The organism is Klebsiella sp. CN_Kp104 (genome assembly GCF_040064515.1).
GTDB lineage: Bacteria > Pseudomonadota > Gammaproteobacteria > Enterobacterales > Enterobacteriaceae > Klebsiella > Klebsiella aerogenes.
Window position 1 is genome coordinate 286248 of the sequence record NZ_JBEAII010000001.1, and the last position, 55229, is coordinate 341476.

Sequence of the window (55229 nt, forward strand, 5' to 3'; positions counted from 1 at the left end):
GGAACGTGCGGGCAGTTGCCAGGTCTGGGCCAGCGATATTGACACCCAGGTGCTGGAGAAAGCGGAAGCGGGGATTTATCGCCATGAAGATCTGCGCACTCTGACGCCAATCCAGATGCAGCGTTATTTTCTGCGCGGCACCGGGCCGCATCAGGGGCTGGTGCGCGTGCGTCAGGAGCTGGCGGCGCGGGTCAACTTCCAGCCGCTGAATCTGCTGGCGGCGGAGTGGGCGCTGCCGGGGCCGTTCGACGCGATTTTTTGCCGCAACGTGATGATCTATTTCGATAAACCGACGCAGGAGCGCATCCTGCGCCGCTTTGTCCCCTTGCTTAAACCGGGGGGGCTGCTGTTTGCCGGTCACTCCGAGAATTTCAGCCAGATCAGCCGGGATTTCTACCTGCGTGGACAGACCGTATATGGGCTGACCAAGGAGAAGTGATGAGTAAAATCAGAGTGTTATGTGTTGATGATTCGGCCCTGATGCGCCAGTTGATGACCGAGATCGTCAATGGCCACGCCGATATGGAGATGGTGGCGGTGGCCCCGGACCCGCTGGTCGCACGGGATCTGATCAAAAAATTTAACCCACAGGTGCTGACGCTGGACGTCGAAATGCCGCGCATGGACGGCCTCGATTTCCTCGAAAAGCTGATGCGCCTGCGGCCGATGCCGGTGGTGATGGTTTCATCGCTGACCGGTAAAGGTTCGGAAATTACCCTGCGCGCGCTGGAGCTGGGGGCGGTGGATTTCGTCACCAAACCGCAGCTCGGGATCCGCGAAGGCATGCTGGCCTACAGCGAACTGATAGGCGAAAAGATCCGCACCGCCGCACGGGCGCGGCTGCCGCAGCGCGCCAATGACCAGCCGCCGGCCATTTTAAGCCACGGACCGCTGCTGAGCAGCGAGAAGCTGATCGCCATTGGTGCTTCCACCGGCGGCACCGAAGCGATTCGTCAGGTGCTACAACCGTTGCCGGCCACCAGTCCGGCGCTGCTGATCACCCAGCATATGCCGCCGGGATTTACCCGCTCGTTTGCCGAACGGTTGAATAAGCTGTGCCAGATCACGGTGAAAGAGGCGGAAGAGGGCGAACGCGTGCTCCCGGGACATGCCTATATTGCGCCTGGGGATCGCCATCTGGAACTGGCGCGTAGCGGCGCTAACTATCAGGTCAAGTTGCACGACGGCCCGGCGGTAAATCGCCATCGTCCCTCGGTGGATGTGCTGTTTCGTTCGGTGGCCCGCCACGCCGGGCGCAATGCGGTGGGGGTGATCCTCACCGGCATGGGCAACGACGGCGCGCAGGGGATGCTGGAGATGCATCGCGCCGGGGCCTATACCCTGGCGCAGAGTGAGGCGAGCTGCGTGGTGTTCGGCATGCCGCGCGAGGCCATCGCCAGCGGTGGGGTCAACGAAGTGGTTGAACTGGAGCGCATGAGCCAACGCATGCTGGCGCAGATCGCCGGCGGCCAGGCGCTGCGAATTTAAATTCACGCCGCCGGGAAGTCCCGGCGGCGTGGTGTGAAGTGAGTTAAAAATGACACTGTTCAGGGGTAGTAATGGCAGATAAGAATCTCCGTTTTCTGGTCGTCGACGACTTTTCCACCATGCGTCGTATCATCAGAAATTTGCTTAAAGAGCTCGGCTTCAACAATGTCGAAGAGGCGGAAGATGGCGCGGACGCGCTAAATAAGCTGCGGGCCAGCAGCTTTGATTTCGTGGTCTCCGACTGGAACATGCCTAACGTTGACGGCCTGGAGCTGCTGCAGACCATTCGTGCCGATGCCGCGCTGGCGGCGATGCCGGTATTGATGGTGACGGCGGAAGCGAAAAAAGAAAATATTATTGCCGCCGCGCAGGCAGGCGCCAGCGGTTATGTGGTGAAACCTTTTACGGCGGCGACGCTGGAAGAAAAGCTCAACAAGATTTTTGAAAAATTGGGCATGTAAGGAGAGGGCGATGAGAGAGATTCCAATGCCTGCCAGCGATGCAGCGACCGCGGGAGAGATAATCTCCCGTATCGGCCAGCTCACCCGTATGCTGCGCGACAGCATGCGCGAGCTGGGGCTCGATCAGGCAATTGCCCAGGCGGCCGAGGCGATCCCGGATGCCCGCGACCGTCTTGATTACGTTGTCACCATGACGGCGCAGGCGGCGGAACGGGCGTTGAGCTGCGTGGAGGCGGCGCAGCCGCGCCAGGCCGAACTGGAGTCCGGCGCCAGCGCGCTAAAATCGCGCTGGGATGAGTGGTTCGCTAACCCGATCGAACTGGACGACGCGCGCGCGCTGGTGACCGACACCCGTGAGTATCTGGATCAGGTGCCGGGCCATACTTCCTTTACCAACGCCCAACTGATGGAAATCATGATGGCGCAGGATTTCCAGGACCTGACCGGTCAGGTTATCAAGCGCATGATGGACGTGGTGCAGGAAATTGAAAAGCAGCTGCTGATGGTGCTGATGGAAAACATGCCGGAACCGCCGGTGAAAGAGAAACGGGCCAACGATAGCCTGCTCAACGGCCCGCAGCTTGACCAGAACGGCGTCGGCGTCATCGCCAACCAGGCGCAGGTTGACGATCTGCTCGATAGTCTCGGTTTCTGAATATGACGGGGCGCAGTCGCTGCGCCCCTGCCGCCTTTCCCTCATCCATGAAATAACCCCTCTTTTTCGCCGTTGTTCCGCCAATGACTTCGCTATTTTTTTGGCATGCTGACCGCCATTCTTTACCCTCCCGACACAGGAACTGCAGGCTTGGCGGAAGACAGCGATCTGGAAAAAAGCGAGGCCCCCACCGCCCATCGGTTGGAGAAGGCGCGTGAAGAGGGCCAGATCCCGCGCTCGCGCGAGCTGACCTCGGTACTCATGCTGGTGGCCGGGCTCGCCATTATCCTGATGTCCGGCAGCAATATCACTCGCCAACTGGCGGAGATGCTGACGCAGGGCCTGCACTTTGACCACGGGATGGTCAGCAATGACAAACAAATGCTGCGCCAGCTGGGAATGCTGCTGCGTCAGGCGGTGCTGGCATTGCTGCCGGTAATGGCCGGGCTGGTGCTGGTGGCGCTGGCCGCGCCGATGCTGCTTGGCGGCATTTTATTCAGCACCAATTCGCTCAAATTCGATCTTAAACGGCTGAATCCGCTTTCCGGTCTGAAACGCATGTTCTCCACCCAGGTGCTGGCGGAGCTGTTAAAAGGGATCCTCAAAGCCACGCTGGTCGGTTGGGTAACCGGGCTGTACCTGTGGCACAACTGGGCGGCGATGCTGCATCTGATGACCCAACAGCCGCTCGACGCGTTGGCCAATGCGCTGCAGATGATCCTCTATTGCGGATTTCTGGTGGTGCTCGGATTGACGCCGATGGTGGCGTTTGACGTTTTTTATCAGCTGTGGAGCCACTTCAAAAAGCTGAAGATGACCAAACAGGATATCCGCGACGAATTCAAAGATCAGGAAGGCGACCCGCATGTTAAAGGGCGGATCCGTCAACAGCAGCGGGCGATTGCCCAGCGGCGGATGATGGCCGATGTGCCGAAAGCGGACGTGATAGTCACTAACCCGACCCACTATGCCGTCGCCCTACAGTACAACGATAAAAAAATGAGCGCGCCGAAGGTGCTGGCTAAAGGGGCGGGGGAGATTGCGCTGCGCATTCGTGAACTGGGAGCGCAACACCGTATTCCGATGCTCGAAGCGCCGCCGCTGGCCCGCGCGCTCTATCGCCATAGCGAGATTGGCCAGCATATTCCCGCCACCCTCTATGCCGCGGTCGCCGAAGTGCTGGCCTGGGTTTATCAGCTGCGCCGCTGGCGGCGCGAGGGCGGCCTGATCCCGAAAAAACCTCAACGTTTACCGGTGCCGGAAGCACTGGATTTTGCAAAAGAGAGTGACTCTGATGGCTAATTTGGCCTCCCTGCTGCGTTTGCCGGGGAATGTTAAAGATACGCAATGGCAGGTTCTGGCCGGCCCGATCCTGATCCTGCTGATTTTGTCGATGATGGTGCTGCCGCTGCCGGCGTTTATCCTCGACCTGCTTTTTACTTTCAATATCGCGTTGTCGATCATGGTGCTGCTGGTGGCGATGTTTACCCAGCGCACGCTGGACTTCGCCGCGTTTCCGACCATTCTGCTGTTCTCGACGCTGCTGCGCCTGTCGCTCAACGTGGCCTCGACGCGCATCATTTTGATGGAAGGGCACACCGGGGCCGCCGCCGCGGGGCGGGTCGTGGAGGCTTTCGGTCACTTCCTGGTCGGCGGTAATTTCGCCATCGGTATCGTGGTGTTTATTATCCTCGTGCTGATCAACTTCATGGTTATCACCAAAGGCGCCGGGCGTATCGCCGAAGTGGGGGCGCGTTTCGTGCTCGACGGCATGCCGGGTAAGCAAATGGCGATCGATGCCGACATGAACGCCGGGCTTATCGGCGAAGAAGAGGCGAAAAAACGCCGCGCGGAAGTCACGCAGGAAGCCGACTTCTACGGTTCGATGGACGGCGCCAGCAAGTTTGTTCGCGGCGATGCCATCGCCGGGCTAATGATTATGGTGATTAACGTGGTCGGCGGACTGCTGGTCGGCGTGGTGCAGCACGGTATGGAGCTGGGGGCGGCGGCGGAAAGCTACACCTTGCTGACCATCGGCGACGGGCTGGTGGCGCAAATCCCGGCGCTGGTGATCTCTACCGCCGCCGGGGTCATCGTGACCCGGGTGGCGACCGATCAGGATGTCGGCGAACAGATGGTCGGCCAGCTATTCAATAACCCGAAGGTCATGCTGCTGTGTGCCGCGGTACTTGGGCTGCTGGGGCTGGTGCCGGGGATGCCGAACCTGGTTTTCCTGCTGTTTACCGCCGCGTTGCTCGGGCTGGCCTGGTGGCTGCGCGGGCGCGAAAAACAGGCGCCGAAAGCCGCCGACGAACCCATCGTGCAGGAGAATACCCAGGCCGCGGAAGCCAGCTGGGCCGATGTCCAGTTGGAAGATCCGCTGGGCATGGAAGTGGGTTACCGGCTGATTCCGATGGTCGATTTTCAGCAAAATGGCGAGCTGTTGGGGCGTATCCGCGGGATCCGCAAGAAATTCGCCCAGGAGATGGGCTATCTGCCGCCGGTGGTGCATATCCGCGATAACCTCGAACTGGCGCCCGCCCGCTACCGCATTCTGATGAAAGGCGTGGAAATTGGCAGCGGCGAAGCGCAGCCTGGGCGCTGGCTGGCGATCAACCCCGGCAACGCCATCGGCGAGCTGGCGGGGGATAAAACTATCGATCCGGCCTTCGGTCTGGAGGCGGTGTGGATTGATAGCGCGTTGCGCGAGCAGGCGCAAATTCAGGGCTATACGGTGGTGGAGGCCAGTACGGTGGTGGCGACCCATCTCAACCACCTCATCGGCCAGTTCGCCAGCGAGCTGTTTGGCCGCCAGGAGACGCAGCAGCTACTCGACCGTGTGTCGCAGGAGATGCCGAAGCTGACCGAAGATTTCGTACCGGGCGTGGTATCGCTGACCACGCTGCATAAGGTGTTGCAGAATCTGCTGGCCGAGCGGGTATCGATCCGCGATATGCGTACCATTATCGAGACGCTGGCGGAACATGCGCCGACGCAAAGCGATCCTTACGAGCTGACCACCGTCGTGCGCGTGGCGCTGGGGCGGGCGATTGCCCAGCAGTGGTTCCCTGGCAATGGCGAAATTCAGGTTATCGGCCTGGATACCCAACTGGAACGACTGCTGCTGCAGGCGCTGCAGGGCGGCGGCGGTCTCGAACCGGGGCTTGCCGACCGCCTGCTGGAGCAGGCGCGGCAGGCGCTGCAGCGCCAGGAGATGCTCAGCGCGCCGCCGGTGCTGTTGGTTAACCACGCGCTGCGCCCGCTGCTGGCGCGCTTCCTGCGCCGTAGCCTGCCGCAGATGGCGGTGCTTTCCAACCTGGAGATCAACGACGATCGCCAGATTCGTATGACCTCAACCATTGGAGCGGCCTGATGACGCGCTATCTTCCTTTATTTTGCCTTTTATTGCCGGTTACCGCCGGCGCGGCATCGGGCTCATGGATTGCCGAAGGGCCCGGCGTCACCCTTGAACAGGGCGGGATGAGTGATTCTTCCGCCGCGCTGCTGCCGCCCAATACGCTGCCTGGCGGCAATGCGCGCATCGAGACCGTTAGCTGGCGCTATCGTCTGCTGTCAGCGGAGCCGGCGGGGCTGCAGGTACATTTATGTAGCCTGAATCGCTGTATTCCGCTGACCAGCGCCAGCGGCACCAGCCACGCGTTGGCAGGCGAGGCGGCAGATGGGCCGCTGCGTTTTGTCTACTCCGTACAGACCCGCGGGCCGTTAAACCCGCCGCTGCGGGCGATTGCCAATCAGGTTATCGTTAATTATCAGTAGTCGCGGGGGAAAGTTTTGTATTAATACAGAGCACATTGCGCTCCCGAAATGTCTTCCGCGTTATGTCTCTCCTGGCGCAGGGAGCGCACAGGGGGCGGCCAATCGCCGCCGCCCCCTGTACCCCCGGGCTCTGGCCGCCAAAATCGCCACTTCGTGGTACCTTCGACTTATCCCGGCAGGCTTCGGGTCGGGCCGAGGCAGCGTCCGTGCAAAACACGGCCCTCAGCCCGCATCCATGCGGGCTGCCCCGGCCTTCCGGGAACGTCTCAGCGATTTTGAGGCCACCAACACCGGCAGTTTCAGTAGCCATGGGGACAAGATAGAGATCTTAAGCTCACAATAGCACGGACCGTAGGCCGGATAAGGCGCAGCCGCCATCCGGCGCGAAAATGGCTCGTTACCCGCGGTTATTGCCCGGCGGCGCTGCGCTTGCGCGGGCCTACAGATCACATGCCGGCGTAGGTCAGGTAAGCGTAGCGCCACCTGACAAAAAACGGCGCTACGGATAACCGTCGCCATGGGGGAAATACAGAGAAAGGGTGTCAGACGCCGATTTTACGGCCCAGCAGACTGGCGGCGCGCGACTGACCGTCCGGCCCGTACAGCGATTTATTATTCTTGCTAAGAATTGCCAGCGCCTGCTGGTTATGGGCGATCTGTTGATTGAGCAACAGGCCGTTATGCTGATTCTTTTCACGCAGGCTCTGGCTTAACTGCTGGATCTGCCGCCAGCGTTCGCCGAAGCTTTCATGGCCCGGGTAAGGCGCGCGTAGCGCAAGGTTGGCTTCCAGCGCCGGGCGCTGTTGTTCAAGCCAGGCCACCGTCGCCAGCAGTTGACTCTTGCTATCGGTGACGCGCTGCAGCGCCACGCCGGGCAGTTCATCCGCACACAGCAATTGTTGCTCTTGCGCCAGCACGTCATCCAGCGCCCGCAGGGTTTCCGCCAGTTTATCCAGCAGAGTGCGTAATCTGTCCATCATCAGGCCTTATCTGTTTTGCTACCGGCAAGGCGCTGGATATCGTTGTGCGCATCCTGCAGCAGGGCGTCGGCGATTTTGCCCGCGTCCATTTTCAGTTCGCCGCTACGAATCGCCTGTTTGATAGCCTCGACCCGGTTCATATCAATATCCTGGGTGCCGGGCTGCATCAGCCGCGCCTGCGCATCGCTCAGTTTCACTTTGGTGGCGCTAACGGCGGTTTCCGCCGCGGCGGCCTTACGCGGCTGAAGCGGGTTGTCGGCCGGGGTTTCACGCGGCTGCACCGTGGAAACCGGCTGTAACCGCTGGGTGCGATCGATACTCATGGTCCATCTCCAAAATGGGTTTCTAATGGGGTTATCGGCAGGTGCTGGCAAACCTTTACTTTTTTATAACGTAATACGGATGGATCCATCCTCCCCGGCGATACCGCTGACGATTTTGCCGGAAACCATGCGCACGCGCACGCTATCTTCGGCCGCCGCGTTATTCATCGCCTTACCGGCACCGCTGATACTAAAGCCGTCCCCCTCGGCCATGACCTGCACCGGCTGACCGGCTTTGATCACCCACGCGCGACGCAGCATAGACAGCGTCAGCGGTTGGCCTGGGCTGATATTCCGCAGCGTCACCGCGCCCAGCGCTTTTTTGCTGTCGGTCAGCGTACGCGGCGGCAGGGTATCGAGCCTGCCTGATTTTAGCACCACATCCGCCGGGGTCAGCGGCGTTCCGCCGCTAATACCGCGCGCCACCGTCAGATAACGGCCAAATACCTGCACCTGGGTCTGAATAAACCGCCGCTCCTGCCCGCAGCGGGCAGAGACGCTGATATTGCCGCCGATTCGCGCATTGGGCGGCAGCGACAGCTGCGGTAATTCACACGGCGGCCACTGGGCGGGCGGCGTGCGCACCAGCACTTTCACCTGCACGGCATTATCGTTGAATTTGCTTTTAATGAAGCTTTCGATTTGCGTCGCCAGCGTGTCGGCGCGGGCGCTCAGGCTGCACAGCAGGCCGACCAGCAGGATTTTACTTTTCATCGCGTTCCCCTCACGCCACCCGGAAAGGGGTTAAGTGTAACGGCTGCCCCGAGGGACTAAACAGATAAATAGCGGCCCATTTTGCCCCTATTCCCGCGATAGGTTGGCGCAGGGGGCGTTTATGCTGTCGGCTCCAAATTCTAACCTTGCGGAGGGAGCATGCTCGACAAACTGGACGCTGCTCTGCGTTTTGGCCAGGAGGCGCTGAACCTGCGCGCCCAGCGCCAGGAAATACTGGCCGCCAATATCGCCAACGCAGACACGCCGGGCTATCAGGCGCGGGATATCGATTTCGCCAGCCAACTGAATAAAGTCCTGCAACAGGGGCGGGTAAACGGCAACGGCATGGCGCTGAACCTGACGGCGGCGCGTCATATTCCGGCGCAGACCATGCAGCCGCCGGAGCTGGATCTGCTGTTCCGGGTGCCGGACCAGCCGTCGATGGACGGCAACACGGTGGACATGGATCGCGAACGCACCAACTTCGCTGACAACAGCCTGAAATATCAGACCGACCTGACGCTGCTCAACGGTCAGATCAAGGGAATGATGTCGGTGCTGCAACAAGGATAAGGCCAATGTCTTTACTCAATATTTTTGATATCTCCGGCTCGGCGCTCTCGGCCCAGTCACAGCGGATGAATGTCAGCGCCAGCAATATGGCCAACGCCGATAGCGTCACCGGCCCGGATGGCGAACCCTATCGCGCGAAGCAGGTGGTGTTCGAAGTGGCCGCGGCGCCAGGGCAGCAGACAGGCGGCGTGCGCGTCTCGCAGGTGGTCGATGACCCGGCGCCCGCGCGTATGGTTTATCAACCAGGCAACCCGTTGGCCGATGCTAAGGGTTATGTGCGGATGCCGAACGTCGATGTGGTAAGCGAAATGGTCAATACCATCTCCGCCTCCCGCAGCTATCAGGCCAACGTCGAAGTGCTCAACACCACTAAGTCGATGATGATGAAAACCCTGACGTTGGGTCAGTAACCGGAGCTCCCGATGGCTATTGCCGCAACCACCAATGAATCGACCAACAACGCGGTTCTTGATTCCGCCAGCAAAAGCAGCACCAGCCAGGATCTGCATAACAGCTTCCTGACGCTGCTGGTGGCGCAGTTGAAAAATCAGGACCCGACCAACCCGATGCAAAACAACGAGCTGACCTCGCAGCTGGCGCAGATTAATACCGTACAAGGCATCGAAAAACTCAACACCACCCTTGGCGCGATCTCCGGGCAGATCAACAGCAACCAGTCGCTGCAGGCCAGCGCGCTGATCGGCCACGGCGTGATGGTACCGGGTAATAACATTCTGGTCGGCAGCAAAGAAGGCCAGGTCAGCACCACGCCGTTTGGCGTCGAACTGGAGCGCGCCGCCGACCAGGTGACGGCAACCATCACCAACGCCAACGGCCAGGTGGTGCGGACCATTGAAATTGGCGGCCTCACCGCCGGGGTGCACGCCTTCACCTGGGACGGCTCGCTGGATGATGGTACCGCCGCGCCGGACGGCGCCTATAAAGTGGCGATTAACGCCAAGGGCAACGGCGAGCAGCTGGTGGCGCGTAGCCTGCACTTCGGCATGGTTAACGGCGTGATTAACGACAGCAACGGCGCGAAGCTGGATCTCGGCCTTGCCGGTAACGCCAGTCTCGAAGAAGTGCGGCAGATCCTGTAATTCGCACCTGATTTTATCGATATCCTCAATATTTGGAGAGTAACATGGCCTTTTCTCAGGCAGTCAGCGGCTTAAATGCGGCGGCCACCAATCTCGACGTGATTGGCAACAATATCGCTAACTCCGCGACCGCGGGTTTTAAATCCGGCAGCGTGTCGTTCGCCGATATGTTCGCCGGTTCGCAGGTCGGACTGGGGGTTAAAGTTTCCGGGATCACCCAGAACTTTAAAGGCGGCACCACTACCGGCACCAGCCGCGCGCTGGATGTGGCGATTAACGGCAACGGCTTCTTCCGCATGCAGGATAAAGATGGCGGTATTTTCTACACCCGCAACGGCCAGTTTAAGCTGGACGAAAACCGCAATCTGACCAATATGCAGGGGCTGCAGCTGACCGGCTATCCGGCCGCCGGCACGCCGCCGACCATTCAGCAGGGCGCCAACCCGGTACCGCTGAGCATTCCGGAAGGGATGATGAACGCCAAAGCGTCGACTTCCGGCGAAATGGTCGCCAATCTGAAGTCGACGCATAAAGTGCCGGAGAACAAGACCTTCGACCCGGCGAAGCAGGACAGCTACAACTACGTCAACACCATCACCGCCTACGATTCGCTGGGTAACGCCCACAACATCAACGCCTATTTCGTGAAAACCGACGATAACAAATGGCAGGTCTATACCCAGGACGGCAGCGCGGCTGCGGTCAGCGCGGGCACCATGGAGTTCAATACCAGCGGCAACCTGGTCAGCGTTAACGGCCAGGCGGGCGAGTTCAGTATGACCATTCCGATGAGCGCGAAAGACGGCGCCCCGGCGCAGAACTTCACGCTCAGCTTCGCCGGTAGTATGCAGCAGAACGTCGGTAGCGATTCGGTGAGTAAAGTGGCGCAGGATGGTTATGCCGCCGGTGAATACACCAACTTCCAGATTAACGATGACGGTACCGTCGTCGGTATCTACTCCAACCAGCAGACCCAGGTCCTGGGGCAGATAGTGATGGCCAACTTCTCCAACCCGGAAGGGCTGGCGTCGCAGGGCGATAACGTCTGGCAGGAGACCGGCGCCTCGGGCCAGCCGCGGGTGGGACTCTCCGGCGGCGGCGGTTTTGGCAAGCTGACCAGCGGCGCGCTGGAGTCTTCCAACGTCGACCTGAGCCTGGAGCTGGTGAACATGATTGTCGCCCAGCGTAACTATCAGTCCAACGCCCAGACCATCAAGACGCAGGATTCGATCCTGCAGACGCTGGTCAGCCTGCGCTAACGGAACTGAGTTATGGATCACGCGATTTATACCGCGATGGGCGCCGCGCGCCAGACGCTGGAGCAACAGTCGATTACCGCCAACAATCTCGCCAACGCCTCGACGCCAGGCTTTCGCGCCCAGCTCGCCGCGCTGCGCGCGGTGCCGGTTGACGGGCCGAGCCTCGCCACCCGCACGCTGGTGGCGGCCTCGACGCCGGGCGCCGATATGAGCCAGGGGGCGCTGAACTACACCGGGCGCCCGCTGGACGTGGCGCTGCAGCAGGATGGTTTTCTGGCGCTCAGCCTGCCGGGCGGCGGCGAAGCCTATACCCGCAACGGCAGCATTCAGGTTTCAGCTAATGGTCAGTTGACGGTGCAGGGAATGCCGCTGCAGGGCGACGGTGGGCCGATTGAGGTACCGCCATCGGCGGAAATCACTATCGCGGCCGACGGCACCATTTCGGCGCTGAACCCCGGTGACCCACCTAACACCATCGCGCAGATTGGCCGCCTGAAGCTGGTGAAAGCCGATGCGCGCGAAGTGATGCGCGGCGATGACGGCCTGTTCCGCCTGACCCCGGAAACCCAGCAGCGCCGCGGCAATCTGTTGGCCAACGACCCGCAGGTGCGGGTCATGCCGGGCGTGCTGGAGGGCAGTAACGTCAAGCCGATGGAGACCATGGTCGATATGATCGCCAACGCCCGTCGCTTTGAAATGCAAATGAAGGTCATCCACAGCGTGGATGAGAACGAACAGCGGGCGAATTCTCTGCTGTCAGTCAGCTGATAGCCAGTCGGCCCGCGGCCAAAGGAAATAACCAATGATTCCCTCTTTATGGATTGCGAAAACCGGTCTTGATGCGCAGCAGACCAATATGGACGTGATCGCCAACAACCTGGCTAACGTCAGCACCAACGGTTTTAAACGCCAGCGCGCGGTGTTTGAAGATCTGCTTTATCAGACCATGCGTCAGCCGGGGGCACAGTCCTCCGAACAGACCACGCTGCCTTCCGGCCTGCAGATCGGTACCGGCGTGCGCCCGGTCGCCACCGAACGTCTGCATAGCCAGGGCAACCTGTCGCAGACCAACAACAGCAAAGACGTGGCGATTAAAGGCCAGGGCTTCTTCCAGGTGCTGCTGCCGGACGGCAGCCAGGCTTACACCCGTGACGGCTCGTTCCAGATCGATCAGAACGGCCAACTGGTGACCGCCAGCGGCTTCCAGGTGCAGCCGGCGATCACTATTCCGGCCAACGCGTTGACCATTACCATCGCCCGCGATGGCATCGTGAGCGTCACCCAGCAGGGTCAGACCGCCGCCCAGCAGGTCGGGCAACTGACGTTAACCACCTTTATTAACGACAGCGGCCTCGAAAGCGTGGGTGAGAACCTGTACCAGGAAACTGAAAGCTCCGGCGCGCCGAATGAGAGCACACCGGGCCTGAACGGCGCCGGTATGCTCTACCAGGGTTATGTCGAGACCTCTAACGTCAACGTGGCGGAAGAGCTCGTTAATATGATCCAGACCCAGCGCGCCTATGAGATCAACAGCAAAGCGGTTTCGACGTCGGATCAGATGCTGCAGAAACTGACCCAGCTGTAATGTTTTATGACGGGCGTCGCCTGCCGCGCCCGTCGCTTTTTTGGTGTAACAAAGGCGATACCCCGTGGTAACCACACATTCGATGGCCACCCTGCCGCGCCAGGGACAACGCTTGCTGGCGGGCATGGTGATGCTGACGCTGAGCGGCTGCGCGTACATTCCGCATAAACCGTTAGTCGATGGTTCGACCTCGGCGCAGCCCGCGCCGCCGACCGCGCCGGTACCGAACGGCTCAATTTTTCAGGCCGCGCAGCCGATGAACTACGGCTATCAGCCGCTGTTCGAAGACCGCCGCCCGCGCAATGTTGGCGACACGCTGACTATTGTGTTGCAGGAAAACGTCAGCGCCAGCAAGAGTTCTTCCGCCAATGCCAGCCGTAACGGTTCCAGCAAGTTTGGCGTCGCCACCGCGCCGCGCTACTTAGACGGCCTGCTGGGCAACGCCCGCGCCGATATGGATATTTCCGGCGATAACAGTTTTGGCGGTAAAGGCGGGGCGAACGCCAATAACACCTTCAACGGCACCATTACCGTCACCGTTAATCAGGTGTTGAGCAACGGCAACCTGCACGTGGTGGGGGAAAAACAGATCGCCATTAACCAGGGCACCGAGTTCATCCGCTTCTCCGGGGTGGTTAACCCGCGCACCATCAGCGGTAGCAACTCGGTTACCTCAACGCAGGTGGCGGACGCGCGCATCGAGTATGTCGGCAACGGCTACATCAATGAAGCGCAGACGATGGGCTGGCTGCAGCGGTTCTTCCTCAACGTCTCCCCGTACTAATGAGCGGGCCATTTGCGCTGTTACTGAAAAGAGATTCACATGGTTAAAAAACTCATCATTGCGCTATTAATCGGCGCGGCCAGCTTACCGGCGACGGCGGAGCGTATTCGCGATCTGGTGACGGTACAGGGCGTGCGCGATAACGCCTTAATCGGCTACGGCCTGGTGGTGGGGCTCGACGGCTCCGGCGACCAGACCATGCAAACGCCGTTTACCACCCAAAGCCTGAGCAACATGCTATCCCAGCTCGGCATTACCGTGCCGCCCGGCACCAACATGCAGCTAAAAAATGTCGCCGCGGTGATGGTCACGGCGAAGCTGCCGCCCTTCGCACGCGCGGGGCAGAATATCGATGTGGTGGTCTCATCAATGGGCAACGCCAAAAGCCTGCGCGGCGGGACCTTGCTGATGACGCCGCTCAAAGGGGTGGATAACCAGGTTTATGCGCTGGCGCAGGGCAACGTGCTGGTGGGCGGCGCCGGCGCGGCGGCGGGCGGCAGCAGCGTACAGGTCAATCAGTTGGCCGGCGGACGCATCAGCAACGGCGCCACCATCGAGCGCGAACTGCCGACCACGTTCGGCAGCGGTGGGGTGCTCAACCTGCAGCTCAATGATGAAGATTTCACCCTCGCGCAGCAGATTAGCGATGCGATTAACCGCCAGCGCGGCGGCGGCACCGCATCGCCACTTGATGCGCGTACCATTCAGGTACTGGTACCGCAGGGCAATAGCTCGCAGGTGCGTTTCCTCGCCGAGATCCAGAATATCAACGTTAACGTTGGCGCCATGGACGCCAAAGTGATCATCAACTCGCGTACCGGTTCGGTGGTGATGAATCGCGAGGTGATTCTTGATTCCTGCGCGGTGGCTCAGGGCAACCTGTCGGTGGTGGTCGACCGACAAACCAGCGTCAGCCAGCCGACGACGCCGTTCGGCGGCGGCCAGACGGTGGTCACGCCGAATACCCAGATTTCAATGCAGCAGCAGGGCGGTTCGCTGCAGAAAATCAACGCCAGCGCCAACCTCAACAACGTGGTGCGCGCGCTGAACGCGCTGGGGGCGACGCCAATCGACCTGATGTCGATTCTGCAAGCCATGCAAAGCGCCGGCTGCCTGCGCGCCAAACTGGAAATTATCTAATGGCCAGCGATGTTATGGCGATGTCGGGCGCCGCCTATGACGCCCAGGCGCTGAACGGCCTGAAGCGCGATGCCGCCGCCGATCCGCAGGGCAACCTCAAGCAGGTGGCGCAGCAGGTCGAAGGCATGTTTGTACAGATGATGCTAAAGAGCATGCGCGCCGCGCTACCGCAGGATGGCGTACTCAGCAGCGACCAGACCCGGCTTTACACCTCGATGTACGATCAGCAGATTGCTCAGCAGATGTCGCAAAAGGGATTAGGGCTGGCCGACATGATGGTCAAGCAGATGACCAACGCCAACGCGGTCCCCAGCGAAACGGCGGGCACCGCGCCGATGGCGCTGGATAATGAGGTGCTGCAGACGCTGCCGAATCAGGCGCTGGAGCAGATGATCCGCCGGGCGGTGCCGAAAGCGCCGCCGGCCGCCGCGCCGCTATCGCTCAACAACGGCAATTTTGTTGCCCGTCTGTCAATGCCGGCGCGCGCCGCCAGCGAGCAGAGCGGGATCCCGCATCAGCTGATTGTCGCCCAGGCGGCGCTGGAATCCGGCTGGGGGCAGCGCGAAATCCCGACCGCTGACGGTACGCCGAGCTACAACCTGTTTGGTATTAAAGCTGGGGGCAACTGGAAGGGGCCGGTTACCGAGATCACCACCACTGAGTTTGAACAGGGGGTGGCGAAGAAGGTGAAGGCCAAATTCCGCGTCTACGATTCCTACTTCTCGGCGATTGCTGATTACGTCAAGCTGCTGACCAACAACCCGCGCTATGCCTCGGTTGCCGAAGCGTCCACTCCGGAGCAGGCGGCGCACGAGCTGCAGCGCGCAGGTTACGCCACCGACCCGCAGTACGCCAGCAAGCTGGTCAGCGTGATTCAGCAGATGAAGCACGCCGGGGCGCAGGCGGTGAAAGCCTATGCCGCGGATATTAACGATCTGTTCTAGGTTCGGAGGTCGCGCCTTCTCCGGGCTACCAAATCGCACAGCGCGTAGGCCGGATAAGCGTAGCGCCATCCGGCATAAAAGCGGCTGCGGAATTTTGCAGGCAGATTTACTCAAGTTTTTACTTCTCCGGTCGATAACAAGGGCAAGCTGAGCGAATTGACTTGGCAGCATAAGGAACCCTGATGTCCAATAGCTTAATCAATACGGCGATGAGCGGACTGAATGCGGCGCAGGTGGCGCTCAGTACCGTCAGCAACAATATCTCTAACTACAACGTGGCGGGTTATAACCGGCAGACGGCGATTCTGGCCCAAAACGGCGGCCTGGCCACCATGAACGGTTTTATCGGTAACGGCGTGACCGTGACCAGCGTGAACCGCGAATATAACCAGTTCATCACCAACCAGTTGCGCGGCGCGCAGAGCGCGGCCGGTTCGCAGAACGCCTACTACGAAAAGATTTCGCAGATCGATAATCTGCTGGCCAGCAAAACCAATACCCTGTCGGGCAGCCTGCAGGATTTTTTCACCAATTTGCAGAACCTGGTGAGCAACGCCGGCGACGACGCGGCGCGCCAGACGGTGCTGGGTAAGGCTAACGGCCTGGTCAACCAGTTTAATAATACCGATAAATATCTGCGCGACATGGATAGCGGCGTTAATCAGCAGATTAATGACACTGCCCAGCAGATTAACAGCTATAGCCAGCAGATTGCTCGTCTTAACGATGAGATTACCCGCCTGCGCGGCAGCGCCAGCGGCGAACCGAACGCGCTGCTCGATCAGCGCGATCAGCTGGTCAGCGAACTCAACCAACTGGTGGGCGTTCAGGTAACCCAGCAGGACGGCGACGCCTATACCGTCTCCTTCGCCAACGGCCTGACCCTGGTGCAGGGCAACAACAGCTATCAGGTGGAAGCGATCCCTTCCAGCAGCGACTCTTCGCGCCTGACTCTCGGCTATAACCGCGGCAGCGGCGCCAGCGAAGTGCCGGAAGGGCAGATCACCAGCGGCAGCCTGAGCGGCGTGCTGCGTTTTCGCAGCGAGACGCTGGACGGCGTGCGCAATCAGCTCGGCCAACTGGCGCTGGCGATGGCTGATAGCTTTAACCAGCAGCACCGCGAGGGCTTCGATCTCAACGGTGAGCAGGGGGGCGATTTCTTCAGCTTCAGCGGCGCGCGGGTGGTTGATAACATGCGCAATACCGGCGATGCCTCGCTGTCGGTCTCCTATACCGATACCAGCAAGGTAAAAGCCAACGACTACCGCGTGGAGTATGACGGCGCCAACTGGCAGGTCAGCCGTCTGCCGGACAACGTCAAAGTCAACGCCACCGCCGGTAAAGATGCAGACGGTAACCCGACGCTGAGTTTTGATGGTCTCGAAGTCAGTATTGATGGCAACCCGCAGCAGAAAGATAGCTTTACGGTGAAGCCGGTCAGCGACGTGGCGGGCAACCTGAAAGTGGCGATTACCGATTCAGCGAAAATCGCCGCCGCCGGTAAAGATGACAGCGGCCGCGGCGATAACGATAACGCTAAAAAACTGCTCGATCTGCAGACCAAAAACCTGGTGGATGGCAAAGCGACGCTCAGCGGCGCCTACGCCGGGATCGTCAGCGGCGTGGGCAACCAGACCGCCGCCGCGAAGGTGAGCAGCGAATCGCAGTCCAGTATCGTCACCCAACTGGCCCGTCAACAGCAGTCGCTCTCCGGGGTAAACCTCGACGAAGAGTATGGCGAGCTCCTGCGTTTCCAGCAGTACTACATGGCGAACGCCCAGGTGATCCAGACCGCCAGCTCGCTGTTCGACGCGCTGCTGAATATTCGTTGATTGTATTGAGGAACTGACAGCATGCGCATGAGCACCAGCATGATGTACCAACAGAACATGACCGGCATCACCGGCAATCAGTCGCTGTTTATGAAGGCCGCCGAGCAGCTTTCAACCGGCAAGAAGGTGATTAATCCCTCCGACGATCCGCTGGCGGCATCGCGGGCGGTGATGCTGTCGCAATCGCAGGCCGAGAACAATCAGTACACCCTGGCGCGCACTTTCGCCCGCCAGAGCGTATCGATGGAAGAGACCGTGCTTTCCGGAGCCACCTCGACGATTTCTGATATCAAGGCGCTGATCGTTAACGCCGGCGGCACCGAGAGCGATAACGACCGCGATTCGCTGGCGACCCAGCTACAGGGGCTGAAGGATCAACTGCTCAACCAGGCCAACAGTACCGACGGCAACGGACGCTACCTGTTTGGCGGCTATGAGAGTGACAAGCCGCCGTTTGTCGATACTAACGGCAAGATTAGCTATCAGGGCGGCAATAAAACCGTTGAACAGAAGGTCGACGCCAACCGTACGATGACCATCGGCCATACTGGTAATTCGGTATTTATGGCGCTGACCAGCAATCCGAAGCCGGAGCCGGACGGCAGCGCGCCGGTGGCCGATGTGTTCGCCAGTATCGATATTGCGCTGGAAGCGTTGAGAACGCCGCTGCAGGGGGCCGATGACGCCACCAAACAGCAGGTGAACGATGCGCTGGCGAAGGCCAACCGCGGCCTCGATAACTCCTACAACAAGGTATTGAGCGTGCGCGCCGAGCTGGGCAACCAGCTGCAGGAAATGGATCAGCTCGATAGCATCGGTAAAGAGCGTGATATGACCAACCAGCTGCAGATGAGCGCCCTGACCGATGCTGACCTTGCGGAATCCATCTCTTCTTATTTTATGCAGCAGGCGGCGCTGCAGGCATCTTATAAAACCTTCAGCGATATGCAGGGCATGTCGCTGTTTCAGATGAATCGCTAATCACGAATAACCACTTTTTCATTTAGCACCTTGGCACGTCATCCCGTTCTCTCTGTGTACGCGGGGTGAGGTGCCCTTTTTTTATCAGGTGGAAGTGGGGGGCTCTCAGCGACAAATTCACCACATCATAGCGTGTAAACTCAAACCGGATCCCAACCCTCACACCATATCCTCTCAAGGAGAATTCCGGATGTTTACTCATATGCGTATCGCCAAACCCGTCACCGATCTTGCAAGGTCCTGTTTGATGTATTGTCAGGGATTGGGCTTACACAAAATTGCTGAATTCAACGATCACGATGGTTTTAATGGAATAATGTTAGGGCGAGAGGAATTGAGCTGGCATATAGAATTCACCTGGTGCCAGTATCATCCAGTACAACCCTTGCAGACGGAGGAGGATCTACTCGTGCTGTATTATCCGGATAAGAAGGCGTGGTCAGATGCTTGCGCCAGAATGCGCGAAGCAGGTTTCAGCATGACGAGTTCTTTTAACCCTTATTGGGATATCAATGGCCAAACGTTCGTTGATCCAGATGGCTATAGGGTGGTGCTCCAGAATAAGGCGTGGCGATAAATACTTGCGCTTCAATTTCATGGTACTGCCTTCGCAGACCATGACGACCAATCTGGGCTGTATCTGGCGGCGAGCGCTTACAAAGTTATGGCGATGTCAGCTGATCTTTAATCTCATCAAACAGGGCAATTAAATGATCGGCCACCACTCTGACGCGCCGCGAATGGGCTAAATCGGAATGCATCACCAGCCATAGGGTTTGGTCGACACCGATATCCGCATTCACGCACTGCAGGCCATTTTTCCGCGCCATAAAGTGTGGCAACACGCCCAGCCCCAGGCCGGCTGAAACCGCCGACAGCTGCGCCAGCAGCGTGTTGGCTTCCACCCGGCACGGCCTGCCGCGAAGCGTCCGAGTTATCCAGCGCGCGGCGGGCAGATGCTGGTGTGATTCTGGCCAGCCAATGTACTGAGCATGGTTGAACGCGACGTCGGTAGAGCCTGCTAGTCCGCTATCGGCGCTGTACAGACCAAACCCCACCTTCCCGAGACGCTTCAGCGTCAGGTTGCCGCTTTCCGGTTTGACCATTCGAATGGCTAAATCGGCATCCCGTCGATGCAGGTTGACGGATTGCACACCGCTGAGCACCTCGACCCGCAGGTCGGGATATTTTTCCATCAAGCCTTTGAGTGAAGGCAGAATAAAATGCGCCGCCAGATTGTCCGAGGTAGCCAGCCGGACCAGTCCGGCCACGTTCCCCTGCAGCCTCGCCGTCTCGCCAAAAGCGAGCCCTGCATGCTCAAGCGCCTCTGCTCGCGCCAGCAGCGCCTTGCCATCATCTGTTAGCCGGTAGCCGTTTTGATGCCGGCTGAAAAGGGGGACGGCCAATGATTTTTCCAGCCGGTCGAGTCTTCGTGACAGAGTTGCGATGCCCATATCCATAGTTTCTGCCGCGCCGCTTAGCGTACCTGAGCGGGCCACAGCCAGAAAAATCCGCGTATCGTCCCAGTTAAAATCTGCTTTCATTATTTTCCATTTTTGGAAAACGGCTCTCCGTTTTCATGTCTGTTTTATCACTTCTCCTGGAATGATACTGCACTTCACCTCAAGAGAAGGCAATAAGCAACGACGCGGAACTTCAACCGTATCAGGCAAGCCAACTCTTTTTTAGCCATTTACCCAGGGATACAGAAGACATGAACGACCTCGTTTTACAGGCCAACCCGACGCCAGTGCGCGCATGGCTCGCCGTAGCTGCGCTGGGAGCCAGCGCATTTTCGATTGTGACCAGCGAACTGGCGCCGGTCGGTATGCTCAGCGCGCTGGCGAACGATTTGCATCAGTCGCAGGCGGGAGCGGGTCTTGCCGTCACCGCTTATGGTTGGGTGGCCGCGCTGGCCGCTTTACTGGCCGGCGCGATCCCCGCCCGGATTTCACGGAAGGCGCTATTGATTGTATTGATGTTAATCCTCGCATTTTCTTGTCTGGCGGCGACGCAGTCGCACACCATGCAGACGTTTATGACGGCGCGGATGACAGGGGCGCTGGCGCATGGCGCATTCTGGGCGCTAATAGGCACCGTGGCGGTACAACTGGTACCGGTTGATAAACTGGGGCTGGCCACCTCGGTGATTTTCGCCGGTGTTTCGGCGGCCAGCGTGCTGGGCGTGCCGCTATCGAGCTTTATTGCCGACATGGTCGGCTGGCGACAGGCATTCAGTGCGATTTCACTGCTCTCATTAGCCACCGCCGTGGCTTTGCTCTGGACGCTTCCCACGCTGGCGGCTCCGCAGCCGTTGAGGCTGAAGGTTTACATTGGGATAGTTAAAAATCCGCTACTGCTTTCATTGTTCGGCGCTACAGCTTGCATTATTTCCGCGCATTTTGCTGCCTTCACCTATCTTGAGCCGTTGCTAACGCAAACCCGTGGTATACCGACATCAACGATTTCCGCGCTGTTATTGATGTCAGGACTTTCCGGGCTGCTGGGAAATCTCATCGCCGGCAAACTCATCGATCGACATATCCGAGTGCTGATTATGACATCACTGCTGCTCAGCTCAGGCGCGCTGGGGATGCTGAGTATCAGGGGTGGGTCAGCACTTCCTGTTTGGTTCGTCGCGATATTGCTCGGCGTATGGGGCGCGGGCATGGCTATCGTGTTCGTTGGTTTGCAAACCTGGCTGTTGCGTAGCGCAGGGGAGGCGACGCAGCCGGCATCCGCGATCTACGTCGCCATTTTCAATGCCGCCATCGGTACTGGCGCGCTTGTCGGCGGCCTGGTATCGGCAAAGCTTGGTCTTTCTTCACTGACGTTACTGGCGGCGGTGGCGATGATCTGCGGTATGGCGCTGGTCTGGAAGCTGAAAAGCCCCAGGGCGATATAACGCTTTACTCATCGAATAGTCATCCGTAAATGGACAGAGTGAATGGGTCTGGCAGACGTAAGGTTTGCCAGATATCTGGCTGCGATGAGTGGCATAACATTATAACTTATTGAAATTAAATTGTTTTTGTTTTTTCTCAACGTTCTCCGTCTTTAGCGACTTTAAAACATCTGTGATTCACCTCTTATTTACATCATTTAAACCAATCGTTAACTGGATAAAAACACGCCAGCCTCGTTATAGTAGTTTTGTAAAATAAAACACGGTTGTACATAGTACAACAATTGCGAGGTGTTCATGGAGATCGTTACCGCACCGCATCTTGCGGTCAGAAACGAGTGGCTTGCGTTACATCGTGAGCCGCCACTACAACCCGAGCTGCCCATTATTGATGCGCATCATCATCTCTGGGATCGGCAAACCGGACGCTATCTCACCCATGAGTTCAGCGACGATATCCAGACCTCAGGGCATCGCGTTTTCTCCTCGGTCTACGTGCAATGCCGCTCTATGTTGCGTCGCCACGGGCCGGAAACGTTGAAACCGCTTGGTGAAATTGAGTTTGCCAGCGGGATAGCCGCGATGTTCGCCAGCGGACATTATGCAAACGCTCTTGGATGTGAAGCCATCATCGGCGGCCTGAGCTTGCTGGCGGGCGATGCGATGCAGCCTGCCATCGAGAGTGCGCTGGCTTTATCAGGCGGGCGGTTGCGCGGAATGCGTAATCCACTGGCCTGGCATCCGGATCCGCGGGTCACGTCCAGCCCGGTTACACCACCGGCAGGACTGGCCCTGAGCGAACCGTTCCGCCGGGGCGCTGCCTGCCTCGCACAAAATGGATTGTCGCTTGATGTGTGGGTTTACCACACGCAACTGGATGAAATTGCCGAGCTGGCGCGGCAAATACCAACGCTACAGATTGTGCTCGATCACTGCGGCGGGCCTGTCGGCGTAGGGCCTTATTCAGAAAGAGATCCTGACATGTTTCAGCAGTGGCGAAGCAGTATGCGACATCTGGCGGAACTGCCGAACGTATGCGTAAAAATTAGCGGATTTGGTATGACGGTCAGGGGATTTCCCTTCGCAGCGGCAGAAACGCCGCCGGATTCGCAAATGCTGGCACAGGCATGGCAACCGTGGTTTGAGACCATCATTGCTCTTTTCGGTGCGGAACGCTGCATGTTCGCCAGCAATTTTCCGGTCGACAAAGGCATGTTCAGCTACGGCGTCTTCTGGAATGCCTGCAAACGCCTGGCGCAACAGGCTTCCCCTGATGAACAGGCGCAATTGTTCTGGCGCACTGCCGCAACCTGCTACCGGATAACCTCTGTGGAGAATATCAATGACCAGTAAAAGCGAGCTCAAGCAGTTTACTGCGACTAAAGCGACGCCTGACGCTTTGCCTCAGCACGTGGCTGAGAAACGAACGCTGGCGCTGGGCGGCCTTGGCTGGGCATTTGAAAGCTACGACTCATTTCTACTCTCATTATTATTGCCGGTATTAGGAGTGGTGTTTGGCGTGAATAAAAGCGAACTTGGACTGTTTATCAGCGTCACGGCCGGTGGACAGATCATCGGCGGGATCCTGTTTGGTTTTATCGCCGATAAAATTGGTCGGGTAAAAACGGCCATGACCTGTATCGCCATCTATTCACTCTTTTCCGGACTGTTAGCCTTTACGCACGATCAACAACATTTCGCGCTTTTGCGTTTTTGCGGTGCGCTGGGTATGGGCGGAATGTGGACGTCAGGTGCGGCGCTGATTGCTGAAACCTGGCGGCCAGAGCGGCGCGCGCGCGGCGGCGCTTTGATGCAAATGGGCTTACCCGTTGGCGCTATTCTGGCTATCAGCCTGACGGCAATCGTGAGCTCGGTTAACGGCGGCCTGGAGCAGGGCGCATGGCGCTATCTGTTTATGATCGGCGCGCTGCCGGTATTCATTATGAGCGTGGTGGCCTGGTTCACGCCGGAATCACAGGTTTGGCTTGCACGACAGCAGGGGAAAGCTAAGCGCACTCAACCTGCCTCGAAACTGGGCAAACACAATCTGAAAGGCCTGCTGCTGGCTTTCGTCTTTATCTTCTTTATTCAGTATCTATTCTGGGGGGTATTTACCTGGACACCCACCTATCTACGAGAAGTAAAACATCTGGATTTTCTACATAGCCTGAAATTTGTGCTCGCGCTGCAGGTCGGGGCGATCGCAGGCTTTCTGGTCTTTTCAGTACTGGCGGATAAATGGGGACGCCGTCCGATGTTCCTGATTTATCTGTTAACGGGGGCCATTGCCGTCGCGCTTTACCTTGTGACCACTCAACCCTTCATTCTGATGCTGGCGATTTTCATGGCTGGTTTTGGTGTTAACGGGATTTTTGCCGGATCTGGACCATTCCTTGCAGAAATCATCGGAGACACGTCATCGCGTGGCTTCCTGATGGGGCTCGCCTATAACGGAGGCCGGCTGGGCGGATTTATCGCGCCCCTGCTCATCGGCGCTGTGGCCAGCGCCGGCGGTTTCACTGCGGGACTGGCAACTACCGTGGTCGCCTTCCTGGCGGCAATGGTGGTGGTGTGGCTGGCGCCAGAAACCAGAGGCGTCAAGCTGAAGTAAGGCATGATATCTCTACATCGTTTTCCTGATAAACATAATGAAACCCTGCGAGGAAACAATGACCGATCAATTACCGAATAGCGCTATCGACAACGATGCGCTGGAAAAAGAGACCATGCGGCGGGTTATCTGGCGCATCCTGCCTTTTCTGGTCGTAAGCTATCTGGTCTCGATTATTGACCGGGGCAATATAGGTATGGCTGCGCTACAGATGAATGAGGATCTGGGCCTGAGCAAGGCGGCTTTTGGCTTCGCCAGCAGCTTATATTTTGTCGCCTACTTTATATTTGAGGTACCCAGCAACCTGGCGATGCAGAAGGTGGGCGCGCGACTGTGGCTCCCGCGGATAATGATCAGTTGGGGAGTGGTATCGATGTGCATGGCGCTGGTGCAAAATACAACCTCCCTTTATATCGTGCGTTTTCTGCTGGGTGCGGCGGAAGCGGGCTTTTTCCCAGGTGTGGTGCTCTATCTTACCTGGTGGATCCCTTCGCGTTACCGTGCGCGCATTATTGCCTCTTTTATGGTGGCCATTCCGCTGGCTAACTTTATCGGTTCACCGCTTTCAGGTTTGATCCTGACGCTGGATGGCTGGTTTGGGCTGCGCGGCTGGCATCTGTTATTCATTATTGAGGGGCTGCCTGCGGTGCTGCTGGGGATAGCCGCATTTTTTATCCTGCGGGACCGCCCACATCAGGCTGGCTGGTTGAACGAGCGGCAGAAAGCGTGGCTGGAAAACACCCTTCAGGCAGAGCGTCAACAGCAGAAACAGATCGGCCACATCAGCACATGGCAGCTGTTGAAGCACCGCCAAATCTGGCTGATGGCGCTGATTTATGCCGGCGCGTCGTCTGCTGGCACCACGCTTAGCGTCTGGTCTCCACAGCTACTGAAGTCTTTCCATCTTGATAACCTGACTACCGGGCTGCTTAATGCTATCCCCTATGGCCTGGCCTCGGTGCTGATGATTGTCTGGGGGCGGAGTTCGGATCGCACTAATGAACGTCGCTGGCACACGGCTCTCACCCTCTTTATGATTGCGGCTGGCGTATTCGCGGCGTTCATCAATCTCTCGCTGCCGATTACCATTGTTATTCTCAGTACCATATTAATTGGCGCTTATTCGGCGAAGGGGCCATTCTGGGCGCTGGCCTCAGGCTGGATGAGCAGCACCTCAGCCGCCGCGGGGCTGGCGGCAATCGGCGCGATAGCTAATCTGATTGGCGGAGTGGTGATGGTGAATGCCTATGGTGTGATTAGCGAACAGACAGGAAGCCATACGCTGGCGATGCTACCACTGGCTGGCTTGTGCCTGGCAGGCGGTATCGCGGTGCTGTTCATGGGACGCCGTTACTCGCAGCCTGCCGGTCAGGAAAAACCGGTCACCCATTAATAAGCAAAGGCGGGATTTTTCCCGCCTTTTCAACATACGTTATTCTTTTATATCGTAAAACGTTTCGCAGAAGGATTTACTGGCTCCTAACTTGATCGACAGGCGGTTGGCCGTCTCGCGCATTAGCTGGCTGAGGCCGCTCTCTTTGCGGTCCGCAGTCAGACGCGATGACGGTCCTGTCAGCGCCAGTGCCGCGATGGGGTTATCGTGGACGCCAAAAACCGGCATCGCGAAGGCCGCGGTGTGCGGATCGCGCGCGCCAGAGGTATAGAACGGCAGCGTTTCTTCGTCTTCCGAAAGCGCCTCACCCAGTCCCCAATGACGTAAAACTTTGCTGATAGCGGAGCCATCCAGTGGAAATTGACTGCCGGGCAGGTTGCTATGGCGTAATCCCTCTGAAGCTTCGGCGCGGAACAGACACAGGCGTTGGCCGCCCTCTATCACATACCAGCTCGCGCTTTCACTGGAGGCCTGAGACAGCGCCTGCAATTCCGGTTGTACAATTCTCGCAAGCTGAAATGATTGCTCATAAAGCTTGCCGAGATAGAGCAGACGGTGGCCGAGCGTATAGGTGCCATCATCATGCCGGATAATGTAGTTCATACGCTCAAGCGAATTCATTAAGCGATAAACGGTGGTTTTGTGGTATCCCGAAAGCTGGGCCAGCTCAGTTAACGTCAGGCTGTCATTACCGGGCCGGAAGCAATCCAGTAAAGCGAGCGCCTTTTCAACGGCAATTACGCCTTCATTCCCCATCATTTTCTCCTTTTGGCCGAACAAAATTGTACCTGAATTTTGTGATTAACATCGTGTTTACATCACAAACACGCTCTCAGCGCTGGCGAAAAGAGAAGCAATGCTCGTATAGTTGTTTTATATAGTACATATGTGTTGTACGTAGTAAAACAAATGGAGACTAACCATGCCTGCATCACAACAGAAATTAATCAATGTGGATATTGAGCGCGTTAGCGCGGAGGAGGTCCGTCAGGCCGCTGAATATCAGGCGGCGATTCTCGCCGACGTGGCCGGACGCCGCGGCACATTACATGGCCGTATCAAGCCACTGGCGCCACACATGGCAGTGGCCGGCCCGGCGATTACCGTAGAGGTCCGTCCGGGAGATAATCTGGCTATTCACGCGGCGATGGCCGTCGCCAAACCTGGCGATGTGTTAGTGATAGACGGCAAGGGCGATCTCTCCTGCGCTTTACTCGGTGAGATCATGGCCACGCAGGCGCAGGCCAGCGGCATCGCAGGTATCATCATTGACGGCGCAGTTCGCGATGCTGAAACCTTAAGTAAACAAAGCTTTCCTGTTTTCGCAGCCGGTCTTAATCCGTGTGGTCCCACCAAGTTCATTCCAGGCCGGGTCAATCATGCTATTTCGGTCGCGGGCGCCGCGGTGCAGGCGGGTGACCTGGTGGTAGGGGATATTGACGGCGTGGTGGTTATTCCCCGCGATGAAGTAGGCACCATCATTGAGCTGGCGAAAGGTAAACTGGAAGGGGAAGTCAAACGTCTGTCGGCTATCCACGATGGCGATCTTCGCCCACACTGGCTGGAGAATGCGTTGCGTCAGGCGGGTATGCTGAGCGAAGGGGAGGCATTGCCATGAGCGCTAAAAAAGTCGTACTGGTAACCGGCAGCGATTTGGCCGAAGCGGCGCTCGGCATGCTGGAAGATTATGAACTCGTGTTTGCTGGCCGCCAACCAACAGAAAACCAACTGACAGAATTATGTCAGCAGCATAATCCGGTCGCCATATTAGTGCGCTATGGCAAGATTACGGCATCTGTGATGGATGCCGCTCCGGCGTTGAAGGTCATTTCCAAGCATGGCAGCGGCATTGATGTCATTGACGTCGAAGCGGCGGCGGCGCGCGGCATCATGGTTCGCGCGGCGACAGGCGCTAACGCCGCGGCGGTTTCAGAACACGCCTGGGCATTAATTCTGGCCTGTGCCAAGTCAATCATTCCGCTTGACCGCCGCCTGCGCGAAGGGCACTGGGATAAATCGACGCATAAATCGCTCGAACTGGAAGGCAAAACGCTGGGGCTGATTGGTCTGGGGGCGATTGGCAGTCGGGTGGCGAAAATTGCCGGCGCCTTCGGTATGAAGGTGTTGGCTTACGATCCTTATGCCGCCACGGTTCCTCCCGGATGCGAACGTGTTGATGTACTCGAAGACCTTCTCGCGCAGGCTGATGTTGTCTCCCTTCATTGTCCCTTAACGCCGCAAAATCGGGGAATGATAAATGCCGTTACGCTGGCACAGTGTAAACCCGGCGCCATCCTGGTTAATACCGCGCGGGGCGGATTAATCGACGATGCAGCGCTGGCAGCGGCATTAAAAGGGGGGGCGTTGCGCTGGGCGGCGCTCGATAGCTTTAACAGCGAACCACTCACTACGCCGCACATCTGGGAGCGGGTCGAAAATGTCATTCTGTCTCCGCACGTTGGCGGCGTAAGCGACGCCTCTTACGTCAAAATGGGTACCGCCGCCGCGGCCAATATTCTACAGGTAGTGCAGGATTCATCGCAGACTGAAACAGCGTACTAACTTGCCTTTCAGCAGCTCCGCTCTTTCGGGGCTGCTGTGCTTTTTGCAAAGAGCAAGCTGAGTGATGCTGTAACCAATGTTATTGCCCCGCAAAATTAACCAGCGCTTCGCCATCGAGGCGATAGCGTACCCATTCGCTTTGCGCCGTGGCGCCAATACTGAGGTAAAAATCAATGGCCGGCTGGTTCCAGTCCAGCACACTCCACTCAAGGCGTCCGCAGCGGCGCGCAACCGCATACCGGGCAATGGTTTTTAGCAGCGCTCGACCCGCGCCCTGGCCGCGATAATCCGGTGAGATATACAAATCTTCCATATAAATACCGTTGCGTCCGAGCCAGGTTGAATAGCTGGTGAAGAACACGGCATAGCCCGCCGTTTTACCGTCAATTTCGCAGATCAGCGCTTCGGTCTTACTGTCGTCGCCAAACAAGGTTTCGCGGATCTCGTCGGGGGTAGTAACCACTTCCTGCGGGGCTTTTTCATACACCGCCAGCTCATAAATCATGTTGTAGATGGCAGAAGCATCGTCCGGACGGGCCTGTCGAATCGTAATACTCATTATTTTTCCTGTCGTATTCACACGTTAATGATATTGATGACGCTAAGCATAGGGGGTATTGTCAGAAGAATTAAGTGCAATGAAATCACCCAATGATGAATATTATGCATCCGGCGCTCAGACGCCTCGATCTCAATCTGTTGCTTGTTTTTGATGCCATCTATCGCCACAGTTCCGTTCGTCTCGCCGCCGATGAGCTGGCGATGAGTACATCCGCGTTGAGCCACGCGCTGTCGCGGCTGCGCGTGGCGCTGAACGATCCGTTGTTTTTTCGCGAAGGGCATCGGATGTGCCCGAGCGTCTATGCCACGCAGCTCGCACCCTCCATCGCTTCAGTATTAAAATTGCTTAATCAGGAACTCACGCGACAGCCGGAATTTAGTGCCGCCGACAGCACAGAGCGGATCCAGATAGCCATTACCGATTTCACCGCGTTATGCATTTTCCCTGCGCTAATGCAAAAGCTGCAGCATGAAGCGCCGGGCCTGCGTTTTGAGCTCCGTTATTTGCCACATAGCCCGGCGCTGACGGAGCTACTGGCGGGGGAGGTGGATCTGGCGCTGGGCTTCAGCACCGCTGAAGATATTCGTCATCATGAACTCGAGGAAATTGACTGGTTTGAGGATGAGTATGTGGTGATCAGCCATACCCGTCGCACGGCGCTGACGCTGGCGGATTATCTCGCCGCGCGCCATCTGGTGGTCACGCCGTGGAACGAAAAGCAGGGGGTGTTGGATTTACGTCTGCAGGAATTAGGCTATACCCGGCAGATAGCGCTCAAAACCCCCTCAATGCTTAGCGCGCCGTTTATTGTGGCGCAAAGCGATCTGTTAATGGCGATTCCTCGTTATGCCGCAGAGAAGTTCCTTCATGCCGCCCCGATCGCGATTTTTCCTTTGCCGTTTGCCATCAGCCCGTTCACCGTGAAGATCTTTTCCCATAAACGCGGCGGGCAGCGAGGGGCAACCAAATGGCTGAAGACGGCGCTACAAAGCCTGGCGTTGGCAGAGAATGCCGGGAGTTTTTAACCTCAAAAAACCGAACTTAAAATAACTATCGCAATAGTAACCGTCGCGACAAAACCGGTCTGAAAGGCGAGTGTCCGGATAACGGGGATCCCGGCGGTATACGCAATATAATGGACGATGCGCGCGAGCAAATAAATTGTAGCCGCAATTAACGTTATGGCGTTATTGACGTTAAGCAACGCGGCGACCACAACCAGTGGGGCAAAAATAACGAGGTTTTCTACCGCGTTGGCGTGCGCCTTTTGCGCACGCTGCGCCCAGGGCGCCAGCCCGGTTGACGGCGAATGGCCATTACCCGCTGCGGGCGCGACGTTAACGCGCGTGGCTCTGGCAATAATATAGGGGATCCACATCATAACCGTTAGCAGACAAATTAACGTAAGGATAATCAGTTCAGGGTTATTTTTCATGTTATTTGGCTCTGGTAATTAATAACGATAGAGGAAAGTCTATGGCTAAGGTTAAAATAGAACCATATGCAAAAATGACAATTTCAATACCATTAACGACATGAAGATAAATATTCTGGCTCTGGATGGCGTTTTCGACACCGGCTTAGCGACGTTGCTGGATACGTTCGCCGCAGCCAATGATATGGCGCGACGCCAGAGCATGAATATTTCTCGCTTTGATGTGCAGATGATTGCAATGACCGGGCAGGTTAAATCAGCCCATGGGCTGAGTATTCCTGCTCATCAGGCATCGGGTTTGGATTATCCCGACTGGATTGTGGTGCCGGCGATCAACGTTCACGCACGACAATCGCCACCGGATGGCTGGCACGATATTGCTGCCGCTAAGCGGTTTTTGCAAAACATGGCGAAGCACGGCGTTAAAATTGCCGCTGCCTGTTTAAATACCTTCATCCTGGCTGATAGCCGTTTGCTCAATGAGCAGACTGCCGCTGCGTCATGGCTCAATGCGGCTGCGCCAATGCTTCCCGGCGCAATGATGGGCCATGTGGAGCTGGCGCTGTGGTTGATTCGCCAGAGCAGCCCGCCGCTTGCGGATTTGCTGACGACAGCGATGGCGGCTGATATCCGCCATCCTCAGGTTTCACGCCTGCCGGCAGGTTATCCTCAGCATGCCGATGACCTGATCAACCGCTTTGAGCACTGGTCGCGGGCGCATCTGGCGCAGGGATTTTCCCTGCAGGCGGCCGCCGGTGCGCTTAACGTGCATCCACGCACCCTACAGCGCAGAATGGAAGCCGCGCTGGGGAAATCACCGTTGGCTTTTTTCCAGCAATTGCGGGTCGAACGAGTAAAGCAGCTGCTTGCCGAGGGGAAAGATATTGAGACGATTACCGCTGACGTGGGTTATTCGGAAGTGTCAACGCTGCTTGCGCTGCTGCGTCGTCAGACTGGAAAGGGAATACGGGCGCTGCGTCATGCTGTGTGAGCGTATTCGTTTAAAGAAAGTAATCATAGAGTAAAAGAGGAGTTATTTCTCCTTGACTGTTTTATTAATTCTTTTGTTTTTCCGAACCAGGCAATATCTATATCTTTGATGGTCAAATGTAGAATGGAAACCGGCAGGAATATTTTTGTCGGGTGGCGGCTAGCGCCTTACCCGACCTACGGAACGTACCACTGCGAACTGAAACTGCCTGTGTGGGTGGCCTCAAAATCCCCGGTGGCGCTAGCGCTTACCGGGGCTACCGCACTGTGCAATTTGGAATTATGTTGCGGATAGAACAATTGCCAGTCAGGATTATTTCTTTTTCTTCACCACTTTCCATTTTCCGCCAGCGGCAGTGTCGGCCAGCACGATTTTAAATCGGTTACTTTCCCAGTGGGGCAGGCCTAATATGCGCCGCGCTATACGGTTACCTTTCGCCTTAATCATGATGTCGCTCCTTATTTTATTAAAGATGCACTAAACCCACGCATGAAAATATTCTGCGTTTCCCGAAGTTTCAATTTTTCTAAAAAATAAAATTCACTAACAATTAAATTCAGGCTTTATTGTAGGGTGGCTATTTTTTAATTCAAGCCGCTATGAACATTCGGACCTTAGTAGCAATAAAAACGTTTTTCCAGGCTTTTATCCCAGTAAACGGTTTTTATTGCCATTTTGTCCGGCGAAAAAGAGGGAAATAACGGCAAGGTTAAAACGTCATACCGCCGATAACGGCTGCCAGGCGATCGAACATCTCGCCAAACAGGTGTTCGCAGAAGGGGGCCAGCATCGGCATCATCATGCCGAGGGTCATAATGCCAAAGGTCATGGTCACCGGGAAACCGATCACGAATACCGATAGCTGCGGCGTCATACGGTTGAGCAGACCCAAAGCGATATTGAGCGTGAGCAACAGACAAATCAGCGGTAACGCCAGCATCATGCCGTTGATAAAGATTAAGGAACCCAGTTGGGCGAGCGCCAGGAAACCGTTGCCGTTTAGCGGCTGGCTCTGGATCGGCAGGGTATGGAAGCTGTCGGCCAGAAGCGAGATAAGCCACAGGTGGCCGTCAAAGCTTAAAAACAGCAGCATTGCCAGCAGGTTCAGCAGCCGCGCCAGCACCGGCATATTGGGGCCGCCGCTGGGGTCGAAGAAGGTGGCGAACGATAGCCCCATCTGCATGCCGATGACTTCGCCGGCGAGGCGTACCGCGGCGAAAGCTAGCTGCATCGTTAGCCCCAGCGCCGCGCCGATCAGGATCTGCTGAATCGCCAGCCATAAACCGGCAGCAGAGATAATGGGGATCGTGTTGGCGGGCAGCGTTGGGGCGATCAGTATCGCAATCAGGCCGCCGAGGCCGATTTTCACCTTTTTGCTTATCTGCTTTTCACTCAACACCGGCGCGGTGCTGATGAGGGCCAGAATACGCAGCAGCGGCCAGAAATACTGGCTGAGCCATTCGCTAAGCTGGGCGCTGTCAAAGGGGATCACGGCTAGCCGATAATATTAGGCAGGTTGCTGAATAATGTGCGCATATAGTCCAGCAGCAGGTTCAGCATCCACGGTCCGGCGATAATAATCGTCGCCACTACCGCGAGAATTTTGGGGATGAACGATAGGGTCATCTCGTTAATCTGGGTGGCGGCCTGCAGCAGGCTGACTACCAGCCCGCTGATTAGCGCCGCCAGCAGCAGCGGGGCGGCCAGCGCCAGGGCGACCTTCATCGCTTCGGTGCCAATGGCCATCACGGATTCCGGCGTCATGATTGTTCTCCGCGGTTCAGGAATAGAAGCTCTGCGCCAGCGAGCCCAGCAGCAGCTGCCAGCCATCCACCAGCACAAACAGCATTAACTTAAACGGCAGCGAGATCGTCGCCGGCGGCACCATCATCATCCCCAGCGCCATCAGCACGCTGGCGACCACTAAATCGATAATCAGGAACGGAATAAACACCGTAAAACCAATCTGGAAGGCGGTTTTCAGTTCGCTGGTGACGTAAGCGGGCAGCAGAATACGCATCGGTACCGCCTCCGGCCCGGCCAGCGGCGGCTGGTTGGCCAGACGAGCGTACAGCGCCAGATCGCTTTCGCGGGTCTGGCGTAGCATAAATTCGCGCAGCGGCTGCGCGCCTTTATCCAGCGCCCTATCAAGGCCGATCTTGTCCTGACTGAAGGGCAGGTACGCCTCCTGATAGACCTTGTCGAACACCGGCGACATGATAAAGAAGGTCAGGAACAGCGCCAGCCCGAGCATCACTTGGTTCGGCGGCGCGGAAGGCGTGCCCAGCGCGTTACGCAGCAGACCCAGTACGATGATAATGCGGGTAAAACTGGTCATCATCAGCAGCATCGCCGGCAGGAAGGTCAGCGAGGTCAACAGCACCAGCGTCTGTACCGGCAGCGACCAGCTATGGCCGCCGTTGGCCAGCGGCTGACTGATAAGCCCCGGCAGCTGTGCGAAGGCGGCAGGGCTCAGCAGCAGTAACGCGGCGGCGAGCCACGGCGCCCGACGGCGAAGGCAAGCGAACAGAGTAGGGAACATGGCTATTTTTCCGGGCGTTTGAGGACGTTTTGCATCAGCTGGCGGAAGTCGTTCGCAGGCGTGACCGCCGGAGTATTTTCATCGCGCGGCGGCGCCGGGAACTGATGAAGCGGGGTGATCTGCTGGGCGGTGACGCCCAGCACCAGCAGGGTATTATCGACTTCTACCACCACCACGCGCTCGCGCTGGCCAACCTGGCAGCTGGCGCGCAGGTTAAGCAACCGGCCGTTGCGCGCCTGCGGCGCAAAGCCGAGACGGCGGAACAACCAACCGGCCAGCAGGATCAGGAGCAGAATCGCGCCGAGCGCGCTGCTTACCTGCATGAGCGCCGAGCCGCCGGATATTGCCGGTTCGGTAACCGGTTGACTGGCCTGCACGGTAACGGGGGCGGTCATTAGCGGCTCAACCGACGCATACGTTCGGACGGGGTAATGATATCGGTAATGCGCACGCCGAATTTATCGGCCACCACTACCACTTCGCCCTGGGCTATCAGATAGCCGTTGATCAGGATATCCAGCGGTTCGCCCGCCAGGCCATCCAGCGCGACAACCGATCCCTGCGACAGGCGCAGCAGCTCTTTAATCGTCATTTTGGTGCGCCCCAGTTCAACGGTCAGCTTCACCGGAATATCGAGGATCAGATCGATATCCTGCAGGCTGCCGAGCGCATCCTGGGCCTCCAGCGATTTGAACACCCCATCGGTGGTGGCGCTGGATTTCTCAGACGACTGCTGTTCATTAAGCGCATCAGCCCACAGATCGTCTACGGATTCCTTTCCTGCGCCAGACGGTTGCTTAGGATCACTCATTGGGCTGTTCCTCACTCAGAGCATTCAAAATAGGGTTAATCAAGTGTTCAACACGAAGGGCGTACTGCCCGTTTAAGGTGCCATATTGGCTGGTCAGCACCGGCACGCCGTCGACATGGGCGATAATGCGATCCGGTTTATCTATCGGTAAAACGTCGCCTGGCTGCAGCTTAAGTATTTTCGATAAGCGCATCGGGATATCGACGAAGTTGGCAATCAGCTCCAGCTCAGAGTGCTGCACCTGCTTGACCAACGTTTCGCGCCACTGGCTATCTTCCTGGCGGGAATTCTCCAGCGGCGGATTGGTCAGCAGTTCACGCAGCGGCTCAATCATGGCGAAAGGAATACAGATATTGAATTCACCGCTTAGCGCGCCAATCTCCACCTGGAACGGCGTGGTCACCACGATATCGTTCGGCGAGGTGGTGATGTTGGTGAATTTGACCTGCATTTCCGCACGCACGTATTCGACGTCAATCTTATAGATTGCGCTCCACGCGTCGCCGTAGGCGTCCAGCGCCAGGCGCAGCATGCGCTTAATCACCCGCTGCTCGGTCGGCGTAAACTCGCGGCCTTCGACCTTGGTCGGGAAACGCCCGTCGCCGCCGAACAGGTTATCGACGGCGATAAATACCAGGCTCGGCGCGAAGACAAACAGCGCCGTGCCGCGCAGCGGGTTCAGGTGTACCAGATTAAGGTTGGTCGGCACCGGCAGGTTGCGGGCAAACTCGTGGTACGGCTGAATTTTAATCGGCCCGACGGTGATGTCCGGGCTGCGGCGCAACAGGTTGAACAATCCCATGCGGAACTGCCGGGCAAAACGCTCGTTGATAATTTCCAGCGCCTGCAGGCGTTCACGCACCACGCGGCGCTGGGTATTCGGATCGTATGGCTTAACCTCGCTCTCTTTACCGCCGACAACCTTCTCGGGCTCATCGCCCGTGTTGTCACCGTTGAGCAAGGCGTCGATCTCTGCCTGTGAAAGAATGCTATCGCCCATGGTGATTACCGCAGTATGAAGGCGGTGAACAGCACATCGCTGACCACCTGCTTCGGTTGTCCCTTAACCAGCGGCGCGCTCAGCGTCTCTTTGATCTGCGCGACCAGCTGCTGCTTGCCCTGCTCATTCGCCAGGTGACCGGCCTCCTGACGCGAAAGCAGCATCAGCAGACGGCTACGCACCTCCGGCAGGAAATCATTAAGCTGGCGGCGGGTTGCTTCATCCGGCAGGCGCAGCGTCAGGCCGATATACAGTACGCGGTCCGGATCGTTGTCCGGGGTCACCAGATTGACGGTAAAGGTATCGAGCGGCATAAATACCGGCGGCGCGGGCGGTTTTTCCTTTTCGATGGCGGTTTGCGCGCCGCCGTCGCGCTGTTGCAGCAGCCACCAGCTGTAACCTGCGGCCGCACAGGCGGCCACGGCCACGATCGTCAGCAGGATGATCAATAAGGGGAGTTTGGGCGCGGTTGCCGGAAGGGAGTTTTGAGACATAGCCAAATCAAATTCCTGTTGTTCCGCCCGCCGCGTTGCTGACGGGCATCACGCGCGGCGGCGCCGCACGTATGACATATAAAGGTATTATCGCGGCTAACGCGCGAGGCAATAGCCGGAATAAACGGGCAAATGGGGGCCAGATTGGCCGTTTAGCGCCCCTCAGGCGAAAATATCGACGCCGTTGAGCTGGCTGGCCATTCGCTGCAGGGCTGCCGGGGCGCTGACTGGCTCAATCGGCGCGGCATCGCTGCCGCCGCCATGGCGTTCCGCGTAGCTGGCGCGGCCTTCACCGTTACCGTTTTGCTGCTGCCACTGCGGCGTCGCCTCGCCGCCAACGCTGCTCTGACCGAGGTTGATTCCGCTCTCAGCCAGCGCGTGACGTAGCTGCGGCATAGCCGCCTCGACCGCCGCGCGTACCTGACCGTGTGCGGAAGCGATGTGCAGCTGCGCCTGTTTATCGTCGAGCTGCAGGGTGATCTGCAGCGCGCCCAGCTCCTGCGGATGCAGGCGCAGTTCGGCGCTCTGCTGGCCATTGCGGTGGAACATCAGCACCTGCTGGCTCAGCGCCTGCTGCCATTCCGGGCTGCCGAGCTGGGCATTAAGCTGCGGCGTCGGCGGCGCGGTTACCAGCGCACTGGCGGGCGTGGCGCTTTGGCTGGGGCTGGCGGCGGCGAAAGCGACGGCGGCAGGTTGCGATGGGGTATTCTCAGCCGAAGATTCGGCCATATCGTGCTGCGGCGTGGCCGCGGTCTGCGCAACAGGAGAAGGCAGATTTTGCCCGCTAAGGGGATCCGTGCCCGGCTGCGGTTTCGCCGCCGGCTCGCCTTCCGGCAGGTTCACGACATGCTGAGTCGCCGCATTGCCGATGCGGAGCGCGGTTTTATCGCCGCTGGGTGCTGGTTGTTGAGCCTGCGGTAGCGCGGTCTGCGGCGGCGGGGCGACGATTGCCGCCGGCAGCATGGCGTACAGTGCCTGCAGCGTCGCCGGATCTAAGGCTTTCGCCTCGCTGAGCGGCGGCGTATCCGGGCGCGTATCCTCTTTTTTCGCTGTTGTGTCGACGGCGTTTTCCGCCGATGCCGGTAGCGCATTGCCCAGCAGCGCGCCGCGTTCGCCAAGCGCGGCCAGCAGCTGGTTAAGCTGGTTACGGCTTAGCGGCGGGGCGCTTTCATCGTCGGCGCTCAGCGCCGCCGGCGGCAGCGTGCCGCTTTGCGCGGGCGTGAAGCGCGCGCCAAGCAGTTGCGCAAAGGCAGATGACAGCTGAGCGTCATCGAGCGCCAGATCCGGCAGGGCGCTGGCGTCGCCGGGTAGGCTAAGGGCGGGCAAAGCATTGAGATTCATGAAGCGGTATTCCTTTGTGTACTGCGTTGCGCGAACTCATCCATCAATTTTTGATTGCGTTTGTTTTCCAACTGCAGCTCGGCGTTTTGCGCGCGCGTGTGCAGGGTATCGTAGGCGTTCAGCCGCTGCTGATGGTCCTGCCACTGCTTCACGGCGTGATCCACCTTTTGCCCCCACTGCAGAAGCTGCTGGCGCTGTTGTTCGATAGCCTGTTCGAGGGTGGCAATGAACTGCTGGTAGTTCTGCCAGCGCGAGCTTTCCATGCCGCCAGAAAGGGTGCTGTTGAGCTTTTGCCGGTACTCGTCCTGATAGTTAAGCAACATCGTCAGCTGTTGCTCGGCAGCCTGTTGCGCCTGGCGCGCCTGGCCCAAACGCTGCGCCGCCTGTTCGACGGCCTCCTGGGCCAGATTGCGCAGGGTAATCAAAGGGGACTGTGCTTTCATCGCGTGGCGTCTCCGATGGCGTTAAACAATCAGCTGCTGTAGCTGCAGACAGGCTTCGTCATAACCGCAGCGCTCGAAAATTCCCTGCTGCAGATAGGTCTCCATTTGCGGATACAGGGTAATGGCTTTATCCAGCAGCGGGTCGCTACCGGCGGCATAGGCGCCGACGCTTATTAAATCGCGGTTGCGCTGGAAGCTGGCCAGCATCTGTTTAAAGGTGCGTACCCGGCGATAATGTTCGTCATCGATAAGTGACGTCATCGCGCGGCTGATCGAGGCTTCAATATCGATGGCCGGGTAGTGACCGGCCTCCGCCAGACGTCGGGACAGCACCACGTGACCATCGAGGATCGCGCGCGCCGAATCGGCGATCGGATCCTGCTGATCGTCCCCTTCGGTAAGCACGGTATAGAAGGCGGTGATCGAACCGCCGTCGCTGATACCGTTGCCCGCGCGTTCAACCAGCGCCGGCAGTTTGGCGAATACCGATGGCGGATAGCCTTTGGTAGCCGGCGGTTCGCCGATCGCCAGCGCGATTTCTCGCTGCGCCATCGCATAGCGGGTGAGCGAATCCATGATCAGCAGCACGTGCTGGCCGCGATCGCGAAAATCTTCGGCGATGCGGGTGGCGTAAGCGGCGCCCTGCATGCGCAGCAGCGGCGATACGTCCGCCGGGGCGGCGATCACTACCGAACGCGCGCGGCCTTCGGCGCCGAGAATATTCTCGATAAAGTCTTTTACTTCCCGGCCGCGTTCGCCGATCAGGCCGACGACGATAACGTCGGCCTGGGTGTAGCGCGCCATCATGCCCAGCAGTACGCTTTTACCGACGCCGGAGCCGGCGAACAGTCCCATACGTTGGCCGCGCCCAACGGTCAGCAGGCCGTTGATGGTGCGCACGCCGACGTCCAGCACCTGCTCGATAGGGGTACGCTGCAGCGGGTTAAACGGCGCGGTAATCAGCGGCGCGCGATAGCCGGTTTCCGGCGCGGGCAGGCCATCAAGCGGCCTGGCGCCGCCGTCGAGCACGCGTCCCAGCAGCGCCGGGCCCAGCGGGAGTTGTTTACCGGCGTGCTGGCCGTCCGTCGCGCTGCGGGCGTAAACTCTCGCCCCTGGCACGATCCCTTCGACCTCTTCCAGCGGCATCAGATACAGCCGCTGATCGTTAAAGCCGACCACTTCGCTTTCCACTTCCTGCACGCCGCCCCCGCCGTCGCGCTCGATAAGGCAGGTTGCGCCGAGCGGCAGCTGCAGGCCGGTGGCCTCCAGCACCAGACCGGTGGCGCGGGTCAGACGGCCATAGCGTCGTACGGTCGGCGTACGGGCGATACGCTGCTCCAGCGCTTCCAGCGAATTCAGCCAGCGGCCGAGACGGGCGGTCATCACAGCTCTCCCGGCGCGGCGAGGCGACACAATTCATGCCAGCGGGTGGCGAGGCTGGCGTCGAGATCGCCCTCCTCGGCGCTGACCTTACAACCGCCGGGATGCAGATCGCCATCCGCCAACAGCCGCCAGCCGTGCAGGCTGAGGGTGGTGCCTAACTGCTGCTCAACGCGCTCATAATCTTGCGGGTGTACGCGCAGCTGCGGCTTGCCGTTGAACATCGGTTCTTGCTGGATCAACTGTTGAATTTGCGTCAGCAGGGCAGTGCCGTCGCAGACCGGCGGCTGGCCAAGCACCTGTTTCGCGGCGGTTAGCGCCAGCTGCATCAGGCGTGAGGCGATGACCGAATCGAGCGCATCAAGGGTGTGCTGAAACTCGCTCACCAGCTGTTGCCAGTGGTCGGTCAGCGGCTGTTGCTGCTGCTGTGCTTCCAGCAGCCCCTGCTGGCGGCCCTCCTCAAGTCCCTGCTGAAATCCGGCTTTATAGCCTTTTTGCTGGCCATCGGCATAACCGGATTGCTGACCTTGCTGCTCGGCCTGCAGGCGCAGGGCGGCAAGCTGCTGCTGCAGTTCCGCCTGAGCGTCAGGCTGCAAGGCTTCGTTATCCAACGTCGGTAGCGGTGGTTCGAAAGCTGGCGCCGCGTCGCCGAGGTCGTTAAGCGACCAGGGCTGCCAGGGCATGGAATTAATGCGATCAGACATAGGTGTCCTCGCCGCCGCCAATAATCATTTCGCCGCTCTCCGCCAGCCGTCTGACTATCAGCAGAATCGCTTTCTGTTCGTTTTCCACCTGCGACATGCGCACCGGCCCACGGTTGGCGAGATCGTCGCGCAGAATATCGGCCGCGCGCTGGGACATGTTTTTGAGGAACTTCTCGCGCAGCGGCTGCTCGGCGCCCTTCAGAGCAATCAGCAGCGATTCGTTGTCCACGTCCTGCAGCAGGCGCTGGATACTGCGATCGTCGACCTCCACCAGGTTTTCGAACAGGAACATCTCGTCGATGATCTTCTGCGCCAGCTCGCCATCGTATTCGCGCATCGCGTCGATAACGGCTTCTTCCTGCTGGGTTTTCATAAGGTTGATAATCTCGGCGGCGGTACGCACTCCGCCCATTTTGCTGCGCTTGAGGTTCTGGCCGTCGAGCAGGTTGTTGAGCACTTCGGTCAGCTCCGCCAGCGCCGCCGGCTGCACGCCGCCGAAGGTGGCGATACGCAGCATCACGTCGTTGCGCAGGCGCTCATCGAACTGCGCCAGAATATCCGCCGCCTGGCCGCGCTTGAGGTGTACCAGGATGGTAGCGATGATCTGCGGGTGTTCATCGCGGATCAGGTCGGCGGCGCTCTGCGGCTCCATAAAGTTGAGCGTCTCCATCCCGGAGGTGGTTTCGCGGGATTCGAGGATATCCTCCAGCAGGCTGGCGGCGCGCTCTTCGCCCAGCGCTTTCACCAGCACCGATCGCAGGTAGTCGCTGGCGTTGACGCTCAGGGCGGCGAACTGTTCGGCATCGTCTTCAAATTCAGACAAGATCTCGCCGAGCTGTTTATGCGAGACCTGGCTCATGCCGGCCATGGTGCCGCTCAAAAGCTGGACTTCGCGGGAGGAGAGGTGCTTGAGCACCTCCGCCGCGCGGTCTTCGCCCAGCGTCATCAGTAAAATGGCGCTTTTATCGGTTCCGGTCAGGCTCATAGTTCGTTACTCATCCATTGGCGGATTACCAGAGCGACGACCCGCGGATCTTTATCCGCCAGTTCGCGGATGCGCTGGCTCTGGACTTCTGCGCTGACGCGCTGCTGCGATTTACGGCGCAGCGCCAGCTCCTCATTGCTTGGTTTATGGCTGTCGTTCGCTTTAGCGACCGGCGCGCTGGCGGCAGCGACCGCGGCTTGCTGTGCGGCCTGACGCTGCTGCAGCTGTGGCTTAATCAGCTTGCGCCACAATACCCAGCCGACCAGCAGCACCAGCAGATAACGTCCCAGTTCGAGCAGCAAATCGATAAACGCCTGGCTCTGCCAGAACGGCAGCTCGCCGCCGGTCATCTGATTGTCGGTAAATGGCGTATTGACCACCTGCAGGCTATCGCCGCGGCTGCTGGAGTAGCCCATCGCTTCGCGAACCAGCGCTTCAATCTGCGCCAGTTGTTCTTTACTCATCGGCTGCGCTTTGCCGTCGGCGTTGAGGCTGTAGTTCACCACCACGGCGACCGACAGACGCTCCACCGTCCCGGCTTTTTGTTGGGTATGGCGGATGGTGCGATCGAGTTCGTAGTTGGTGGTGGCGTCGCGTCGGGTGCTTAACGGGCCGCTGTTGGCCGCGGCGCTACGGGTGTTGGTCGCGTTGTTGGCGTTATTGGCCGTCGGTTTAGCCGTTTCAATCGGCGCGGTGGCCGGCGCGCTCGGCTGGTTGGATAACGCCCCAGGAACGCCGCCCACCTGCGGTCCGCCGATTTGCTCGTTGCTGCTGGTTTGCTGCGAACGGATCGCCGCTTTATCGGGCTGCTGGTTCGGCTGGTACTGTTCGTCGGTCTGCTCGCGGGAGGCGAAATCGATCTGTGCGGTCACCTGAGCACGTACGTTGGCGCTGCCGACCACCGGCGCCAGGATCGTTTCAATGCGTCGCTGATAGCCGCTTTCCACTTCGCTGGCATATTTCAACTGCGAGGCGTTGAGGTCGCGCCCGGTGCCATCAGACTGCGTCAGCAGGCGTCCGGCCTGATCGACCACGGTGACGTTGCCAGCCGGCAGGCCGGCGACGCTACTCGATACCATATAGACGATAGCGTTGATTTGGCCATCATCCAGCGCACGGCCCGGCTGCAGCGTCAGGGTGACAGAAGCGGAAGGGGACTTTTGCTCGCGGACGAACAGCGAGGGCTTCGGCAGCGCCAGGTGCACCCGCGCATTCTGCACCGGCCCCAGCGACTCGATAGTGCGTGAGAGTTCGCCTTCAAGAGCGCGCTGATAGTTAATCTGTTCACTGAACTGGCTGATGCCGAATTTTTCCTGATCCAGCAGTTCGAAGCCAACGGCGCCGCCCTTCGGCAGCCCCTGCTGCGCCAGACGCAGACGGGTTTCATGCACTTTCTCCGCCGGGATCATCAGCGCCGCGCCATTCTCGGCGAAGCGGTAGGGGATGTTCATCTGCGTCAGTTGGGTGACGATAGCGCCGCCGTCGCGATCGTTCAGGTTGCTGTACAGCACGCGATAATCCGGGCTTTTCGCCCACAGCAGCAGTGCGACGATAATGGCGATAGCGGCGGAGGCGGCCACCAGCAGTGGTATTTTTGGATTGGCGCGCAGACGGCTCCAGATGGCCTGCAGGCCGTTGTCGCGGCTTTCGCCGGCGGATAACGAGGCACTCATGGTTGGCGGTATCCTTCGCTGGCGTTCAGGCGGCGACGCGCGCTGGCGTGCTGACGAACGGTATGGATAGCGTTATGTGACAAAACAGACTCCCTGATACACATCTTTTCTCAATAGCGGCGCTCCCATTTCTGGGCAGGCCATTATTCGTCTTATCAGATGATTCTGATTGCCCGATAAGCCGGGTTTTTTGCGGCTAATTAACCGCTTTAAGCAAAAATCGCTGTGTTAGGGTGTGCAGCATTGGAGAAGTACAGGGTGAAATAGCGCCTGGCGATCACGACAGTATTGAGGAAAAGATGGCGATTCAGGGTATTGAAGGCGTACTGCAACAGATGCAGGCGATGGCGATTCAGGCGGGAAAAAACGGGCAGAATAGCGTACCGCAGGGAGTCAGTTTTGCCAGTGAACTCACCGCCGCGCTGGGTAAAATCAGCGATACCCAGCAGGCCGCGCGTCAACAGGCGCAAAACTTCGAGCTGGGCGTGCCGGGTATCAGCCTGAATGATGTGATGGTCGATTTACAGAAATCTTCAGTTTCGTTACAGATGGGCGTACAGGTGCGCAATAAGCTGGTGGCGGCCTATCAGGACATCATGAATATGCCGGTTTAGGTGTGGCAACAACCTTTCGTTATAGGGCTTGTTCAACTTCTTATTTCTAGTGAAAAAATCCGGTGCAATGTTCGATGCAGTTGATTGATGAATTGACATATCCCCGTCATGATTTTTGGGGGGAGAGGGGTGGATATAAAATATATTTTTTGAAGTTCTATTGGTTTCTTAATATATATCTAAGTTAATTTGCTATTGTAACCAGGTTGAGTGGTTAAAACAGATGGCGGGTGACATTGATATATTTCTCACCATCTGTCAAATATGAGTTTAAAACTGACCAAGTGTTATGCCTGATATTTTTTTTTGAATGCCAGCTTTACAATTGGGAAAATTCTTTCCAATAATTTTGGTTTTTCAATGAAACGATATGATAAATATCCAAATGCTATTGATATAGTAGCGATAATTAATGTGGCTACGTAAAAATTAATTCCATGTAGAATCGGTAATTTTTTGAAAACAGCTACACAAGCAGATACAACAAAGAGGTGGCTGAGATAGATAGAGAAAGATGCATCCCCAAGCGTCGAAAGTGCTTTATGGATTTTAAAGGATTTTATGCTCTCCTCGAGAGAGATGAACCATACAAATATAAAGAACATTGGGATACCCCACATTGCAAATCGTCTGTCTGGTGCGGCAGGGTCTAGCGTACTGTTATTTATTTCAGTAAATATTAAAAATACAAATGAAGCTAATGAAAGAATGGAGATTAAAATAAAGTTGTTTTTTAATTTCTGATTAATATATAGCTTGTAAGCAATAATTCCTAGAATGAACTCAAGTGCAATGCTTCGCCCTAAATAATCAATAAGGAAGAAATTAGTAAATAATGATGTAGTATAAAAAGCTATAATGATGAGGCTGGATGTTATCGCAATGTTTCTCTTTAAAAATAAGGAAGTGGCAAAAATAAGATAAAAGAACATTTCATAGGTAAGAGACCAACCAACTTTAAGTGCAAATTCTTGGTTGTAAAAAGGAATAAGGGTTAATGAGCCTAAAACAGTAATACCATCTTTACCTTCAGATGGTTTAATAAGTTCAGGTGCTATTAATAAAATAAAAATAGCCAATGATGTATATAGCCAGTACATTGGGTAAATTCGTTTCACCCTCTTTTTTATGAAATTTACGGGTTCGTTTTCACGGGTAGAGATTAACATCATAATAAAACCAGAAATGATGAAAAACATATCGACGCCCGATGCACCAAGCTGTAGAAAGTGCCCAGGGTAAGAAGGTGTGTTTAGCTTGAAAGACAAATGATGAATTACAACTAACGCAGCTGCAATAAATCTCAAAATTTGTATGCTCGCCATGTACTATTCCATATATACGTTTACAAAAGATTTATATTTTAGCAGTGATAGGATGATAATTAAACATAAATATGATTTTGTTAGCTATTTTATTACATTGAAATTCAGTTCATTCCTATAGTACAAAATGGTGTTGTAGTATGTATGGGTTCAAAACACGAAATTTTTGGTAACATATATAGACACATCCTGTGATGAAATTTTTTTTCAGTTAAGTGATAAACGTAGATATGTCGCCATTTCCGGTTCTGATAAGATTTCGTTTTCCCGAACCAGGAAGAAATCAACCAGACAGGTACTAATCATCCTCTGCTGACTGACTTGCCCTTACTGCCCCTCAGTTTATCCTGCCTAAGATCTTACCCGTTTTTCCATCTTCTAAAGTCACCAGCGCCTACCAAGAAAGGCAGTTTGACGAGGTTGATATTCAGTATTGTGTGTCAACATTGCCCGTATAATTCTGGCCGTTTTTGTCGCCATAGCGACAACTGCAGCACAGTAGTGCTTCCATTCAAGAAGTCCCTAGAGCCAGATATTCTCCTCCACTGCGCCATTCCAATTGACCCAGGTGGTAAGTACGCTTGCGCCGTGAACCAGGATGTATCTGAAATATTCATCGCCACGTTTGCTGATCTCTGTCTGTTGCTGTTTCCCGCAGCTTGAATGTTCCTTTGATGTCGGCCCCAACTATGAAGCAGAACTGCTCTGCGACGCTGAATTATCGGGCATTGCCCTCTGCTGCTACTATATAAGTAGCCGTTAACATGCAACCTCCTGGGATTTTGGATATTTTCTGACAGGTTTCCTGCACAACTATACCACGAAGCCTGAACTTCTTCTGCCTGTTGAACGTGATCTTAAAATTCTCAGTTATGTTTAGCCTGTGAAGATGCTGGTTCTGACAGAGGGAGATAAATCATTTTCGCCGTACTCCATTTCTAGCTTGCAGATACATTTATGGGGAGGTTGTGGGTGTAATCCCCCGGCGCTCGTGCTGAGCTAGCGTATCTCGGTTTCAAGTGTGGTAGAACCGACATTTATCGTCTCACTGGCTTATCGATTTGAGTTGCCCTTATCAACAATCAGTTGTGCACATTCAGCCTGTACTCAGGAGTGAAAGTACGTTTGGTTTTCTTGTTCATTAAGTCACCTGTTTTGTGTTGAGATGAAACTATCACCATTAATCTGGTAGCCTGATTTACTATGCCGCTACAAATTTGGCCCGTGTCAGCATCTTTCGCAAAATAATATGACCTTCGTGATCTACGCCATGAAGCTAGAAAACGTTTTTGCTTGGTTGATACCAAGAATTGATATTGTCATGTTGACACTCCTCATTTTTGAGGACGTATTGCAACGAACCAGTCTGGTACTTAGATACAGCGAAATCTAGAGCGTTTATCTCATTATCTCTGCACTAATAGAGTTCAAACTTGAATTCTGCTTCTCCATAAAATTTCAGTTGGATCAGTATTTCATGACAGTTTTTCCGCACAGAGTCAATGAGTTAAAGAAATCTTTGAGGAGGACTTACGCTGCGGTTTTATGTTGGTGTCTTCGTTATATTTTCGCCGATTTAGTGGTCTGTTACTAATGGGGGATATACCAATCCACCGAGAAACGCCGTCATTTGTAAAGCAATAAGGAATATGCATCTGTATTAGTTGGGTGACGAAAGTGCGGGTACTTGCAGTATTATTGGGGGAAGAAAGACAGTTCTGGCGGGAAAAAACGGGCAGAATAGCGTACCGCAGGGAGTCAGTTTTGCCAGTGAACTCACCGCCGCGCTGGGTAAAATCAGCGATACCCAGCAGGCCGCGCGTCAACAGGCGCAAAACTTCGAGCTGGGCGTGCCGGGTATCAGCCTGAATGATGTGATGGTCGATTTAAAGAAATCTTCAGTTTCGTTGCAGATGGGCGTGCAGGTGCGCAATAAGCTGGTGGCGGCCTATCAGGACATCATGAATATGCCGGTTTAGTTATACAATCTCGGCGCATTCTCTTCCTGCAAACCGCTATGCTAACGCTGGCGGTTTTGTCTATTTACGGCGACAACGGCAAAAAACTGCTCGCCTCTGCATTGATTTTGCTCTTTCACCCGGTGAATGAATGGGCCTGAAGTATCATTACTATTGATAGGGGATACAGATCAATAGCTGTTCATCGATCGTCACAAACGATCTGACTACTAGCACTACAAACTGTATGGTCTTGCCAAAATAATTCTAATTTGGAATAGCAGATGTCCGGAAAAGTAGACTATCAGTTGCGGCGTAAGGTGTGGATTGGGATTTTCCTCGGTTTGTTGGCCTTTTGGGGAACGATTGCGACGATTGTTACCTTAGCGTTGGCTTAACAAGGACAACTTACACCATTATTAAATATCGGCTCTTCAGCCAGAAGAGAGGGTATCTTTGTTTTAGCAGTGTAAGGCGAAAATTTAAATTTGGATGGCAATTCACTATCGTTTCTCGGCCCGGTGGCAAATAATCCGCGCAAATTTTGCTCCGTGGAGGCGTTATGCTGTGGCTTCAGACCGTTGTATTTTTTGTCGTTTTAGCTTTTGTCGCGATAGCGATGATTCATGAAACCTGGCGACAGGATAGCGAGTAACCGCCGTTTCAACTCCCTCTGATCTGTCTCCCTCCTTAACAGTGACTAAACTTAGAGCATGGCTAACGGTCTTCTGGAGGGTGTTGTGAATAGATTCCACGATGAATACGACGAGCGGGAACTGTACCATATGGTCTGCCGTTGGGAGGATGAAGGTGGGGCGGTAGCGTAACGCATCTCCTTTAAACTGACCGCATTCTGGCGGATCAGGCGTGAAACCGTTGTATGGCATAAACGCGCGCGCTTGACCCCTGGCAACTTCAGGGGCAATATTCCACGGCCTGTGGTAACCCCGGCTGTCTGCATGACACCTGAGCATTTGGTTGAGCGATATAACGGGTATCTTCAGTCGGAAACGTTGGAGAAATATATAACCAGCATGGAGGAGCCTGGCGTGGGAAAGCAGCTAACAGAAGATGATCTTCGTGAACATGGCTTCACCGATAAGGAGATTGCCCGCCTGCGCGAAATCCTGACGCGACAAGAAAGTAACAATGAAACCTATGCTACTTTGATCGACAGTTTACGAAAACGTTTTTGGGGGGGCGTTATTGTTGTTTGTATTGCCTTTGCCATAGTCGTTTCGTGGATTTTTAACTTCGAAAGTAATGATTTTACTTATCCGCTAACCATTATTTTTATTCTGATTGCTGTTTGGAAATTAACACCTTTTTCGATGGTTTTTAAAGCATATCTTATCTACTTGAAAATCGAGTGATTACTTATTATCAATTTCATATATGGTATTGCCTGTCTGTATTCCTTTACCGTTGATGAAACACCTTTAAGAGCCAACGCAGGGGCGCTCATTTCCAGAGGAATACATCCATATTTTATCCTCGTGACAAATATCATATTAACCCGGTCAAGATAACATAGATTATTTTACAGGCATATTTCCCTAAGCTTGTGAGTTGTTTCTTTTAGCTGGTAGGGCGCGTAGAATATTTAATTGATGAATGAGTGGGGCGTAAATGAAACTATATATTATTGCTTATTCACTCCTGTAAAACCCGCCGATGGCTTACCAGGCAACACTCAGCATTGCCCTGGCTAGCCCCATCATGCGCTTCCTGGCCGGAATATCAGGCTGTAAGGTTGTTGTTATTGTAATTCTTCGCTTTTGCTCTTAATGGCGACCACGTTATCGGACTGCAGTTCGCCAAGCAGGAGCGAGCGATCGTCGAACTGGCCGTAAGCGGTGTTGACCGCGTTCTGGCGAGTGGATTGATCGATCAGCGTTTTTAATTGCTCCATCCGCTGCTGCAAGAGCCCTTTCAATACCCCTTCGTTGTCGATTATCTGTTTCAACTTAGCGTTGAGCATCTCTTGCAGAGCCAGCGATGGCCCCGCTTTGCCGGTAAATTCGGCGGTTTTCTCAACCGCCGTCACGTAGGCAAACTGCATTTCCACCAGCGCTTCCCATTGCCCGGCGCGCGCCAGGGCAATCATCTGGCTGCTCAGGGTATGGATCTGCTGATAGGCGGCTAAAAGCTGCTGTTGGCGTTCCATCACAATGTACCCTGAGCAGGTTGATAGTTTGGCCCAATTTGCCGCCAGGCATCGGCGATATTCTCCAGCAGCTTGACCACTTCGACGATCGCCGCTTCGTCATTATGCAGGTTGGCCTGCATCAGGCGTCGCTTCATATAATCGTACAGCGCCGCCAGATTATCGGCGATTTCGCCGCCTTGCTGGTGGTCGAGGCCGCTTTTCAACCCGTTGTCGATGATGTTGATTGCCTTCGACAGCGCCAGGCCTTTACCGGCGATATCCCCCTGATTCATCAGGATGCGTGCGCGAAGCAGGGCGTTAAGCGCCCCGTCGAACAACATTACGATTAACTGGTGCGGACTGGCGCTCATCGCGCTGCTTTCCAGACTGACCTGTGCGTAGGCTTGCGTGCCGCTACGGTTATACATGCTGTTTCATTACCTGATTAAGGGTTACTGGGACGAGAACTGCTGTTGTAAGTAGTTACCCGTGCTGCTCAGCTTGGACATCATGGTATCCAACTGAACAAACTGTTGTTTATAGCGATCGATAGTGTTCTGGATGCTATCGGAAACGGTGTCGATCTGGATATTCAGGCGATCGAGATTGGTGTTGATGCTTTTGGTCGAGTTCTCGATGATGCCGCCCGCTTTAATATAGTTCTGGATTTCATTATGGATTTCGGTGGCCATCCCGGTGTCTTTACCGTTGCCGGCGAAGAAGTTGGCGACCTGATCCGGTTTCTCGTCGAGCGCTTTATTGAGCTTGGTACTGTCGACTTCAAGCTTGCCGGTTTTGGGATTGGTAGAGATCCCGAGGTTGCCAAGGCCTTTCAGCTCCGGGTTGTCCTGAGCGGCGCTGAGCGCGCTTTTAATCGACGACTGAATGCCGCGCAGGGTGTTATCGCCGAGCAGCGCGCCGTTCTTGGCGCTTTGCGCTTCACCGCTTTTCACCGGGGTATATTTGGTCAGCGAGCCGAAGGTGTCGAGCAGCGAATTGTAGTTATCGACCCACTCTTTGATTTTGTCGGCGGTGCCGCTTTTATCGATGCCGATCACCAGGTTTTGCGGTTCGCCGGCTTTGGTGGTGGTTTTCAGGTCGAGGGTGACGCCCTGCAGCGCATCGGCAATCGAGTTGGTGCTGCGCTTAATTTTGGTGCCGTTGACGATAATCTCCGCATCCTGTCCTGCAACGGTCTGCTTCATCGCGCCGCTTTTGCTATTGCTGTCGTAGTTGAGGATAGCGCCGAGTTTATCGTCGTTATTCACCTGCACCGACACGGTGTTTTTCTCGCCGGTGGTGGTGGAGCTCAGCGCCAGCTGATAGTCATTGTCGCCGACGCGCATGATGCTGGCGGTAACGCCGGCTTTGGCGCCGTTGATGGCATCGCGCATCTCCAGCAGTGAGGTCTGGTCGTCGCTCAGCGGAATCGTGGTCTCTTTCGGCGGATTACCGGCGGTGATCGTAATGGAACGATCGCTATTGCCAGCGGTACCCAGTTTTTCCTGCTGATCGGTAATCGTCGCCTGGGTGGTCAGGGTTTGCGGCTGCGCCAGCTTCTGCACTTCAACGCTATAGTTGCCCGGCACCGCCTTATTGGTGGTGGTGATGGTGAACTGGTCGTGCTTGGTGGCGGTGGTGCTGTTGAAAAACTCCGGTTTGGCCAGCTCCTTGCTCAGGTTATCGAATTTTTCCAGCGAGCTTTTTAACGTGCCGTAAGCCGTTAGCTGCGCGTTATAGCTGGTTTGCTGAGTGGTATACGGCGTCAGGCGCTGTTGTTCCGCCTTGCTGAGTTTGTCCAGTAAACCGTTGAGGTCGAGTCCTGAGCCGATGCCTAAGGAACTGATCGATGCCATTGGTGTTTCTCCTTACTAATGACGTTATTCGCTTATTGCGTTATCGGCCCAGTGGAGAAAAAGTTTACCGAAAAAGTGAAAAAGGCGATGGCGTAATAGAAGAGGGAAAAAGCGCGTTATTTTCGCCATTGGCGGAGGGGCAAAAATTTTTCAAAAAATGGCTAAAGGTTGCAGAGGATACGTCGATACCAGAAGGGACGGTGGTTGACGCCGTGGGCAAGCAAGCCCGAACCTTTTAACCACGTTGCACTGAACGCAACTGACTCGTAAGGAATGCATATAATGGCACAAGTAATTAATACCAACAGCCTGTCGCTGATGGCGCAAAACAACCTGAACAAATCCCAGTCTTCCCTGGGCACGGCGATTGAGCGTCTGTCTTCCGGTCTGCGCATCAATAGCGCCAAGGACGATGCCGCGGGTCAGGCGATCTCCAACCGTTTCACCGCCAACATCAAAGGCCTGACTCAGGCTTCCCGTAACGCTAACGACGGTATCTCCCTGGCGCAGACCACCGAAGGCGCGCTGAACGAAGTCAACGATAACCTGCAGAACATCCGCCGTCTGACCGTACAGGCGCAGAACGGTTCTAACTCTAATAGCGATCTGAAATCTATTCAGGATGAGATTGATCAGCGTTTATCTGAAATTGATCGTATTTCCGAACAAACTGACTTTAACGGCGTGAAAGTACTCAGTAAAGATCAGAAGCTGACTATCCAAGTGGGAGCCAATGACGGTGAAACGATAGAAATCAGTCTACAGGATATTAATAAGAAAACACTTGGTTTAGATAGTTTTAATGTAACTGATAAAACAAATACTATCGGTGGGAAAGTAACTTCGATTGAGCAAACTCAAGCACCTGTTAAAGGTAGTGATAATAATACTGCAAGTCCAGTAGCCATCGATGGTAAATTATACTCAGAGGTTGATACTAATGGTGTAACTAATTATTTTGTTAAATCAAGTGCAGCGGGCGATTATTATGCTGCAACCTTAAAATCTGATGGTAAATTTGATTATGACACCAGTACAAAGGCCACTGTTACTACGCCAGCTGAAGTAAAAGAGGTTGCTAACGGTAAAAAAACAGATGTTAAATTACCTGCAGGTTTGCCTGAAGGGGCTGAATTACATTCCTACACTAAGTCCGATAAATCCACTGGATATGTCATCGTAAAAACTGTTGGCGATAAGAAGGTTTACTCTGAAGCAACTATTGATGCAAAAACTGGGGATGTCACTGATACAGGTACAAGTGTAGCTGTTAAATCTCCGTTAGATCAATTAGATGCAGCATTATCTAAAGTTGATGGTCTGCGCTCCTCCCTGGGTGCGGTACAGAACCGTTTCGATTCTGTTATCAACAACCTGAACAGCACCGTGAACAACCTGTCCGCTTCCCAGTCCCGTATTCAGGATGCTGACTACGCGACCGAAGTGTCCAACATGAGCCGCGCGAACATCCTGCAGCAGGCGGGTACCTCCGTGCTGGCGCAGGCTAACCAGTCGACTCAGAACGTTCTGTCTCTGCTGCGTTAATCGCACGCCTGATTACTGTCGCATCGCAACCCCGCTTCGGCGGGGTTTTTGTTTTTGCCCGTAACCGCCTGGCAAAACGGCTGAATGAGAAAGCATGTCGTAAATAGAGACGCTTTTATGCGGTTTTTCCGGCGATTGGCATTTTTGCCCCTGCGCATAATAGCGCTGACTCTCTTATCCGCAGGTTTCAGAAATAGTGAGCGATTTGTATACCGCCGAAGGCGTGATGGACAAAAATTCCCTCTGGCTGCGCTACGTTCCGTTAGTGCGGCACGAGGCGTTACGCCTGCAGGTCAGGCTGCCCGCCAGCGTCGAGCTTGACGATCTGCTGCAGGCCGGGGGAATCGGGTTGTTGAACGCCATCGAGCGTTACGACTCGCTACAGGGAACGGCCTTTACCACCTATGCGGTACAGCGTATCCGCGGCGCAATGCTCGATGAACTGCGTAGCCGCGACTGGGTGCCGCGCAGCGTACGGCGTAACGCCCGCGAAGTCGCCCAGGCGATGCAGAAGCTGGAGCAGCATTTGGGCCGCCCGGCTACGGAAAGCGAACTCGCGCAGACGCTGGGTATCACCCTTGCCGAGTACCGACAAATCCTGCTGGATACCAATAACAGCCAGCTGTTCTCCTACGATGAATGGCGGGAAGAGCAGGGCGAGAATGCCGAACGACTGCTGGAAGGGCACGAAGAGGCCAATCCGTTGCATCATCTGCTGGAAGGCAGCCTGCGCCAGCGGGTCATCGAGGCCATTGAAGCTTTGCCGGAACGCGAAAAAATGGTCCTTACCCTCTACTACCAGGAAGAGCTCAACCTTAAAGAGATCGGCGCGGTGCTGGAGGTGGGGGAATCCCGCGTTAGCCAGCTGCACAGCCAGGCGATTAAGCGCCTGCGCGCGAAGCTGGCCAACGAAGGCTAATAACCACCTGCCGGACAGGTGGTTAGCGGATTACGATTTACGTAAATCAATGCGCAGAATGCGCTCCTTCGCCCCTTCGACAAATACCTCAGGATCCCACTCGCGATTGAACCCTTCTTTAATGCCGACGTACAGCGTATCCATGTCCGGCGACAGCACCATTTGATTCGGATAAACCGGGGCGCGGAATTCATGAGTCACCCGCCAGGTTTTGCCATCCACAACGCTGATGGTGCCGCTGGTGAAATTGCTGACGTACAGCTCGTTATATTTCGGATTGAAGCGTACCGCGTTGGCGCCCACTCCGGTACGCACGTAACCCAGCGATTTGCCGTCTTTCAGATCGAAAATATACAGGCCGTCGGACGGGCCGCTGCGATCGTCGTGATCGAAGGCGACCACGAAGATACGCCCTGAATCGGAATCGACGATCAGGTTTTGCGCGCTGGCCAACTGCGGCGCGTTAAGCGGGATGGTGCGGACAACCTGCTGGGTTCTGGCATCGATCTCGTTGATATAGTCGCGGCCGCCAACGTAGATCTTCTGCGTCTTTTCATCCAGCGTCAGGCCGTAGGCGGTGCCGCGATAGGCGCCTTTGACTTCCCCTTTCAGCTGCAACGTCGTGCCGTCGAGCATCAACAATTTATGCAGCGGACGCATTCCATCCTTGGTTTTCAGCATATGGCTGTAGCTGACAAATAACAGATTAGCGGCGCGGCTGTATACCATATGCCGCAGATGTTCGAAGCGCGCATCGGCGGCGCCGTCGGTGGTGAAGCTCAGGCGCGGACTGGTGCGGGTGATTTTACCGCTGGCGGCGTCGAACTGGCTGATACGCAGCGAAGCCGCCTGGGTATGGCCGACATAAAGCACGTGCGCCGGCTGATTCATCGCCAGCGAGAAGGCGCGCCAGGGCATATCATAGCGCTGGATAACCTGCAGGGTGGCCGGATTAAAGGCGTAAAGATAACCTTTATTGGCCGCGCGGTTAACCCGGTCGGTGGCCGCGGCGAATAGCAGGTTGTCGCCGTTGTCGAACGCCAGCTCATAAACCCCTTCGTTGGCTTCCTGCAGGTAATTGGTTTTCATCGCAAAGCGCGATGCCTCCCGCGGCGGCGGATCGATGGCGAAAGCCGGGTGGGGGAGCAGGGCGGCGAGCAGTAGCGCAGCCAGCGGTTTTATCAAGTTGCGATTAGGCATGATGGTTATCCTTGTTGACAAATAGGGCTCAGAACTGGATTTCGCCGCCGAAAATATAGGTACGGCCGCGGGCGGTGGTGTTAACAGACGCGCCCTCTTTGGCGTTATCGAGACTCTGGTTCATACGGTTTAACGCTTCGGAGTAGTCACGATTCGTTACGTTCTGCACGCTAAAGCGCAGCAGCACGTTCTCGGTCATCTGCCAGCTGCTATAGAGGTCGATAATGGTCGGGATATTCGGCATGCTCTCTTTAGGCACCGTATTGGTGTCGAGGCTAATACCTTCGGTACTCAGGCGTTTTGATTTACCGGTGAATTTCACCAGGCTGCCGACGGTGAGTTTGCGATCGAACAGGCGCCCGCCGACATCCACCGTGGCGTAGCTGCTGGGGAGATCGCTCAGGTCGCTATAGGCGAAGCTATAGACCGTGCTGGCAATAGAGGTGGGCTGATCGGTACGCTGCTTGCTCCATGACACATTGGCGTAGGCAAAACCGATGTCGTATCCGGCTTCAATCTCATAGCCCTCGGTGGTCACCGGCGAGGTCACGTTAACCGAGATGTTGGCGTTGAAATCCGGCGAAGCATTGGCGACATCTTTACACAGCCCGCCGTTGCTGCACAGCAGGAAGGATTCGCTGGTGATGTAATCTTTAATCCGCGAGCGGTAGGTCAGAGCTTTCAGATGCAGGCTATCCTGCTCGCTCAATAATCCTTGTTTGATAACGTTAAAACCGGCCTCCCAGGTCTCGGCTTTTTCCGGCTTCAGGAACGGGTTCATCGATGCGCCGCCCTCGTTGGCGAAGAACACTTCCTGAACGTTCGGCGCACGCGAGGAACGGCTCCAACTGACAAACGGCTGCAGCCATGGCGTCACCTGAGCGGAGAAGGTCGCCGAGGGATTAAAACCGTTATCTTTGACGTTGAGTTGGGTGGCCCCTTGCGGGAAGCACTTTTCGTTATCTGCACAGGCCGGTTTATAGCCCTGTACCCGGCTGCGGGTATAGTTGAGATTAAGATCGAGCTGATAAATATCCTTGTTTAATGTCAGCCCGCTATAGAGCGAGGCGATCTTCTGCTTGCCCGCCGGGGCAAAGGCGTTGTGGTCGGTCTCGGTATCCTGCACGAAGCGGCGGGAATAGCGGGTGTCCATTAATTTGCCGCCTAGCTGGAAAGCGGCATACAGATCGTCGGTAATACGAAAACGGCTAGTGTTGTTCATGTCCAGCGCGTTG

Annotated in this window: 62 protein-coding genes and 1 pseudogene (2 of these 63 cut by a window edge); 34 read left to right on the forward strand and 29 right to left on the reverse strand. The window is 56.3% G+C overall.

All coding sequences use genetic code 11. The features are described 5' to 3' along the window. The 7 genes from cheR to ABLU80_RS01325 all read left to right on the forward strand — a co-directional run. Positions 1–439, forward strand: the 3' portion of a protein-coding gene (cheR, locus tag ABLU80_RS01295) for a protein-glutamate O-methyltransferase CheR (protein ID WP_015367340.1). Its footprint begins 434 nt before the window's first position; the window shows 439 of its 873 coding nt (coding positions 435–873); its start codon lies off the left edge, out of view; it ends in the stop codon at positions 437–439. Further along, the gene (locus ABLU80_RS01300) at positions 439–1488 is read left to right on the forward strand and encodes a chemotaxis response regulator protein-glutamate methylesterase (protein WP_015367339.1); all 1050 of its coding nucleotides are present in this window, start codon (positions 439–441) and stop codon (positions 1486–1488) included. The genes cheR and ABLU80_RS01300 overlap by 1 nt, the downstream gene beginning before the upstream one ends. A 71-nt stretch (positions 1489–1559) precedes the next feature. Next, positions 1560–1949: a chemotaxis response regulator CheY gene (gene cheY, locus ABLU80_RS01305; protein ID WP_015367338.1), complete on the forward strand. Its 390-nt coding sequence runs from the start codon at positions 1560–1562 to the stop codon at positions 1947–1949. A gap of 10 nt (positions 1950–1959) precedes the next feature. Next, positions 1960–2604, forward strand: a complete 645-nt coding sequence (gene cheZ / locus ABLU80_RS01310) for a protein phosphatase CheZ (RefSeq protein WP_015367337.1) — start codon at positions 1960–1962, stop codon at positions 2602–2604. Positions 2605–2754: 150 nt separating this feature from the next. Continuing rightward, positions 2755–3906 (forward strand): flagellar biosynthesis protein FlhB, encoded by a 1152-nt coding sequence (flhB, locus tag ABLU80_RS01315; protein ID WP_348849606.1) that lies wholly within the window; start codon positions 2755–2757, stop codon positions 3904–3906. Further along, the gene (gene flhA, locus ABLU80_RS01320) at positions 3899–5977 is read left to right on the forward strand and encodes a flagellar biosynthesis protein FlhA (protein ID WP_020079225.1); all 2079 of its coding nucleotides are present in this window, start codon (positions 3899–3901) and stop codon (positions 5975–5977) included. Before flhB ends, flhA begins: the two co-directional genes overlap by 8 nt. Beyond that, positions 5977–6381 (forward strand): flagellar protein FlhE, encoded by a 405-nt coding sequence (locus ABLU80_RS01325; RefSeq protein ID WP_032707703.1) that lies wholly within the window; start codon positions 5977–5979, stop codon positions 6379–6381. Before flhA ends, ABLU80_RS01325 begins: the two co-directional genes overlap by 1 nt. 542 nt (positions 6382–6923) lie before the next feature. Here ABLU80_RS01325 and flgN read toward each other — a convergent pair. The 3 genes from flgN to flgA all read right to left on the reverse strand — a co-directional run bounded on the left by flgN (position 6924) and on the right by flgA (position 8398). Further along, positions 6924–7358, reverse strand: a complete 435-nt coding sequence (gene flgN, locus ABLU80_RS01330) for a flagellar export chaperone FlgN (RefSeq protein ID WP_032711327.1) — start codon at positions 7356–7358, stop codon at positions 6924–6926. A 2-nt stretch (positions 7359–7360) separates the two neighbouring features. Then, a complete protein-coding gene (gene flgM, locus ABLU80_RS01335) occupies positions 7361–7684 on the reverse strand; it encodes a flagellar biosynthesis anti-sigma factor FlgM (RefSeq protein ID WP_015367332.1) in 324 nt (107 codons plus the stop codon). 63 nt (positions 7685–7747) lie between these two features. Continuing rightward, positions 7748–8398, reverse strand: coding sequence for a flagellar basal body P-ring formation chaperone FlgA (gene flgA, locus ABLU80_RS01340; protein WP_230250375.1), 651 nt, complete (start codon positions 8396–8398; stop codon positions 7748–7750). A gap of 159 nt (positions 8399–8557) precedes the next feature. Between flgA and flgB the strand changes: the two genes are divergently transcribed. From flgB to ABLU80_RS01400, 12 genes are all read left to right on the forward strand, one after another. Further along, on the forward strand, positions 8558–8971 hold the full coding sequence (flgB, locus tag ABLU80_RS01345; RefSeq protein WP_015367330.1) for a flagellar basal body rod protein FlgB: 414 nt from the start codon (positions 8558–8560) through the stop codon (positions 8969–8971). 5 nt (positions 8972–8976) lie between these two features. Next, on the forward strand, positions 8977–9381 hold the full coding sequence (flgC, locus tag ABLU80_RS01350) for a flagellar basal body rod protein FlgC (RefSeq protein WP_015367329.1): 405 nt from the start codon (positions 8977–8979) through the stop codon (positions 9379–9381). A 12-nt stretch (positions 9382–9393) separates the two neighbouring features. After that, on the forward strand, positions 9394–10071 hold the full coding sequence (gene flgD / locus ABLU80_RS01355; RefSeq protein WP_015367328.1) for a flagellar hook assembly protein FlgD: 678 nt from the start codon (positions 9394–9396) through the stop codon (positions 10069–10071). A 44-nt stretch (positions 10072–10115) separates the two neighbouring features. After that, a complete protein-coding gene (gene flgE / locus ABLU80_RS01360; protein WP_348849607.1) occupies positions 10116–11330 on the forward strand; it encodes a flagellar hook protein FlgE in 1215 nt (404 codons plus the stop codon). Between the two features lie 12 nt (positions 11331–11342). Then, positions 11343–12098 (forward strand): flagellar basal body rod protein FlgF, encoded by a 756-nt coding sequence (locus tag ABLU80_RS01365; protein ID WP_015704934.1) that lies wholly within the window; start codon positions 11343–11345, stop codon positions 12096–12098. Positions 12099–12132: 34 nt separating this feature from the next. Beyond that, complete coding sequence (gene flgG, locus ABLU80_RS01370) at positions 12133–12915, forward strand: flagellar basal-body rod protein FlgG (protein WP_015367325.1); 783 nt, start codon at positions 12133–12135, stop codon at positions 12913–12915. 82 nt (positions 12916–12997) lie between these two features. Next, positions 12998–13699 (forward strand): flagellar basal body L-ring protein FlgH, encoded by a 702-nt coding sequence (gene flgH, locus ABLU80_RS01375; RefSeq protein ID WP_015367324.1) that lies wholly within the window; start codon positions 12998–13000, stop codon positions 13697–13699. 39 nt (positions 13700–13738) lie between these two features. After that, the gene (locus tag ABLU80_RS01380; RefSeq protein WP_015367323.1) at positions 13739–14839 is read left to right on the forward strand and encodes a flagellar basal body P-ring protein FlgI; all 1101 of its coding nucleotides are present in this window, start codon (positions 13739–13741) and stop codon (positions 14837–14839) included. Then, the gene (gene flgJ, locus ABLU80_RS01385; RefSeq protein WP_015704936.1) at positions 14839–15783 is read left to right on the forward strand and encodes a flagellar assembly peptidoglycan hydrolase FlgJ; all 945 of its coding nucleotides are present in this window, start codon (positions 14839–14841) and stop codon (positions 15781–15783) included. The genes ABLU80_RS01380 and flgJ overlap by 1 nt, the downstream gene beginning before the upstream one ends. A 182-nt stretch (positions 15784–15965) precedes the next feature. After that, positions 15966–17615, forward strand: coding sequence for a flagellar hook-associated protein FlgK (gene flgK / locus ABLU80_RS01390; RefSeq protein WP_348849608.1), 1650 nt, complete (start codon positions 15966–15968; stop codon positions 17613–17615). A 21-nt stretch (positions 17616–17636) separates the two neighbouring features. After that, positions 17637–18596 (forward strand): flagellar hook-associated protein FlgL, encoded by a 960-nt coding sequence (flgL, locus tag ABLU80_RS01395; RefSeq protein ID WP_348849609.1) that lies wholly within the window; start codon positions 17637–17639, stop codon positions 18594–18596. 190 nt (positions 18597–18786) lie between these two features. Next, positions 18787–19173 (forward strand): VOC family protein, encoded by a 387-nt coding sequence (locus ABLU80_RS01400; RefSeq protein WP_348849610.1) that lies wholly within the window; start codon positions 18787–18789, stop codon positions 19171–19173. Between the two features lie 85 nt (positions 19174–19258). Here ABLU80_RS01400 and ABLU80_RS01405 read toward each other — a convergent pair whose 3' ends face one another. Continuing rightward, complete coding sequence (locus ABLU80_RS01405) at positions 19259–20140, reverse strand: LysR family transcriptional regulator (protein ID WP_348849611.1); 882 nt, start codon at positions 20138–20140, stop codon at positions 19259–19261. A gap of 170 nt (positions 20141–20310) precedes the next feature. On the opposite strand from ABLU80_RS01405, the gene ABLU80_RS01410 reads away from it, so the two are divergent. The 4 genes from ABLU80_RS01410 to ABLU80_RS01425 all read left to right on the forward strand — a co-directional run bounded on the left by ABLU80_RS01410 (position 20311) and on the right by ABLU80_RS01425 (position 25505). Next, positions 20311–21501 (forward strand): MFS transporter, encoded by a 1191-nt coding sequence (locus tag ABLU80_RS01410; RefSeq protein WP_348849612.1) that lies wholly within the window; start codon positions 20311–20313, stop codon positions 21499–21501. Positions 21502–21798: 297 nt separating this feature from the next. Then, positions 21799–22854 (forward strand): amidohydrolase family protein, encoded by a 1056-nt coding sequence (locus ABLU80_RS01415; protein ID WP_020079213.1) that lies wholly within the window; start codon positions 21799–21801, stop codon positions 22852–22854. Then, positions 22844–24112 carry an MFS transporter gene (locus ABLU80_RS01420; protein WP_015704942.1) on the forward strand — a complete coding sequence of 423 codons (1269 nt, stop codon included), beginning with the start codon at positions 22844–22846 and terminating at the stop codon, positions 24110–24112. Before ABLU80_RS01415 ends, ABLU80_RS01420 begins: the two co-directional genes overlap by 11 nt. 58 nt (positions 24113–24170) lie before the next feature. Next, positions 24171–25505 carry an MFS transporter gene (locus ABLU80_RS01425; RefSeq protein ID WP_348849613.1) on the forward strand — a complete coding sequence of 445 codons (1335 nt, stop codon included), beginning with the start codon at positions 24171–24173 and terminating at the stop codon, positions 25503–25505. 39 nt (positions 25506–25544) lie between these two features. Here ABLU80_RS01425 and ABLU80_RS01430 read toward each other — a convergent pair whose 3' ends face one another. Next, positions 25545–26261 (reverse strand): IclR family transcriptional regulator, encoded by a 717-nt coding sequence (locus ABLU80_RS01430; RefSeq protein WP_015704943.1) that lies wholly within the window; start codon positions 26259–26261, stop codon positions 25545–25547. A 166-nt stretch (positions 26262–26427) separates the two neighbouring features. Here ABLU80_RS01430 and ABLU80_RS01435 point away from each other — a divergent pair, with 166 nt between their 5' ends. Beyond that, positions 26428–27123 carry a demethylmenaquinone methyltransferase gene (locus ABLU80_RS01435; RefSeq protein ID WP_015367310.1) on the forward strand — a complete coding sequence of 232 codons (696 nt, stop codon included), beginning with the start codon at positions 26428–26430 and terminating at the stop codon, positions 27121–27123. Beyond that, the gene (locus ABLU80_RS01440) at positions 27120–28067 is read left to right on the forward strand and encodes a hydroxyacid dehydrogenase (RefSeq protein WP_032714201.1); all 948 of its coding nucleotides are present in this window, start codon (positions 27120–27122) and stop codon (positions 28065–28067) included. The genes ABLU80_RS01435 and ABLU80_RS01440 overlap by 4 nt, the downstream gene beginning before the upstream one ends. Before the next feature lie 79 nt (positions 28068–28146). Here the strand turns inward: ABLU80_RS01440 and ABLU80_RS01445 are convergent, their stop codons facing one another. Further along, positions 28147–28626, reverse strand: coding sequence for a GNAT family N-acetyltransferase (locus tag ABLU80_RS01445; protein ID WP_348849615.1), 480 nt, complete (start codon positions 28624–28626; stop codon positions 28147–28149). 92 nt (positions 28627–28718) lie between these two features. On the opposite strand from ABLU80_RS01445, the gene ABLU80_RS01450 reads away from it, so the two are divergent. Continuing rightward, positions 28719–29654 (forward strand): LysR family transcriptional regulator, encoded by a 936-nt coding sequence (locus ABLU80_RS01450; RefSeq protein WP_020079210.1) that lies wholly within the window; start codon positions 28719–28721, stop codon positions 29652–29654. Between the two features lie 2 nt (positions 29655–29656). Here ABLU80_RS01450 and ABLU80_RS01455 read toward each other — a convergent pair whose 3' ends face one another. Continuing rightward, the gene (locus ABLU80_RS01455) at positions 29657–30064 is read right to left on the reverse strand and encodes an MAPEG family protein (RefSeq protein ID WP_045412127.1); all 408 of its coding nucleotides are present in this window, start codon (positions 30062–30064) and stop codon (positions 29657–29659) included. 100 nt (positions 30065–30164) lie between these two features. On the opposite strand from ABLU80_RS01455, the gene ABLU80_RS01460 reads away from it, so the two are divergent. Next, on the forward strand, positions 30165–31055 hold the full coding sequence (locus ABLU80_RS01460; RefSeq protein WP_260841734.1) for a helix-turn-helix domain-containing protein: 891 nt from the start codon (positions 30165–30167) through the stop codon (positions 31053–31055). Positions 31056–31367: 312 nt separating this feature from the next. Here the strand turns inward: ABLU80_RS01460 and sra are convergent, their stop codons facing one another. The 14 genes from sra to fliF all read right to left on the reverse strand — a co-directional run bounded on the left by sra (position 31368) and on the right by fliF (position 42428). Next, positions 31368–31502: a stationary-phase-induced ribosome-associated protein gene (gene sra, locus ABLU80_RS01465; protein WP_015367304.1), complete on the reverse strand. Its 135-nt coding sequence runs from the start codon at positions 31500–31502 to the stop codon at positions 31368–31370. Positions 31503–31764: 262 nt separating this feature from the next. Continuing rightward, complete coding sequence (gene fliR / locus ABLU80_RS01470; protein ID WP_015367303.1) at positions 31765–32547, reverse strand: flagellar biosynthetic protein FliR; 783 nt, start codon at positions 32545–32547, stop codon at positions 31765–31767. Positions 32548–32549: 2 nt separating this feature from the next. After that, entirely contained in the window at positions 32550–32819 is a 270-nt protein-coding gene (gene fliQ, locus ABLU80_RS01475) for a flagellar biosynthesis protein FliQ (protein WP_015367302.1), read from the reverse strand. A gap of 16 nt (positions 32820–32835) precedes the next feature. Next, entirely contained in the window at positions 32836–33597 is a 762-nt protein-coding gene (gene fliP, locus ABLU80_RS01480; protein ID WP_348849616.1) for a flagellar type III secretion system pore protein FliP, read from the reverse strand. Between the two features lie 2 nt (positions 33598–33599). After that, positions 33600–33992 (reverse strand): flagellar biosynthetic protein FliO, encoded by a 393-nt coding sequence (fliO, locus tag ABLU80_RS01485; protein ID WP_045412117.1) that lies wholly within the window; start codon positions 33990–33992, stop codon positions 33600–33602. Beyond that, positions 33992–34408 carry a flagellar motor switch protein FliN gene (gene fliN / locus ABLU80_RS01490; RefSeq protein WP_015367299.1) on the reverse strand — a complete coding sequence of 139 codons (417 nt, stop codon included), beginning with the start codon at positions 34406–34408 and terminating at the stop codon, positions 33992–33994. Before fliN ends, fliO begins: the two co-directional genes overlap by 1 nt. Next, positions 34401–35408, reverse strand: a complete 1008-nt coding sequence (gene fliM / locus ABLU80_RS01495; protein ID WP_045360126.1) for a flagellar motor switch protein FliM — start codon at positions 35406–35408, stop codon at positions 34401–34403. Before fliM ends, fliN begins: the two co-directional genes overlap by 8 nt. Before the next feature lie 5 nt (positions 35409–35413). Beyond that, a complete protein-coding gene (fliL, locus tag ABLU80_RS01500; protein WP_348849617.1) occupies positions 35414–35902 on the reverse strand; it encodes a flagellar basal body-associated protein FliL in 489 nt (162 codons plus the stop codon). A 162-nt stretch (positions 35903–36064) separates the two neighbouring features. Further along, on the reverse strand, positions 36065–37243 hold the full coding sequence (locus tag ABLU80_RS01505) for a flagellar hook-length control protein FliK (protein WP_348849618.1): 1179 nt from the start codon (positions 37241–37243) through the stop codon (positions 36065–36067). Next, positions 37240–37686: a flagellar export protein FliJ gene (gene fliJ, locus ABLU80_RS01510; RefSeq protein WP_015367295.1), complete on the reverse strand. Its 447-nt coding sequence runs from the start codon at positions 37684–37686 to the stop codon at positions 37240–37242. Before fliJ ends, ABLU80_RS01505 begins: the two co-directional genes overlap by 4 nt. A gap of 21 nt (positions 37687–37707) precedes the next feature. After that, the gene (gene fliI, locus ABLU80_RS01515) at positions 37708–39069 is read right to left on the reverse strand and encodes a flagellar protein export ATPase FliI (RefSeq protein WP_348849619.1); all 1362 of its coding nucleotides are present in this window, start codon (positions 39067–39069) and stop codon (positions 37708–37710) included. Continuing rightward, on the reverse strand, positions 39069–39770 hold the full coding sequence (gene fliH / locus ABLU80_RS01520) for a flagellar assembly protein FliH (protein WP_348849620.1): 702 nt from the start codon (positions 39768–39770) through the stop codon (positions 39069–39071). Before fliH ends, fliI begins: the two co-directional genes overlap by 1 nt. Continuing rightward, positions 39763–40755: a flagellar motor switch protein FliG gene (gene fliG / locus ABLU80_RS01525; protein ID WP_020079200.1), complete on the reverse strand. Its 993-nt coding sequence runs from the start codon at positions 40753–40755 to the stop codon at positions 39763–39765. Before fliG ends, fliH begins: the two co-directional genes overlap by 8 nt. Further along, positions 40752–42428 (reverse strand): flagellar basal-body MS-ring/collar protein FliF, encoded by a 1677-nt coding sequence (gene fliF, locus ABLU80_RS01530; RefSeq protein WP_348849621.1) that lies wholly within the window; start codon positions 42426–42428, stop codon positions 40752–40754. The genes fliG and fliF overlap by 4 nt, the downstream gene beginning before the upstream one ends. A 299-nt stretch (positions 42429–42727) precedes the next feature. Here fliF and fliE (ABLU80_RS01535) point away from each other — a divergent pair, with 299 nt between their 5' ends. Beyond that, positions 42728–43042, forward strand: coding sequence for a flagellar hook-basal body complex protein FliE (fliE, locus tag ABLU80_RS01535; protein ID WP_045375469.1), 315 nt, complete (start codon positions 42728–42730; stop codon positions 43040–43042). A 287-nt stretch (positions 43043–43329) separates the two neighbouring features. On the opposite strand, the gene ABLU80_RS01540 is transcribed toward fliE (ABLU80_RS01535), so the two are convergent. The 3 genes and pseudogenes from ABLU80_RS01540 to ABLU80_RS01550 form a co-directional block, all read right to left on the reverse strand. Then, positions 43330–44367, reverse strand: a complete 1038-nt coding sequence (locus tag ABLU80_RS01540) for an acyltransferase (RefSeq protein WP_260841739.1) — start codon at positions 44365–44367, stop codon at positions 43330–43332. A gap of 522 nt (positions 44368–44889) precedes the next feature. After that, complete coding sequence (locus ABLU80_RS01545; RefSeq protein WP_126027523.1) at positions 44890–45054, reverse strand: transposase; 165 nt, start codon at positions 45052–45054, stop codon at positions 44890–44892. A gap of 271 nt (positions 45055–45325) precedes the next feature. Then, a pseudogene (locus ABLU80_RS01550) lies at positions 45326–45545 on the reverse strand (transposase); the annotation flags it as partial. Positions 45546–46064: 519 nt separating this feature from the next. Between ABLU80_RS01550 and fliE (ABLU80_RS01555) the strand changes: the two are divergent. The 3 genes from fliE (ABLU80_RS01555) to ABLU80_RS01565 all read left to right on the forward strand — a co-directional run bounded on the left by fliE (ABLU80_RS01555) (position 46065) and on the right by ABLU80_RS01565 (position 47698). Continuing rightward, positions 46065–46346, forward strand: coding sequence for a flagellar hook-basal body complex protein FliE (gene fliE, locus ABLU80_RS01555; RefSeq protein WP_260841763.1), 282 nt, complete (start codon positions 46065–46067; stop codon positions 46344–46346). Between the two features lie 263 nt (positions 46347–46609). Then, positions 46610–46723 (forward strand): YmiA family putative membrane protein, encoded by a 114-nt coding sequence (locus ABLU80_RS01560; RefSeq protein ID WP_126027521.1) that lies wholly within the window; start codon positions 46610–46612, stop codon positions 46721–46723. A gap of 561 nt (positions 46724–47284) precedes the next feature. Next, positions 47285–47698, forward strand: a complete 414-nt coding sequence (locus tag ABLU80_RS01565) for a hypothetical protein (protein WP_227505452.1) — start codon at positions 47285–47287, stop codon at positions 47696–47698. Positions 47699–48084: 386 nt separating this feature from the next. On the opposite strand, the gene fliT is transcribed toward ABLU80_RS01565, so the two are convergent. Genes fliT through fliD form a run of 3 tightly spaced genes read right to left on the reverse strand, consistent with a single transcriptional unit; the run spans position 48085 to position 50330 of the window. Further along, a complete protein-coding gene (gene fliT, locus ABLU80_RS01570) occupies positions 48085–48492 on the reverse strand; it encodes a flagella biosynthesis regulatory protein FliT (RefSeq protein ID WP_015367285.1) in 408 nt (135 codons plus the stop codon). Further along, a complete protein-coding gene (fliS, locus tag ABLU80_RS01575) occupies positions 48492–48902 on the reverse strand; it encodes a flagellar export chaperone FliS (RefSeq protein WP_015704959.1) in 411 nt (136 codons plus the stop codon). The genes fliT and fliS overlap by 1 nt, the downstream gene beginning before the upstream one ends. A gap of 24 nt (positions 48903–48926) precedes the next feature. Beyond that, positions 48927–50330, reverse strand: coding sequence for a flagellar filament capping protein FliD (gene fliD, locus ABLU80_RS01580; RefSeq protein WP_260841740.1), 1404 nt, complete (start codon positions 50328–50330; stop codon positions 48927–48929). Between fliD and ABLU80_RS01585 the strand changes: the two genes are divergently transcribed. From ABLU80_RS01585 to ABLU80_RS01595, 3 genes are all read left to right on the forward strand, one after another. After that, entirely contained in the window at positions 50324–50569 is a 246-nt protein-coding gene (locus tag ABLU80_RS01585; RefSeq protein ID WP_015367282.1) for a hypothetical protein, read from the forward strand. The two genes, fliD and ABLU80_RS01585, sit on opposite strands and share 7 nt — an antisense overlap. A gap of 43 nt (positions 50570–50612) precedes the next feature. Then, positions 50613–51875 carry a flagellin FliC gene (locus ABLU80_RS01590; RefSeq protein WP_047076717.1) on the forward strand — a complete coding sequence of 421 codons (1263 nt, stop codon included), beginning with the start codon at positions 50613–50615 and terminating at the stop codon, positions 51873–51875. 196 nt (positions 51876–52071) lie between these two features. After that, positions 52072–52794, forward strand: a complete 723-nt coding sequence (locus ABLU80_RS01595) for an RNA polymerase sigma factor FliA (protein ID WP_015704963.1) — start codon at positions 52072–52074, stop codon at positions 52792–52794. A gap of 30 nt (positions 52795–52824) precedes the next feature. Here ABLU80_RS01595 and ABLU80_RS01600 read toward each other — a convergent pair whose 3' ends face one another. Together ABLU80_RS01600 and ABLU80_RS01605 are read right to left on the reverse strand one after the other, a co-directional pair. Further along, on the reverse strand, positions 52825–53994 hold the full coding sequence (locus ABLU80_RS01600) for a YncE family protein (RefSeq protein ID WP_348849622.1): 1170 nt from the start codon (positions 53992–53994) through the stop codon (positions 52825–52827). A 28-nt stretch (positions 53995–54022) separates the two neighbouring features. After that, positions 54023–55229, reverse strand: partial view of a TonB-dependent receptor gene (locus tag ABLU80_RS01605; protein WP_348849623.1) — the 3' portion only. 1016 nt of this gene lie beyond the right edge of the window; 1207 of the gene's 2223 nt are visible here — the last part of the coding sequence; its start codon lies off the right edge, out of view; the stop codon is at positions 54023–54025.

Bases quoted from the DNA above. Each gene is read 5' to 3' on its own strand.
- fliH (WP_348849620.1), bottom strand. From the start codon at position 39,770: ATGTCTGATCGCATTAATTCCATGCCCTGGCAGCCCTGGTCGCTTAAC.
- flgH (WP_015367324.1), top strand. From the start codon at position 12,998: ATGGCCACCCTGCCGCGCCAGGGACAACGCTTGCTGGCGGGCATGGTG.
- ABLU80_RS01400 (WP_348849610.1), top strand. From the start codon at position 18,787: ATGTTTACTCATATGCGTATCGCCAAACCCGTCACCGATCTTGCAAGG.
- cheZ (WP_015367337.1), top strand. From the start codon at position 1,960: ATGAGAGAGATTCCAATGCCTGCCAGCGATGCAGCGACCGCGGGAGAG.
- flgA (WP_230250375.1), bottom strand. From the start codon at position 8,398: ATGAAAAGTAAAATCCTGCTGGTCGGCCTGCTGTGCAGCCTGAGCGCC.
- flgE (WP_348849607.1), top strand. From the start codon at position 10,116: ATGGCCTTTTCTCAGGCAGTCAGCGGCTTAAATGCGGCGGCCACCAAT.
- flgK (WP_348849608.1), top strand. From the start codon at position 15,966: ATGTCCAATAGCTTAATCAATACGGCGATGAGCGGACTGAATGCGGCG.
- flgD (WP_015367328.1), top strand. From the start codon at position 9,394: ATGGCTATTGCCGCAACCACCAATGAATCGACCAACAACGCGGTTCTT.
- fliE (WP_045375469.1), top strand. From the start codon at position 42,728: ATGGCGATTCAGGGTATTGAAGGCGTACTGCAACAGATGCAGGCGATG.
- ABLU80_RS01405 (WP_348849611.1), bottom strand. From the start codon at position 20,140: ATGAAAGCAGATTTTAACTGGGACGATACGCGGATTTTTCTGGCTGTG.
- fliO (WP_045412117.1), bottom strand. From the start codon at position 33,992: ATGACCGCCCCCGTTACCGTGCAGGCCAGTCAACCGGTTACCGAACCG.
- ABLU80_RS01325 (WP_032707703.1), top strand. From the start codon at position 5,977: ATGACGCGCTATCTTCCTTTATTTTGCCTTTTATTGCCGGTTACCGCC.
- ABLU80_RS01430 (WP_015704943.1), bottom strand. From the start codon at position 26,261: ATGGGGAATGAAGGCGTAATTGCCGTTGAAAAGGCGCTCGCTTTACTG.
- ABLU80_RS01300 (WP_015367339.1), top strand. From the start codon at position 439: ATGAGTAAAATCAGAGTGTTATGTGTTGATGATTCGGCCCTGATGCGC.
- flgB (WP_015367330.1), top strand. From the start codon at position 8,558: ATGCTCGACAAACTGGACGCTGCTCTGCGTTTTGGCCAGGAGGCGCTG.
- fliG (WP_020079200.1), bottom strand. From the start codon at position 40,755: ATGAGCCTGACCGGAACCGATAAAAGCGCCATTTTACTGATGACGCTG.
- ABLU80_RS01505 (WP_348849618.1), bottom strand. From the start codon at position 37,243: ATGAATCTCAATGCTTTGCCCGCCCTTAGCCTACCCGGCGACGCCAGC.
- flgJ (WP_015704936.1), top strand. From the start codon at position 14,839: ATGGCCAGCGATGTTATGGCGATGTCGGGCGCCGCCTATGACGCCCAG.
- fliJ (WP_015367295.1), bottom strand. From the start codon at position 37,686: ATGAAAGCACAGTCCCCTTTGATTACCCTGCGCAATCTGGCCCAGGAG.
- ABLU80_RS01455 (WP_045412127.1), bottom strand. From the start codon at position 30,064: ATGAAAAATAACCCTGAACTGATTATCCTTACGTTAATTTGTCTGCTA.
- ABLU80_RS01415 (WP_020079213.1), top strand. From the start codon at position 21,799: ATGGAGATCGTTACCGCACCGCATCTTGCGGTCAGAAACGAGTGGCTT.
- fliD (WP_260841740.1), bottom strand. From the start codon at position 50,330: ATGGCATCGATCAGTTCCTTAGGCATCGGCTCAGGACTCGACCTCAAC.
- ABLU80_RS01380 (WP_015367323.1), top strand. From the start codon at position 13,739: ATGGTTAAAAAACTCATCATTGCGCTATTAATCGGCGCGGCCAGCTTA.
- ABLU80_RS01420 (WP_015704942.1), top strand. From the start codon at position 22,844: ATGACCAGTAAAAGCGAGCTCAAGCAGTTTACTGCGACTAAAGCGACG.
- flgM (WP_015367332.1), bottom strand. From the start codon at position 7,684: ATGAGTATCGATCGCACCCAGCGGTTACAGCCGGTTTCCACGGTGCAG.
- flgL (WP_348849609.1), top strand. From the start codon at position 17,637: ATGCGCATGAGCACCAGCATGATGTACCAACAGAACATGACCGGCATC.
- flhA (WP_020079225.1), top strand. From the start codon at position 3,899: ATGGCTAATTTGGCCTCCCTGCTGCGTTTGCCGGGGAATGTTAAAGAT.
- cheY (WP_015367338.1), top strand. From the start codon at position 1,560: ATGGCAGATAAGAATCTCCGTTTTCTGGTCGTCGACGACTTTTCCACC.
- ABLU80_RS01425 (WP_348849613.1), top strand. From the start codon at position 24,171: ATGACCGATCAATTACCGAATAGCGCTATCGACAACGATGCGCTGGAA.
- fliI (WP_348849619.1), bottom strand. From the start codon at position 39,069: ATGACCGCCCGTCTCGGCCGCTGGCTGAATTCGCTGGAAGCGCTGGAG.
- ABLU80_RS01540 (WP_260841739.1), bottom strand. From the start codon at position 44,367: ATGGCGAGCATACAAATTTTGAGATTTATTGCAGCTGCGTTAGTTGTA.
- fliM (WP_045360126.1), bottom strand. From the start codon at position 35,408: ATGGGCGATAGCATTCTTTCACAGGCAGAGATCGACGCCTTGCTCAAC.
- fliQ (WP_015367302.1), bottom strand. From the start codon at position 32,819: ATGACGCCGGAATCCGTGATGGCCATTGGCACCGAAGCGATGAAGGTC.
- sra (WP_015367304.1), bottom strand. From the start codon at position 31,502: ATGATTAAGGCGAAAGGTAACCGTATAGCGCGGCGCATATTAGGCCTG.
- fliS (WP_015704959.1), bottom strand. From the start codon at position 48,902: ATGTATAACCGTAGCGGCACGCAAGCCTACGCACAGGTCAGTCTGGAA.
- ABLU80_RS01585 (WP_015367282.1), top strand. From the start codon at position 50,324: ATGCCATTGGTGTTTCTCCTTACTAATGACGTTATTCGCTTATTGCGT.
- ABLU80_RS01365 (WP_015704934.1), top strand. From the start codon at position 11,343: ATGGATCACGCGATTTATACCGCGATGGGCGCCGCGCGCCAGACGCTG.
- ABLU80_RS01565 (WP_227505452.1), top strand. From the start codon at position 47,285: ATGACACCTGAGCATTTGGTTGAGCGATATAACGGGTATCTTCAGTCG.
- fliN (WP_015367299.1), bottom strand. From the start codon at position 34,408: ATGAGTGATCCTAAGCAACCGTCTGGCGCAGGAAAGGAATCCGTAGAC.
- flgN (WP_032711327.1), bottom strand. From the start codon at position 7,358: ATGGACAGATTACGCACTCTGCTGGATAAACTGGCGGAAACCCTGCGG.
- ABLU80_RS01435 (WP_015367310.1), top strand. From the start codon at position 26,428: ATGCCTGCATCACAACAGAAATTAATCAATGTGGATATTGAGCGCGTT.
- ABLU80_RS01590 (WP_047076717.1), top strand. From the start codon at position 50,613: ATGGCACAAGTAATTAATACCAACAGCCTGTCGCTGATGGCGCAAAAC.
- flgC (WP_015367329.1), top strand. From the start codon at position 8,977: ATGTCTTTACTCAATATTTTTGATATCTCCGGCTCGGCGCTCTCGGCC.
- fliT (WP_015367285.1), bottom strand. From the start codon at position 48,492: ATGGAACGCCAACAGCAGCTTTTAGCCGCCTATCAGCAGATCCATACC.
- fliL (WP_348849617.1), bottom strand. From the start codon at position 35,902: ATGTCTCAAAACTCCCTTCCGGCAACCGCGCCCAAACTCCCCTTATTG.
- ABLU80_RS01440 (WP_032714201.1), top strand. From the start codon at position 27,120: ATGAGCGCTAAAAAAGTCGTACTGGTAACCGGCAGCGATTTGGCCGAA.
- fliF (WP_348849621.1), bottom strand. From the start codon at position 42,428: ATGAGTGCCTCGTTATCCGCCGGCGAAAGCCGCGACAACGGCCTGCAG.
- flgG (WP_015367325.1), top strand. From the start codon at position 12,133: ATGATTCCCTCTTTATGGATTGCGAAAACCGGTCTTGATGCGCAGCAG.
- ABLU80_RS01460 (WP_260841734.1), top strand. From the start codon at position 30,165: ATGAAGATAAATATTCTGGCTCTGGATGGCGTTTTCGACACCGGCTTA.
- ABLU80_RS01450 (WP_020079210.1), top strand. From the start codon at position 28,719: ATGATGAATATTATGCATCCGGCGCTCAGACGCCTCGATCTCAATCTG.
- ABLU80_RS01600 (WP_348849622.1), bottom strand. From the start codon at position 53,994: ATGCCTAATCGCAACTTGATAAAACCGCTGGCTGCGCTACTGCTCGCC.
- ABLU80_RS01445 (WP_348849615.1), bottom strand. From the start codon at position 28,626: ATGAGTATTACGATTCGACAGGCCCGTCCGGACGATGCTTCTGCCATC.
- ABLU80_RS01560 (WP_126027521.1), top strand. From the start codon at position 46,610: ATGTCCGGAAAAGTAGACTATCAGTTGCGGCGTAAGGTGTGGATTGGG.
- ABLU80_RS01410 (WP_348849612.1), top strand. From the start codon at position 20,311: ATGAACGACCTCGTTTTACAGGCCAACCCGACGCCAGTGCGCGCATGG.
- fliP (WP_348849616.1), bottom strand. From the start codon at position 33,597: ATGTTCCCTACTCTGTTCGCTTGCCTTCGCCGTCGGGCGCCGTGGCTC.